Raw genomic sequence first — 49989 nt, 5'->3', positions numbered from 1 at the left:
ACGTCGTCGAACACCTTGCCGACGATGTCGCCGCAGTCGAACACCGGCTCGGCCAGGATCTCCACGACCGCCCGCGCCTCCGGCGCCAGCATGGTCCCGCTCGCGTCCGTCGCCTTGGCCCGGTTCACATGCTCGCCAGGGCCCGCCGAGCTCAAGGCCAGCATCCGCAGACGGATCTCGATCTCGCCGTTGCCCGCAAGAGACAGGTCCTCGAAGCGCACGGCACGGCCGGAAACTTCAGGCTCCACGGTCTCGCCGTTCAGCGTCGCCGAGCCCTCCACATAGCGGAAGCCCGACGGGATGGTGTCGGTGATCGTGATCCCGTCCGTCCGCGAGCCGGCATGGTTGGTCACCCGGATGGTGAACGGCGCCTGTTCGCCGCGCCGGATTTGGCGCAGATTGGCGATCTTGGCCACCGAGATGTCGTTGGCGGCGGCCGGCAGCGCCAGCACCGAGATGCTCTCGTCCGATTCCACCGCCAGGCCGGTGACGGCAGTGCCGTTGGCGTAGCCGATCGCCGTCGCCCGGTTCTCGACGCCGTCCTCCACGCCAGCGCCGTTGTCGATGTCGGACTGGCTCAGCGGGTAGGTAGCGGCAAAGGCCTGCTCCTCGCCGGGCGCAAGCGTCACATTCGACGGCGTGAAGCTTGACAGGCTGCCCATCCCGCTCTGGCTGTTGAATGTCGGGCCGTCATCGTGCGGCGTTACCTCCGACAGCGGTACGTTGCCCTCGTTCTTTACCGTAAAGGTGTAGCGGATCGTGTCGCCGTCGCTGGCCACACCGTCGCCGTTCGTGTCCCCGTAGACGCCCTCCTTAAGGAGCGTGAGCTTCGGCTGTTGCGACTCGAGCACCACGCATTGGTCCGATGGGCATTCGGGAACCGGCCCTCCAGGCACTCGAACGATATTCTTGAGCCAGACCACGTCGTCGGGCAGCGGGTCGATCACCTCGACCACGGTCGTGAGCACGAGCGTCCCTGGGTTCGTCCCGTCATGGTTGGGCACCTTGAGTCCCGACCACTCCACGACGCCGCCGTCCGGGCTGCCGCCCGAATGCACCCCGCCGTTGTCCGCTGAGACGAACACCATGTTCGGGTCGAGAACATCGTTGATCGCGTAGCTATCGGTCGCGCTGGCCTCGTTCGTCAGGGTGATCCCGTAGGTGAGCTGCTCGCCCGGTTCTGCTACCCCTTCCGTCGCGCCACCCTCCGCCACCAGCCGCTTGGCCGGCGTGATGCTCGGGTTGGCGGTGATTTCGACGCATTGCGCCGAGGGACATTCGGGTTCGGGGTCCGCGGGATCGCGCTTGACGATGTTGCGGAGCCGCGTGACGCCCGGTGGCAGAGGATCGTCGACCCGTGTCACCACTGTCAGCACCAGCGTGCCGGGCGTGCTACCGGTCTGCGGTGGCACTGTCAGGCCGCTCCAGCGGATCCAGCTGCCCTCGTCGGTGCCGCCATCGGCGTCGACGACGCTGACATTGGAGCCGTATTCGTCGATCAGGCTGTAGTCGGAATGCTCCACGCCACCCGTATTGGTGAGTGTGATCTCGTAGGTCAGTTCCTCGCCCGCTTCCGCGACGCCGTCGGTGTCGCCGCTCTCACCGACAAGCTGCTTCTCAAAGCCGACGTTCGGCCCGGTCTGGGTGACGACGCATTCGGGCGGCGTCGGCGTTGCGTCGCAGTCGATAACCTCGCCGGGCTCGCGGGCGATGTTAGCAAGTCGAGTCACGCCAGACGCCAGCGGATTATCCACCCTCACCGTCAGCTCGACCACCCGCGTGCCGGGATCGGTGCCATCATGGGCGGGCACAGCGAGTGTCCAGGACACATAGTCGCCCATGAGCTGGCCACCGTTGTTGGCGCCGGTGAAGGTCGTGTTGAGGTCGAGCAGGTCTTCAATCGTGTAAGCCGGGTCGGCACCGCCCTCGTTGGTCATCGTGATGCGGTAGGTAAGGGTCTCTCCTGGCTCGGCAATGTCGTCCATGGTGCCGCTTTCGCCACCCAGCTCCTTCACTTTGGTGATCTGTGAGACCGTCTGTATGGTCGGGCATTGCTGCGGCGTTTCCTGACAATCCACAGTCTCGCCCGGCTCTGCGGCGATGTTGGTGAGTTTCACCACGCCTGGCGGTAGCGGGTCGTTGACCTCCACCACAACGGTCAGTACCAGAACGCCCGGATTTGTTCCGTCGTGCGCGTCGATGGAAAGTCCGCTCCATTCCACCGTGCCGCCGCTTTCCGTGCCGCCGTTATCGGCCGAGACGAAGGTGGTATTGGGATCGAGCCGGTCCTCAATTCCGTAGCCGGTTACCGGACCGCCCGTGTTCGTAAGGGTGATCTCATAGGTGAGTTGCTCGCCGGGCTCGGCCATGCCGGTGCGCGAGCCGTCCTCGTCGACGAGCACCTTCTCCTTGTCGACGACCCCCGGCACTAGGGTGACAACGCATTCTGGCGCCGGGCAGTCGGGTTCCGGCTTCGTCGGATTGTAGGCGACATTGGTGAGGCGCGACACACCCGCGGGAATCGGATCCAGCACCTCCACCACCACCTGCAGTGTGAGGGTGCCGGGCGTTCCGCCCGGTACCGTCAGGTCCGTCCAGTCCACCTGGCCGCCGGGGCTGCCGCCTGTATGCGCACCGCCATTGTCGGCCGAGACAAAGATCGTGTTCGGGTCGAGCACATCACGATGGTCGTAGTCCGAGGTGGTGCTGCCAAGGTTACGCAGCGTGATCTGGTAGGTGAGCTGCTCACCCGGCTCGGCCACGTTGGTGGTCGAGCCGTCCTCGGCGAAGAGCTCCTTCTCGCTTTCCACAAAGGGCGGCGGCGGGATCACCACGCATTGCGCCGATGGGCAGGGCGGGGGTGGCTCGACGAGCGTCTTGGCGCTGTTCACCACCTCCTCGCCGGGCGGCAGGGGGTCGATGACCTGCGTCACCACCTCGAGCACCAGCGTGCCCGGCGTTACCCTGTCCTGGGCCGGCACTGTCAGCATCCATTGCACTTCGTTGCCGGCGAGCGAGCCGCCGTGGGAGGCGCTCATGAAGATGACGTTGTCGTCGAGGATATCGAGGAGTTCGTAGTCCGACGCCGTGCCGCCCGTGTTGGTGAGCGTGATCTCGTAGGTGAGCACCTCGCCGTTCTGCGGAAAAAAGTCGCCGGCGATGCTCTCATCGACCAGCGCCTTGGCAATCGACACGTCGGGCGGGATATCGTCGTTGGTGATGGTGCAGACCGCGCTCTGCCCACTGCCCAGATCAAGGGAGTTGCTGGCCACCGGTGCGCTGCCGTCGATGGCGCAGCGGTAGGTGCCGGCGGTGTAGCCGGCGGGACCGGTTTCATCGAGCGTATAGCTGCCCGCCGGCACGTTGGCGCCGGTGACCGACGGGTCGCCCGTCGCGCCGGACAGGTTGATGGGGCCTCTTGCCGTGAGGGCGAAGTCCTCCACCTCGGCGATGCCGCCGTCATTGTTGACGAGCGTCTTGCGCAGCGTCAGCGTGGCCGGCTCGTCGTCGTTGGTGACGGTGCATACGGCGGTCTGCTCGTTGGCGAGCGTGATTGAGTTGCCGGAAATCGGCGCGCCGCCGTTGATGGAGCAGACATAGTCGCTGGCCGTATAGCCAGGCTGATTTGTCTCGCTCAGCACGTAGGAGCCTGCCGGCACGGCCGTATTCGTCACGTCGGGGCTGCCGCTCGTGCCGGAAATGGTCACCGGCCCGTCGGCGCTCAGCGTGAAATCGGCGAGCGTGGCGGTGCCGCCGTCATCGGTCACCAGGTCCTTTTCGAGGGTCAGGAGGGGAGCCGCAAGGTCGGAGTCGGAATCCGTGTTGTTGCTCGGGGTCGGGTCCGGGAAGCCCACGGGATTCGTCACCGTGGCCGCGTTGGTGAGTTCGCCGGTGAAGCTCAGCGGCACTTGCATGGTCAGGGTGAAGGTGACCGAGGAGTTGGCGGGCAGGTTTACCGGCACATCAATGCCGCCGGTGCCGCTGGCCGCGCAGACCGCGCCATTCGTCGCGCTGCCGCAGGTCCATTCGGCGTCGGTAATGCCTTGGGGAAGCGCGTCGTTGACGCGTGCATTCTGCACGCCGAAGGGGCCGTTGTTGCTGACCACGATCGTGTAGACGACCTCGCCGCCGCGATTATAAGATTGGGAATCGTCGTCCTTGGTGATTTCGAGGTCGGCGTCGAGTTCTACCGCCGTCGTGGGGCACTTGGCGCCGTCACCGCCGCCCGTCGGCGACTCGGAGATGAGCGTCGCTTCACCCGTCACGGTATCGAATTGGTAGAATCCGCCACCATTGTCACGGCCAAAAATGCCGTTGGTGGCGCTGATCATCGACCCGAAGGCACCGCCGGTGTTCGAAGCCCCGATGATGCTCACATCACCGGTATTGGGATCAACCGTATAGAGACGATCGTTGACGTGATCATGAGCGTAAAGGAGATTGTTGTGCCAGGCCCAGTCCGCTGAAGCGATAGTCTGTGGAGGATTGAAGTCTATGCGGGTGGCGCTACGGGTGCTCAGGTTGATCCGCCACATCCCGTCGCTTGTAGTGCCGCCGTTGTGCTTGACGTAGAGAAAGCCGTCCGCGCCAACCACGCCCGTTGCGAAAATCGCCCGGGCGTCGCCTACATTGATTCCGCCCCCGAGGATTTCCCCCATGTCCCGCACGGAGCCGTCCGCGCCGATCCGCAGGAGGCGCTGTCTGCTCGTGTTGCTGTCCCACCGGGCGGCGTAGATATAGTTGGTGTTCGGGTCGAAGCCTATCCCGTTATAGCCCGGGGAATTCGTGCCGATGGTATTATCGAAGCCGAATGGGTTGGTGCTCGTGTCGACACTGATAAGCTGCGACGGGTTGAAGCCCAACGAAAGATACATGGTCGAATCGCAAGTGAAGGCGGGCTGCGCCTGCGCTTCAGCGTCGGAGTTCGACCCTGCCAGCAGGGCGCACGCGGCAACAATCCTCGCTGCTACGCTCGGAAGATGCCGGGAAAGACGCGCCGCTATGGAAACCAAAACCCGCATGCGTATGGACGCCCCTCGTATGCGAACAGTCCAGACGGGTGTCTTGCGCAGCAAAATTCTGTGCTGCCCAAGCATTGGGCCAGATTCCCCTCAGAATCCAACGCACTGCATCAATGCTTCAGCAGAAGCTGCCCACCCCGGACAATTATGATACCTTCAAGGGGCATAGCTTTTTGAAGACTGTATTTCACAGAATCCCGGTTTTTTCAGAAAACGCCGAAAATAGTTATGCATGCATATGCAATATTGCGGATCGGATACAAACTCCCGCACACCCGCTATCTCTTCTGGAAAATACGTTCGGCGGGTCGTGTGGCAAGACGTGCTTTTCGATGCGGCCGCGGCGCGAGGTTCGGCTGGGATCGACATCGAATGTCCCAAGGAGGAAGCCGCGGGGTGCTGGTGGAGCCTTGCCTTATTCGCCCCTTTTGGCATTTCAGCTCGGTTCCAAAGGCCCCCAGGCGGTGCAGATGGAGGCCCAAACGCGCTCCCCACATAGCACCGAGCCTGCCGCAGCGAGCGGCTTCCGCATATTCGTTGCGGCCTGTTTGCTTCTGCTGACCTAGATCGTGCGGCAGCCGGGCGAGGGGACAACACGTCCAGCCGCGTGCCGGCGCAGTGTCCGCTTAAACGGCAGATTTCGGTCTTCCGCTGACTGCGCTGGCGTCAATTGATCTGATTTCGGGTGTGTGCGTCAATTTCATCAAATTGTAGCGGTTGGCCTCGAGCCAGTTCTCGTGGGTTTCGACGGCGAGGGCCGGCTTCGGGCCGCGAAATCCCGTGGCTAAACAAAACGAGGTCGGTTGTCGGGAAACGCGCCACTTGTTCGTCCTCGGGATACGAAGCGATGAGTACAGCTGGAAGACCCATGAGAAAGATCAGGATCATCGAACACATCTCGCTGGACGGCGTGATCCAAGCCCCCGGCGGGCCGAACGAAGACAGGGACGGTGACTTCGAACATGGTGGCTGGATCGTGCCGCATTCCGATCCGGCCGTGGGAGAGGCCGTCGTTGCAGCTCACGGCAAGGCCTTCGATCTACTGCTTGGCCGCCGCACCTACGATATCTGGAGCGGCTATTGGCCAAAAGCCGAGAGCAGTCCGATGGCGGATAGTTTGAACGCCGCAACGAAATACGTCGCGACCCATAGACCGGACAGCCTCGGATGGGGTCCCGTCGAGGACCTTGGCGCGGACATGATAGCGGGCGTTCGCGGCGTCAAGTCAAAGGACGGCCCTGACCTGATCGTCTGGGGAAGCTCGACGCTGACGCCAGTGCTGCTCGAGCAAGGACTGGTCGACGAGGTTCTGCTGGTCGTCTACCCGGTCCTGCTCGGCCGGGGCAAACGCTTCTTTTCGGACAGTGCTGACCCGCGCGAACTCGCTCTCGTCAGCACGAAGGCCGCGTCTTCGGGCGCGCTTATGAACACTTATCGGCCCGTTGGATCGCTGCGGACGGGATCCTTTGCAGAGCCGCCGGCCTGAAAGCACCGCAAGGAATCGGGGCCTGCGCAGCAGGTATAAGGAGTAAACACGATGCTACGCATTATACTGACCGTGGCTGCGCTCTTCGCAGCCAGCGTCGTTTTCGCCCAGGAGGTGCCAGAAGGCAACCGGGTCGAGATCAATGGCATGCAGATGTACTACGAGGTCTCCGGCGAGGGCGAGCCGATGATCGTGCTGCATGGCGGCTTCATGAATATCCCCAGCATGGGCGAGATCGTCGGGCGGCTGGCCGAGACGCACCGCGTCTACGCGCTGGAGCTCCAGGGCCACGGCCGCACCACGGATATCGACAGGCCGATCACCTACCCTAACCTTGCGGGTGACGTCGCGGCGTTCATGGAGGCAGTCGAGATCGAGAAGGCAGACGTTTTCGGCTATTCGATGGGCGCGATCACTGGGCTCAGGTTGGCCATCGACTTCCCCGAGAAGGTGGATCAGCTGATCTTCGCCTCCGGAGTGTACGACTTCCAGGGTTGGCAGCCGGCATTCCGCGAACTCATCCCGCAATGGACGGTCGAGATGTTCACGGCAATGCCGCTGGCCGAGGAGTACAAGGCGCTCGCCCCCAATCCGGAAGGCTTCCCTGCACTGGCCGAGAAGCTGATCGCACTCGAAAACGCACCGCTGGCCTGGGGCGAGGAGGTGGCGGCGTTGGAGACGCCGGTGCTGATCATCGCGGGCGACGCCGACGGGTCGACGCTCGAGCACAATGTCGAGATGTTCCGGCTGCTCGGGGGCGGCATTATGGGCGACACGGGCGAACCGCTCCCCGCCTCGCGGCTCGCAATCCTGCCGGCCACGTCCCACACTGCGCTGATCGGCCAGGTCGATCTGATGATGGCTTTCATCGGACCGTTTCTGGCCGGCGAGGTGCCCAAAGGCTGGTTTGACTGAAATCTCGCAGGCGCGGCGCAAGCACATAACCCCCAAGAACCGAGGAGATTAGATATGACCAAACTCGTGAACTGCCTGTGGTTCGACCACGGCGAAGCACGCAAGGCGGCGGAGTTCTATGCCGCCACCTTTCCTGGCAGTCATGTGGATCGGGTGAATGCGGCCGCATCCGACTACCCTGGCGGCAAGGAAGGCAGTGAGCTGACCGTCGAGTTCACAGTGCTTGGCCAGTCGTTCCTTGGCCTGAACGGCGGCCCGAATTTCAAGGCGAACGAATCCGTCAGCTTCATGGTGTTGACCGAAGATCAGGAAGAGACCGACCGCTACTGGAACGCCATAGTCGGAAACGGCGGCGCCGAGAGCGCCTGCGGCTGGTGTAGGGACCGGTGGGGCTTCTCCTGGCAGATCACGCCGAAGCGGCTCATGGACCTGACGACCGATCCCGACCGCGCCAAGGCCAAGCGCGCGATGGAGGCGATGATGACGATGAAGAAGATTGATATCGCGGCGCTGGAAGCCGCAGCAGCAGGTTAACCCGGCCCAAGGCAACCACGCCTTGGTACGCTCAATGAACGGAGATGATCATGCCCAACACCGTTAAACTGCACCGGGTCTTCGCCGCCAGGCCCGAAAAGGTCTACCGCGCATTTCTGGAACCTGACGCGGTTGCGAGCTGGCTCCCACCCTTCGGTTTCACCTGTACGGTCCATGAGCTTGAGGCCAAGGAAGGCGGCAAGCACAGAATGTCCTTCCGAAACTTCACGACCGGGCAAAGCCATTCCTTCGGCGGTACCTATCTGAAACTTGTTCCCGGCGAGATGCTTGTCTACAGCGATGTGTTCGATGATCCGAACCTTCCGGGCGAGATGAAAGTGACCGTTACGCTGAGGGCCGTTTCCGTCGGAACGGAGATGACGGTGGTTCAGGAGAACGTGCCCGATCTGATCCCTGTCGAGGCAGGTTATCTCGGTTGGCAAGAGTCGCTGCGCAAGCTTGCCAAACTCGTCGAGCCCGAGATTACGCAATGAACCGTCGACGCAATCTCATCCAACTGCGATAACAGGGAAACCAAAAAGAGATAAATCAGCAGATCACCATCGCCACCACCATCGCCGCGCCGATCGAACGCGTCTGGGGGGCGGTGCCCGTTGATATCACGCGGTGGTCGTCAGCGTGGCTGGCGATGCACCGCGTGTATCCGCAGCAATGAGCGTCCTGCAGCCTGTGCCCCCGTGTCCCAACTAGTTCGTTGCGGCGCGCAAGCGTGTCATCGAGGATCGCGTGTTCGCTCGGGTCCAGTTCTGAACAACGAAAGCAAGGAACGCTGGATGCCCGGCGACAGGCGCATGAGGCGTGCGCCTATCATCTTGGTGGATTTCTACTCCTTTCAATGCAATCGAACCGCATTCTTGGAAGTGGTAAAATGTAAAGTTCATCACAAGGCTGTTTTTCCAGCAAGAATGCAGAAGGGAGGAAGAAATGGCCGATACGGAATGGGAGATCAAAGGCCGCGAATTCATTCACTGCAATTGCGCATATGGGTGTCCATGCCAGTTCAACGCCCGTCCGACCCACGGCAATTGTGAGGCCGTGGGATTTGTGGAGATCGATGAAGGCCATCACGGCGAGACCAACCTTGATGGGATGAGAATTGGCATCATCGTGCGGTGGCCGGGAGCCATACACGAGGGCGGCGGCGAGGCGATTCCGATCGTCGACGAGCGTGCGACGGAGCCGCAACGCGAAGCATTGCTGCGCATTATGAGCGGACTGGATACCGAGCCGGGAGCCACCTTCTTCCAGGTGTTCTCGACGACGTTCGAAAAGGTCCATGATCCGGTCTTTTCCGAGATCGATTTCACAGTCGATCCTGGTGCCCGTACGGCGCGTGTGAACGTTCCCGGCTGGGTTGAGGCGCGCGGCGAGCCGATCCGCAACCCGGTGACGGGTGAGGAACACCGCGCGCGCATCAATCTGCCGCATGGCTTCGAGTACGATGTCTGCGAAGCCGGCCGGGGCTGGGGTTCCACCAAGGGACCCGTTGCACTTACCCTAGAGGACTCGCATGCGCATTTCGCAAAGCTGCACATGACGGGCAGCGGTGTCGTGCACTGATCCGATGGGCGTCAGCGCACCCGCGACCGTCTTGCGCCGTGACCCGGCGGTCATCGGGGCAGTATTTGGCCTGCTGTCCGCAGTCGCCTGGGTCGCTGGCGAGATGGCGATGCTTGGCATGGGCGGCGCCTCGCCTGCGGCAGGCTCCATGCCAAGCGCTTCTTGCCTTCCCGGCCGATCTTAGGGGCCGACCCGTTCCCACCAAGTATCGCGAAAGGCCTCTTGACCAGGCCCGCGACATTGGTTTGCCAATGGCAATCGTGGCCCCTTTGCAAGGAGGATGGTTCACCGGGAAGGGAACCAGCAGTATAGACTTCGCGTTGGACGGTCAGAGAGTTCCCGTTGAGAGAATTCGAGAATGGATCGTCCGGGGCACGCACTCCTTCAGGAACTAGCTGCGAGCCGTATCGCGATAGAGGCGGTGGAGCCGGCAATCGAGAGAGGTCGCTTCGCTGCAAAGGCGATCGTCGGCGAGCGCTTCCGGGTCGAAGCCGACATCTTTTGCGATGGACACGAGGCAATCGCGGCGGTGGTGCTCTACCGCCGCCAGGGGGAGACGTCCTGGAACGAGATGCCAATGCGTCTGCTGGTCAACGACCGTTGGCGCGCGACCATCACCTTTGACGAAATCGGACACCACGAGTTCAGCATCTGCGCCTGGCGCGACCTCTTCGCCACATGGCGGGCGGATGTGATCAAGAAGCACGACGCGGGCCAGGACCTTTCGCTTGACCTGCGGGAGGGACAGCTTCTCGTCGAGAAGGCGCTCACCGACGCTGCTGGATCGCGGAACGATCGCGCAGCACTTGAGGTGCTGTGTACTGAAATCGAATCCTCACCGGCAAAGCGTGATGTGCTCGCAGTCTTGATCAGCGACGAGATGGCGATCTTGATGCGGCGGCTCGGCGTGCGGGCAAACCTGACACACGGCGACACCATCTTTCCGGTGTTCGTGGATCGTGAACGTGCGGGCTTTTCCGCTTGGTACGAGCTGATGCCGCGCTCGCAGTCGGGCAGGGCGGATGTGCACGGCACCTTCGACGATGTCATCGAGCGGCTTCCTTACGTCCGTGACATGGGCTTCGATGTCCTCTACTTCCCGCCAATCCACCCGATCGGGCACACTAATCGCAAGGGCCGCAACAACAGCTTGATTGCGGAGCGCAACGATCCTGGCAGCCCCTACGCCATCGGCTCTGAGGTGGGCGGACACGACGCCATACACCCCGCGCTCGGCGGTTTCGAGGAATTCGAAAGGCTCGTGAAAGCGGCCGCCGACCACGGGTTGGAGATTGCCCTCGATTTCGCCATCCAGTGCTCACCTGACCATCCGTGGATCAAGGAGCACCCCGAGTGGTTTGACTGGCGGCCGGACGGCACTATCAAATTCGCCGAGAACCCGCCCAAGAAGTACGAGGACATCGTCAACGTTCATTTCTACCGCGATGCGATCCCCGGCCTGTGGCACGCGCTGCGCGACATTGTTCTTTTCTGGCTGGATAAGGGCGTGCGCATTTTCCGGGTCGACAATCCGCACACCAAGCCTCTGCCCTTCTGGGAGTGGATGATCGCGGAGGTGCGGCGCGTGGATCCAGGTGTCATCTTCCTTGCCGAAGCGTTCACGCGACCGAAGATGATGAAGAGGCTCGCCAAGGTCGGCTTCAATCAGTCGTATTCCTACTTCACCTGGCGCAACTCCAAGCAGGAGCTAACCGAGTATCTCACCGAGCTCACGCGCGCCGACTGCCGCTACTATATGCGGCCGAACTTCTTCGTGAACACGCCGGACATCAATCCTCACTATCTTCAGACAAGTGGCCGGCCAGGCTTTCAGGTGCGGCTGTTTCTTGCCGCCACACTCGGTGCCAACTATGGCATCTACAATGGTTTCGAGCTTTGTGAGGCCGAGGCGCTGCCCGGACGGGAGGAATATCTAAACTCCGAGAAATACGAGATCCGCGCTTGGGACTGGGATCGGCCGGGCAACATCAAGGCAGACGTCGCCTTTATCAACCGGTTGCGCCGCGAGAATCCGGCGCTGCGCCAGTTTACCAACCTGAACTTCTACAACGCCTGGAACGACGCCATCCTTTACTATGGCAAGTTCACGGATGACCTGTCCAATTTCCTTCTACTCGCCGTCAATCTCGACCCATACCACCCGCAGGAGGCTCCATTCGAGGTGCCGCTGTGGGAATTCGGGCTTCCCGACGACGCAACGATCGAGGCCGACGATCTCGTTACCGGTCAGCCTTTCGCCTGGACCGGCAAAGTCCAGCATATGTTCCTCGATCCACATCAGCGACCATTCATGGCCTGGCGGCTGATCGCGCCGGGGGGGAGCCGATGAACACCTTAGACAGTGTCGTGGCGCCGCCCGGGCACGCAGGCAGGCTCTTGGCGGGCCCACATCAGTCCGACTGGTACAAGGACGCGATCATCTATCAGCTTCACATCAAGGCGTTTCATGACTCCAACGGCGACGGCATAGGCGATTTCAACGGCCTGCTGCAGCGGCTCGACTACATCGAGCGGCTGGGCGTGAACGCGATCTGGATCCTGCCCTTCTATCCCTCGCCGCTGCGCGACGACGGCTACGACATCGCCGACTACCGCGCCATCAATCCCTCATACGGCACCATGCGCGATTTTCGACGCTTCGTCGCCGAAGCGCATCGGCGCGGAATCAGCGTGATTACCGAGCTCGTCATCAACCATACCTCCGATCAGCACCCGTGGTTCCAACGTGCGCGGCAAGCGAAGAAGGGATCTGCAGCGCGCAATTTCTATGTGTGGAACGACGACGACGAGCGCTATCCCGAAACTCGCATCATCTTCCTCGATACCGAGACGTCCAACTGGACCTGGGATCCCGTTGCCGGTCAGTTCTTCTGGCATCGATTCTATTCCCACCAGCCCGACCTCAACTTCGACAACCCGCGCGTGCTGGAAGAGGTCATCAAGGTGATGCACTTCTGGCTCGACACTGGTGTCGACGGGCTGCGGCTCGACGCCATTCCCTATCTGGTCGAACGCGACGGCACCAACAACGAAAACCTGCCCGAGACCCACGAGGTCCTGAAAAAAATCCGCACGGCGCTGGACGAGCGCTATCCCGACCGGATGCTGCTTGCCGAAGCCAACCAGTGGCCGGAGGACACGCGGCCCTATTTCGGCGATGGCGACGAATGCCACATGGCCTTTCACTTCCCCCTGATGCCGCGCATCTACATGGCACTGGCGCAAGAGGATCGGCATCCGATCTCGGACATCATGCGCCAGACGCCGGAAATCCCGGAGTCCTGCCAATGGGCCATTTTCCTGCGCAACCATGACGAGCTGACCCTGGAGATGGTGACCGATCGCGAGCGTGACTATCTCTGGCACACCTACGCCGACGACATGCGCGCCCGCATCAATCTCGGCATCCGCCGCCGCCTTGCGCCGCTCATGCAGAATGACCGGCGCAAGATGGAACTGATGAACGCGCTGCTTCTGTCCATGCCTGGGACGCCGGTCATCTACTACGGCGATGAGCTCGGTATGGGCGACAACATCTATCTCGGCGACCGCGACGGCGTGCGTACGCCCATGCAGTGGTCGATGGACCGCAATGGCGGCTTTTCCCGTGCCAATCCGCAGATGCTTTACCTGCCTCCGATCATGGACCCGCTCTACGGATACCAGACAATCAATGTAGAGGCCCAGGAGGCGGATCCGTCGTCGCTCCTCAACTGGGTTCGCCGCATGGTTGCCGTGCGCAAGCAGCACCGAGCCTTCGGGCACGGCGACTTCACGATGCTTTACCCGAGAAATAGGCGCATCCTCGCCTATACGCGCAGCGACGGCGAGGAGACCATTCTGTGTGTGGTGAACCTCTCGCGCTCTGCCCAGGCGGTGGAGCTCGACCTGTCCAGATATCGCGCCTGCGTCCCCATCGAGCTTATCAGCCAGTCACCTTTTCCGCCCATCGGCGACCTTCCCTATATGCTCACGCTGTCGAGTTATGGTGCCTTCTGGTTCCTGTTGGCGAGCGAGGCTCAGGCGCCTGCGTGGCACGACGACATTCCCGAGCCTCTTCCCGAATTCATCACACTGACACTGATCGGCGGGCGCCTTGAACGTGCGCTTACCGGCCGCGAGGGGCATCAACTCGCGCAGGATGTGCTGCCCCAGTTCATGCAGCGCCAGCGCTGGTTTGGCGCCAAGGGCGAAGAGATGCGTTCGGTCGCGGTGAACGAGCTTGCACAGCTGGGGGACGAAGCGGGACTTCTCGCTCTGGTCGACTTCGATTTGCCGGACGGCAGCCAACGCTATTTGTTGCCGCTGACCGTGCTCTGGGGCGAGGAGAACGTGCAGTTTGGAGCGCCCAAGCTCTCGGCCACGCTCGCTCGCGTGCGGCGGGGTCCGCAGCTAGGTGCGCTTATCGACGGCTCTTATGACGATCGCTTCGCCACCGAGATCATGCAGGCCATGCAGGAAAACCGCGAACATCCGGCCGCCGGGGGCGTTTTGCGGTTTTACGGCAATGAACGCCTGCAGGTCATGACGTTCTCCGAACCGCCGACCACTTTGATGGGCGAGCAGAGCAATGTGTCGGTCGCCTTTGGCCGGCAGGCGCTCTTGAAGATCTTCCGCAGGCTTCGCCCCGGCGACCAGCCCGAGGTCGAGGTGGCACGGTTCCTGACGGAAGAGGCGGGCTTTGCCAATACGCCGGCTTTTCTGGGAATGGTCGAGTATGATGAGGAGGGCGGCGAGCGGACAATCCTTGCCAGCGTTTCTGCCTTTGTCGAGAACCAGGGAGACGCCTGGAGCGTGTTCGTCCATGCACTCGAACGGCGCATCGAGGACGAATTCCTTGCCCCGCCGGTCGTGCCGGCGGCGTCCGCGGCGCAAACCGATGTGCCGCCCGAAGTGGTCTCGGACTCCCTCACTTATCCGCTCGATCTTCTCCGGCGGCTCGGCGAGCGCACTGGCCAGATGCATGCGGCGTTTGCTGTCGATACAGATCGGCAGGCGTTCCGCTGTGAACCGGTCGACCGCGCAGATATCGAGGAGTGGCTGGAGGACGCGCGTGCGCAGGTGGCGGCCGCGCGTGCCGGGATCCAGCGCGCGATGGCAGCCCTTTCGCCCGCAGCGAGAGAGAGGGCTGAGCGGTTGACAGCGCTTGATCCAGAGATCGATCGCAGGCTGGCGGTGCTGGCAGGAATTGCGCCGTCGGGCAAGAAGTCTCGTATCCATGGAGACTACCATCTGGGTCAAGTCCTCGTCTCGGAGCAGGACCTCTTCATCATCGATTTCGAGGGCGAGCCGAGGCGCACCCTAGCCGAGCGACGCCGGAAAAGCTCGCCGCTGCGAGATGTGGCGGGGATGTTGCGCTCATTCGACTACGCCGCCTGGGCGGCTGTACGGCAGGTCGCCTCGCGGCTGCCTGACCAGGCGCGCGACAGCGCCGCCATTGCGCGGCACTGGCGCGACCGCATGGCCGAGGAGTTCCTCGCGGCCTACTTCCCGGCGGCTGCCGACGCGCAGAATTTGCCCGAGGATGCTGATACGCGGCTGGCGCTGCTCGAGCTGTTCTTGCTGCAGAAAGGCTTCTACGAGATCAATTACGAGCTTTCCAACCGTCCGGACTGGGTAGGTATCCCAATCCAGGGTATCCTCGACCTGATCGATGGAGGTGTGGCATGACATCCCCTGCGGACGCGGTGGAATCATGGCGCCTCGATGATCAGCATGCCATCGCCGCGCTCGTGGCGGGACGACACGGCGATCCGTTCTCCGTCCTCGGGCCGCACGCAAGTCCAGCCGGCACCGTGTTGCGCGTCCTGCACCCGCATGCCGAAACCGCCGAGGCGATCGATCCTGAAAGCGGCAGGACGCTGACAAAACTGCTGCGGCGCCACGCACGCGGATTCTTTGAAGGGCTTCTGTCGAAACATAAGTCTCCGCCGCGTTACCGGCTGCGCTTTTCCCGTGGCGATGACGTCTGGGAGGAGGAGGACGCCTACCGCTTCCCTAGCACCTTTGGAGACCTGGACCGGCACCTTCTGGGAGAGGGCCGTCACCTGCGCCTCTACGAGAAACTGGGCGCGCACCCAATGACCTGTGATGGGATGGCGGGTACTCGGTTTGCCGTGTGGGCGCCCAACGCCAGCCGCGTCAGTGTCATCGGCAATTTCAACGTCTGGGATGGCCGCCACCATCCCATGCGCTTCCATCCCGGCATCGGCGTGTGGGAAATCTTCGTCCCCGGGGTTGGCCGCGGCGAGGTCTACAAATTCGAGATCATCGGCGCTCACGGCGAAATCCTCCCGGCGAAGGCCGATCCGCTTGCCTTCAAATGCGAGGTGCCGCCGGCAACCGCTTCCGTGGTTGATGGGCTGCCCGCCCACGCATGGGAGGATGAGGGCTGGATGAAGGAGCGTTCCGCCCGAAACGACCGCGACGCACCTATTTCCATCTACGAGGTTCACCTCGGCTCATGGCGCCGTCGCGACGATGGCGCCTATCTCACCTATGACGATCTGGCCGATCAGCTCGTCCCCTACGTCAAGGATCTCGGCTTTACGCATATCGAATGCATGCCGGTCAGCGAGCATCCGTTCTCCGGCTCGTGGGGCTATCAGCCAATCGGCCTTTATGCACCGACCAGCCGCTTCGGCGACCCCGACGGCTTCGCACGGTTCGTCAACCGCTGCCACAAGGAGAAGCTGGGTGTCATTATCGACTGGGTTCCCGCTCACTTTCCTTCGGATGCGCATGGTCTGGTCAATTTCGACGGCACCGCGCTCTACGAGCATGCCGACCCGCGCAAAGGCTTTCATCGCGACTGGAACACTCTGATTTATAATTTCGGCCGCCGCGAGGTTGCAAACTTCCTGACGGCCAATGCGCTGTTTTGGCTTGATCAGTACCACGTCGATGCCTTGCGCGTGGATGCCGTCGCCTCGATGCTCTACCTCGACTACAGTCGCCAGCCAGGCGACTGGGAGCCCAACATCCATGGCGGCAACGAAAATCTCGAAGCGATCGCCTTCCTGCGTGACACCAATATCGCTCTGTTCTCCCACCACTCGGGGGCAACGTCAGCGGCCGAAGAGTCGACGGCCTTTCCCGGCGTGTCCCGGCCCGTCTATGCCGGTGGGTTGGGCTTCGGTTTTAAGTGGAACATGGGCTGGATGCACGACACGCTGGACTATATCGGCCGCGACCCGATCCACCGGCGCCATCATCATGACCAAATAACTTTCGGGCTACACTATGCGTTCTCGGAAAACTTCATCCTACCATTGAGCCATGATGAGGTGGTCTACGGAAAGGGGTCGCTAATCGGCCGCATGCCGGGCGACCGCTGGCAGAAGTTTGCCAATCTGCGCGCCTATCTCGCCTTCATGTGGACGCACCCTGGCAAGAAGCTCCTGTTCATGGGCGGCGAGTTCGCGCAGGAGCGCGAGTGGAACCACGACTGGCAACTCGATTGGCACCATCTCGATGACGCCCTGCATTGCGGCGTGTGCGACCTCTTGCGCGACCTCAACGCGATCTACGTGAACCACAAGGCGCTGCACGAACTGGACTGCGAATCCGACGGGTTCGAATGGATCGATGCTTCCAATCCGGATCTGAGCGTCTTTATTTATTTGCGAAAGGGTACCGGCAATGCTCCGCCTGTTCTCGTTGCGTGCAATTTCACACCTGTCGTGCGGGAGGATTACCGCATCGGCCTTCCGCGGACGGGCCGCTGGCGCGAAATCCTCAACAGCGATCAGTCCCAGTATGGCGGATCGGGCGTCACCAACGGCTCGGTGAACGCGGTGGAGGAGCCGTGGCATGGCCGCCCCGCCTCGGCATCCCTGAGGCTGCCGCCGCTTGGGGTGGTGGTGCTGAGCTGGGATCAATAGGCTGATAAAGGAAGACGGTGTGCGTGTCCGCAATGGCCTTCCCTATCCGCTCGGCGCCACCTGGGATGGCGCCGGCGTGAACATCTCCGTCTTTTCTGCCCATGCCGAGAAGATCGAGCTGTGCCTTTTCGATGCCAGGGGAAAGCGAGAGCTCGAGCGTGTTGCCCTGCCGGAATATACGCATGAGGTCTGGCACGGCTATTTCCCCGACATGCGGCCAGGCCAGGTCTACGGGCTGCGCGCCTACGGGCCCTACGACCCCAACAAGGGTCATCGCTTCAACCCGAACAAGCTGTTGATCGACCCCTACGCGAAGCTGCTCTTGGGAGACCTGCGCTGGCACGACGCCTGCTTTGGATACCGCGTCGGCTCGTCGCGCCAGGACCTTTCGATGGATCGGCGCGACTCCGCCTTTGTCGTGCCGAAATGCGTCGTCACCGACACCGCCACCACATGGGGCGATGACGTGCGCCCGCGCAGGCCGTGGGGCGATACGGTCATCTATGAGGCCCATGTGAAGGGTATGACGGCTTTGCACCCGCACATGCCTGAACAGCTTCGCGGCACTTTCGGCGGCCTCGCCGATTCACGCGTCATCGACTATCTGGTCAAGCTAGGCATTACCGCCATCGAGCTCATGCCCGTCCAGACCTTTTTTGATGACCGCTATCTAGTGAACAGGCATCTGTCGAACTACTGGGGCTACAACACGATCGGCTTTTTTTCCACCGCCTCCCGATACATTTCGCCGGGCGGTGGCGTGCACGAGTTCAAGCGTATGGTGCGCAAGCTGCACGAGGCGGGCATCGAGGTGATCCTCGATGTTGTCTACAATCATACGGCGGAAGGCAACGAACTGGGACCGACCCTGTCTTTCCGCGGTCTCGACAATGCCAGCTATTACATACTGGGCGACGACCGGCGGTACTATTACGACACGACGGGCTGCGGCAACACCGTGAACCTGAAGCATCCGCGCGTGCTGCAGATGGTGATGGATTCGCTGCGCTATTGGGTCGAGGAATGTCATGTCGACGGCTTCCGCTTCGACCTGGCCACAGCACTCGGCCGCGAAAGGGACAGCTTTGAGCCGTCATCGGTCTTTTTCGACACCGTACGCCAGGATCCGGTGCTTTCGCGCGTCAAGCTCATTGCCGAGCCATGGGATCTGGGCCCAGACGGATACCAGCTCGGTAATTTCCCGCCCGGTTGGGCGGAATGGAACGGTGCCTGCCGCGACTGGATTCGTTCCTTCTGGCGCGGCGACGAGCACGTGGCACCCGATCTGGCAAGCGGACTTCTTGGCTCGGCCGCCATGTTCGATCGGCGTGGGCGCCGCCCTTGGGCAAGCATCAATTTCGTCACCGCCCATGACGGTTTCACGCTCGCCGACCTTTATACCTACGACGAACGCCATAACGAGGCGAACCACGAGGACAACAACGACGGCCACAGCGACAACCGCAGCTGGAATTGTGGCAAGGAAGGCCCGACCGACGATCCTCATATCCGCGCGCTCAGGACGAAAATGCGGCGCAATGCGATTGCCACGCTTCTTTTGTCTCAGGGCACGCCGATGATCCTCATGGGGGATGAGGTGGGGCGCACACAGCACGGCAACAACAACGCCTATTGCCAGGACAACGATATGAACTGGCTGCCTTGGGAGGGGCATGCACTGGAAGACGAGGGATTCATGCAGTTTGTCCGGCGGATGATCGCCTATCGGCAGTCGAGCGTACACCTCGGCCACAGGGATTTCTTGCACGGTCGGCCGGTGGATGGCGGCTTTCTCGACGTGACATGGCTGCGCCCGTCCGGCCAACAGATGAGCGATGAGGATTGGCAGGACCCAGGCCTGAAATGCCTCGGCTTGATGCATTGCAACGAACGCAGGTCCTGCCTGCTCATTCTCTTGAATGCCTCTTCGGATCCGGTGGAATTCCATCTGCCGCGCGAACTGGGCATGCCGGGATGGCAGGTCATCATGCGGACCGAAACCGGCCAATGGCCCGTCTGGGACGCCATCCGCACGCCCGGCAAGATTCAACTGGCTGACCGCTCCATGGCCATACTGGAAGGGCGTGGGCGATGACGCAGAAGCCGGACTATCATTGGGGCGCTCATCTCAACGATGACGGCTCCGCGGTTTTCCGCCTCTGGGCACCCCCGCTCGATCAGCTTCTGTTGAAGGTCGCGCAGATGCCGGAGCGGTCGATGGATCGTCGCGCCGATGGCTGGTTCGAACTCACCGTCGACGGTCTTGGAGACGGAACCCAATACCAATTCGTCCTGCCCGGCGGCATGACGGTACCCGATCCCGCTTCCCGCGCGCAGGCGTCCGGTGTGCACGGGCCAAGCCTGCTTGTCAGTTCCGACTATGATTGGAAGATGCCGGACTGGAAGGGACGGCCCTGGAACGAGGCGGTGGTCTACGAACTCCACCCCGGCACCTTTGCGCCGCCGGGCGGGTTCGAGGGCATCCGCCGCAAACTCGACTATCTGGCAGGGATAGGCTTCACCGCCATCGAGATCATGCCCGTCGCCGAATTTTCCGGGACGCGTGGCTGGGGCTATGACGGCGTGCTGCCGTACTGCCCGCATGCGGCTTATGGCGGCGTAGCCGGGCTGAAGCGTCTGGTCGACGCCGCCCATGAACGGCGGCTGATGGTGATCCTCGACGTGGTCTACAACCATTTCGGGCCGGACGGGAACTATCTGGGCGTCTATGCGCCGGAGTTTTTCGACCCCGAACGCCAGACGCCCTGGGGACCGGGCATCCGCTTCGAAGCGCCGGCGGTACGCGACTTCTTCCTCGACAATCCGATCTACTGGCTGAAGGAGTTCCGCGTTGACGGCCTGCGCTTCGACGCCATCGACCAGATCAAGGACCAAAGCGAAACACCGATCCTTGTGGAAATGGCGCGCCGGATCCGCGAGCGGTTCGGCGATCGCGAGATCCACCTGATGACCGAAGACGAGCGCAATATCGTTGGACTTCATCCGTATAATGAGGAAAACCGGCCTACGCTCTTCACCGCCGAGTGGAATGACGATTTCCACCATGCCGCTCACTGCATCGCTACGGGCGAGGACGCCGGCTATTATGCGGGCTTTGCGGACGATGCTGTGGGGCATCTGGCGCGGGCATTGGCAGAGGGTTTTTCCTACCAGGGCGAGCCCTACGCGCCGCATGAGGGTTGGCCGCGCGGCCAGCCCAGCACGGGCCAGCCTCCGGTCGCCTTCGTCAACTTCCTGCAGAATCACGACCAGATCGGCAATCGTGTCTTCGGCGAAAGGCTGACCACCCTTGCCGATGAGGAAACCGTTGAACTGTTAACCGCTGTCCTTCTGCTCAACCCGCAGATCCCACTCGTTTTCATGGGTGAGGAATATGGCGAGACAACCCCCTTCCTCTTCTTTGCCGACTTCCAGGATGCACTTGCCAAGGCCGTGCGGGAGGGACGGCGCCGCGAGTTTGCCGCCTTCCACAATTTCGGCGAGGAGAACGCCGGGCACATTCCCGATCCCAATGCGCTGTCCACCTTAGAAGCGTCGGCTCTTCGTTGGGAGCATGCCGGGACCGAGGCAGGCAAGCGACGCCTCGCGCTCTTCCGCCGGCTCCTTGAGACGCGCAACACGTACATCGTGCCCCTTCTGCCAGCTATCAAATCCATGCGGGGCGGCGCGCAACGCCTGAGCAGGAGCGCTTTCGTAGTAGGTTGGCCGGCGGGCGGCAGCCTGCTTCTGATGGCGGCCAATTTCGGCACGCACGATGCGGCCTTCACAGAGACTCTCGATGGTTTGGAGCTGGTCTACGAAAGTCGCAATGGTCTCCTTGCCGCCCTGCGGGACGGGCAGCTTCCGCCGCGAAGTCTCATCGTCTTTGCATCTGGAGCCGGCCCATGACCGACGCCCTCGACCGGATGGCCGCCGCCCACGGCATCGTGCGTACCTACCGCGCGCTCGACGGCACGACGGCACGCGCATCCGATGAAGCGGTCAAGGTGCTTGTTAGCATCCTGGGCGGCGAGGAGGGCGGCGCCGCCTTCCACTGCTTCTCAAAGAAATCGATGAAGCGCCCGTTCCGCAAGCCGTGTTTCGTGTGATTTCGGAAGAAAGGCCGCGCACCCCATGAGCATTCCCCGCGCTACCTATCGTTTGCAGTTTCGCAATGGCATGACCTTTGCGCGGGCCGCCGAGATCGTTCCCTATCTGGCCGATCTGGGCATCAGCCATCTCTACGCCTCTCCCATCTTCACCGCCGCGGCGGGCTCCCCCCACGGCTATGATGTGGCCGACTACCAAGCCCTCGACCCAGTGCTCGGCGGTGAAGAAGGTTTTGCCCGACTGGCAGAGGCCCTGAAGGAGAATGGGCTCGGCCTTATACTCGACATCGTGCCCAACCATATGGCCGCGTCCACTGCCAATCCCTGGTGGCGCGATGTGCTGAAGCACGGTCGGGACAGCGCCTATGCACGGCATTTCGACATCGACTGGCAGGCACCTAAGCTGCTTCTGCCTGTACTCAGCGAGCCATACGGCGAGGCCCTTGCTGAGGGAAAGCTCAAGGTCGGGATCGACACGAAAAAGGGAGAGCCTATCTTCAGCTACGACCGGTTGTCGCTGCCGCTTGCGCCCGCCTCCCTTTCACCGGACCCCAACGATGGCGGTCGAGACCTGGACGAAACGCTCGCCCGGATCAATGCCGATAAGGAACGATTGCATCGCCTGCACGAGGCTCAGGTCTGGCGGCTTGCCTACTGGCGCCTCGCGCGCGAGGCGCTGACCTATCGCCGCTTCTTCGAGATTGCCGACCTCGTCGGCGTACGGGTGGAGGATGCGTCTGTCTTCGCCGATGTCCACCAGCTTCCCCTCCGGCTTGTCCGCGACGGCCTCGTCGACGGGTTGCGCATCGATCATGTCGATGGCCTGGCCGATCCTAAGGGCTATCTGGCCGACCTCAGGGGGGCCTCGGGGCTCGATTACGTGCTGGTCGAGAAGATTTTGGGGCCGGGGGAGGCGCTACGCGCCGACTGGGCGTGCGCCGGTACGACGGGCTACGAATTTACCCGCGTTGTCACCGCGCTTCAGGTTGATCCGCACGGTTGCGAGGAAATGACCAAGGGCTGGGTAGGCTTCACCGGCGATGATCCCGATTTCGCCCGACAGCTGCTCGCCGCCAAACGGCGCATGCTCACTGTCAACCTCGCTGGAGAACTTGCCGCACTTGTGCGTCTTGCCGAAACGGTAGCGGCGCGGGATCTCGCCACGCGCGACTTCGGCCACGATACGCTGAAGACGGCCATTGTAGAGCTTGCCGCAGCTTTGCCCGTTTATCGCACGTACGTCGACCGCGATGGCGCCTCCGATCAGGACCGCACCTTGATCGAGCGGGCCCTTGAGCAGGTAGAACGCGGCCGCGCTGTGGAGGATCGCCGTGTCGTCGCCTTCATCGCTGCGCTCCTGCTTCAACCAGCGGCGGGCTCAGCTGCCCGCGCCACCTTCATCAGGCGCTTTCAGCAAACGACCGGCCCACTCATGGCCAAGGCCATGGAGGATACGACCTTTTATCGCTACAACCGGCTCACTGCCTTGAATGAGGTAGGCGCGGATCCGGATGTGTTCGGTATTGAGCCGGAAACTTTCCACGCGGCCATGCAAAGTCGGGTCGACGCGCCGCGTGCCCTGTCTGCCACGGCGACGCACGACACCAAGCGCGGCGAGGATGCGCGCGCACGCCTTGCCGTCTTAAGCGAGATGCCGCGCGACTGGGCGGATTCCGTGGCGCGCTGGCACAATGCGGCGGCCGGGCTTCGTCGTGCGTTGCCGGATGGGCCCGCCCCGGATAAGGGCACAGAATGGCTGCTTTATCAGGCGCTGGCCGGTGCGTGGCCCGCCGACCTTCCGATCTCCGACGAAGCGGGGTTGCAGGCGCTGTGCAAGCGGCTCGTCGCGTTTATGATCAAGGCGCTGCGTGAAGCGAAGCAGCGCACAAGTTGGACCGACCCCAACGAACGCTTCGAGGCTGCTGTGGAAGCCTATATCAAGAACCTGTTCGCGCCCGAGCGCCGGGCCCTGCTGGAGGATGTCCGCGCCGTCATCGATGCATTCGAGCCGGCCGGGCTCGTCAACAGCCTGGCGCAGCTTGTGCTCAAGCTCACCCTGCCGGGGGTGCCGGATATTTATCAGGGATGCGAGCTCATGGACTTCAGCATGGTCGATCCCGACAATCGGCGACCGGTCGACTTCGCGCTCCGGCAAAGCCTTTTGCAGGAAGTACGCGGCTTGGACGCCGGCGCGGCGATGCAGCGCTGGCGCGAGGGCGTGCCGAAGCTGTGGCTCCTCGATAGGCTCCTGCGTCTTCGCAGCGGCCAAGCCGATCTTTTCAACCGTGGCCGGTACGAGCCTTTGGAGATCGCCGGCGAAGAAAAAGAGCACGCCATCGCCTTTGTGCGGGTGCTTGAGGGAAAACGAGTAGTCGTTGCCGTGCCGCGTTTCGGGCTCAAGCACTGCGTCTCCAGTCGGCGGTCCTGGATGAGCAGCGCCGCCTTAGCGCGGACGCTGCTCCTCCTTCCCAAGACCGCCGGAGGCTACAGGGCGCTGACGGGACAAACGATCGACGACAGCCAGGCACCACTGTCCACCCTTTGGGCCGGGTTGCCGGTCGCTGTTTTGCAATCACTTTAGAGGCGTGCGGCACGACAGCCGACAAATCCGCCGTCAATCCATCCTGATCAGGGCGATTTCTTTGGTCGCTTCGCCGTGCCGGTGCTGCGGCGCTTTTTGTCGTCTGCGCCCGTGTTGCCTTTGGTGGCGGCAGCGCGTGCGCCGCGCTTGCTGCCGCCGGGCTGTCTTCCTCCGGCCGCCTCCGATCTCCCGCGCGCTTGCGGAAAATCTTGCGGCATTTCCTCCGGTATTTCGGCGTCTTCGGCGCTTCCGTCTTTCTCCATCGCCATCTCGCGCGCCGCACGTTCCCAATGTTCGCGATGCCGACCTTCCGGGCGGCCCTCCATCTCCCAGAGTTCATAGGCGCGGCGCCGGACTTGCTCTTCCCGATCTGAAGACATGGCTATCGCTCCGTTCCCTCGCTAAACACGAGGCAAGGAACAAGGTTCCAGCGATGGTTAATGATAACGGCGTTTGTTGCGTGTATCGGAACGACATGATTGCGCGCTAGGAGCCGGATCGCTTCAAAGTGGATATCAGTTCAGCCTCCGAACGTGCAGGGCCGGTGATCTGGCCCAAGGCTACATCCACCGGCGCACGCGGGTCTTGTAGTCCCGGTAGGCGTCGCCGAACCGCCTTTCCAAGTACGCCTCTTCGCGCGCGACGACGCCGTAGCGGATCGTGATTGCCAGGGGCAGCGTGAGGATCAGGATCCATGGGCTTGGTGCGGCTATGCCAATACTGCCGTAGATGAGGAACATGCCAATGTAGATTGGATTGCGGCTCCACCCATGAATGCCAGTCGTCACCAGCGTGCGCACAGGACGAGTGGAGGGCACCGGCGTGGCTGCGCGAGAGAAGTTGCGAGCGCCTGCGGCAAAGATCGCGACGCCGAGGATGATCAAAACGCCGCCAGCCGTCCAACGCGGCACGGCGCTCTCCGGCAAGGAAAGCGGCAGAGGTAACATGCGGTCCAGGACGAACCCAAGGACCAGGCAGCCGAGAAAGAGGAATGGCGGTCGCGCTATGACGTCGACCGTTTCGGGATCACCACCCTGTTGGCCGGTGGAGTTCATGGTGGGCTCCTTGCCACACAATGCATCGAAGTTCAAAATCGACATGAAGTGACAACTTTGGTGTCATTCTAATTTTTGACAACAAAGGTGTCAATGTCGGTTGCGGAGACGGAGCGGAAAGCATGGTGACGATGCCACAGGGGAAAGGGGCGGGTCGGGTCGTCGGCAGCAAGGCCGAGGCGGTCGCGGAATTGATGCTCGAAGTCGCCCAGTGCTTCTTCAAGATACGGGCGCTTGGCCAGAAGACAGGGTTCATCACCGGCTGGGGCGGCGGTGTCTTCGGCTTCATGCGGAGTCTCGCACTGCTTGGCCCGCTCACCGTGCCGCAGATAGCCCAGATGCGACCCACCAGCCGCCAGCGCATGCAACGACTGGCGAATGAGCTTGCTGCCGAGGGGCTCGTGGAATTTATCGACAACCCGAAGCACCGGCGCTCGAAGCTCGTGCGGCTGACGCCCGTAGGTGAGGCGCGCTACAGCGAGCTCACCGCCTCGCTCCTTTCGATTGCATCGACCATGGGCGGCGATGTCAGCGAAGTGGATATCCGCAAGACGACCGATATCGTGCGGCATCTGAGCGATGATGTTAAAGCTTACGGCGGCTTCAACTCATAAACAGACAATTCAAGGCACGGTCCGGATATCGACGGTTGCGCTCCCGGGGGCGCCCGCAGCGAGCGCGCTCACGGTGACGTGACGAGCGGAATAGGTCGCCTCTATCCGGACGCTGGCGCGTTTTCTGACTTTATCCATTTCGCAGCCCCCGCGTCACTTTCACGGATCGCTCACGCTCGATCAACGGTGATTGCACGGTCGACGCGTAGATCAGGCCTCGCGGTCACTAGAAACGCAATTCAAGGAAGATTTTGACCGTGGTTCCTTACAGAAACACAGGAGGTTACTATGAATAAAATTGCTATTCTCGCATCTGTTCTCGCGACACTTGGTGTCGGCAACGCAGTTGCTTTCGAAGCCGCGTGGGGTGTCGGTACCAGCGAGGCGAACAGTATGCCTGCTCCGCGCTACCAGATGGCGCCCTCCGTCGACAGGACAGTCGTGACCGGCAGCGCCAACGACTCCTACGGCTTCTCCACTGGTTCCGGTCGGAGCGGCCGCTTCTCGGCCGCGGATGGCTTTGGCCCCAGCGATGAGAACGACGAGCCCACCCCGCGCTTCCAAATCGCACGCTAGTGGCGCGATCCTGACAGATGGTACCCATCTGTTTGGGCTAGACCATTAGCGGGTCGGTTCGACGCGCAACAGCAGCCCCACCGGGGCTGCTGTTTTTGTTGTGCTGGAAATTGAAGGGCTCAAGAAGACACCGCATCGAGAGCAATCTCGTCTTCTTGGGGTGCGGCGGGTCGCAGGTCAGAAGCCCGAGTTCCAGTTGAGCGTTTTTGTGTTATTATATTGGGTGGGTTGCCTTTAAGAACACTATTGTCGGCCCATTCGCCTTCTCTGGCGGAGTCATTGCGGCTTCGGGAGATTTTCTTTGGCGATCCAGATTCTCGTTCGTTACGCCGTACAGGCGGCCTCGCGCCATGAGCTATTATCTGCGTGTTCTTGGCGGCTTTGAACTGCTCCACGACGACGAGCTCGTTCCGATCGCGTCTGCCAAGCAGCGCTGTCTGCTTGCTTCACTTGCCCTGGCCATACCGTACAGTTGCCATCGAGAGGTATTGGCGGAGCGTCTTTGGGGCGAGCGGAGTGGCGGAGGCGCCAGCCAAAATCTGCGAACCGCGTTGAGCCAACTGAGAAAGCAATTCGTCGCGAAACCAGTGATTGGTGCGCAGCGGGAGGAAGTGTGGCTCCGCCCTGAATTGATCCAGGTCGATGCCCTGACCTTCAAGACACTTCTAGGAAGTGACGACCCGCAATCGCTTCGCGCTGCATCGGAACTCTACGGGGGAGATTTTCTCAGCGACGTCCGCATCCGGGACGGCGATGCGGAGCAGTGGATTTTCGATCAGCGCGGATGGTACCGGACGCGTGCCTTGGAGGTATTCGTGAGGCTGTCCGAAACTTCGCTTGAGAGCGGTGACTTGGAAACAGCCGTGCGGGAGGCGCGGCGCGCTGTGTTGTTGGACGACCTCGCCGAGGAGGCGCACCGCGCCTTGCTGAACGCCCTGCTCGCGGCCAATCGACGTGGGGAGGCAGTGCGGCATGCAAGGTCGATGCTGGAATTGTTCGAGACCGCGCTTGGTGTTGCTCCTTCATCGGAAACAATGGCTGTCATCGAAAGGGTAAGGAAAGAACCCGGAATCCGCATAGCTTTGAACGAAACAGCATCGGTAGCAGCCACGCCGGAACCCGCACAGCTTCCGCCGGTCAAGGGAAAGCGTAGACTCATCGAGCAGCGCATGGTCGTCGCTCTCAGTTATGAGATCATAGGCGTCTCTAATGCTGCCAACTATTCAGATGATGCCGGCGTTCTGGCAGATCTTATTGCTGATCTAAACCATCTCATCAGTGCGGTAGCAGAGGAATGGCTCGGCTTGGTTGGCGCTTCCGGCTCAGATCATGGCGTGATCTACTTCGGCGTCGAAGGCCAGACGGAGGATTACGCCAGCGATGCAGTTACGGCGGCCAACGAACTCAGCGAAGCAATCGCGAACTACCGTTGGCCAAGCCGCTCGGACCAACGTTTCTTATTCAGAGCAGCCCTCGACGAGAGTGTGTCGTTGGTCTTCTCGAACGAGAGCGATGAAGACCAACCCAGAGTTATCGGCCAAGCCGAACTCACGGCCCGTAGGATACGTCATGCGGCCCCGATACCGGGTATACTGTTAAGCGATAGACTGCGCGCTCGCGTCAGCAGCTATTTCAAGTTCCAACCCTACAAAGATCGCTCGCCCGCACGCGACCGGAACGAAGCCGGTGTTCTTTGGCAATTGATCGTGCCTCGCCGCATATCCGATCGCTTTGAGGCGAGGCAGAGACATGTGCTGCCGCTGGTTGGCCGTCGTAGCGAACTCGATCTGCTGACAAACCGCTGGTCCGACACCCGCGATGGCCACGGACAGGTTGTGATCGTGCGTGGGCAGCCGGGTATCGGCAAGTCACGATTGCTTCATGATTTCCGCGGTCGGCTCAAGGCGTCGGGGGTGCGTCCCTGGCTGTTCCAGTGCACGCCCGGTGGCGCTCGTACGGCATTTTCGCCGCTTGCGGGCATGTTTGCCGGTCGCCGACGCTGGCGGCAGCCGCCGAACTCGGTCTTCATGCGGGCCGTGCGTCGCTTGAGCGTGCTGGATTCTGATGCTGTCGAACAACTGGGGTTCGCAAGCGGTATCATTCTATCCGGCGGCAACGATCCACCGCTGTCAACGAAGGAAGCTCTCAGGCGAACGCGGAGCGCAATCCGGGCGGTGATCGAGAGTCGTGCCAGGGAAGGCCCGGTTTGCATTATAGTCGAGGACGTACATTGGGCCGATCCATCAACCCTTGCCGAGCTTGAAGCCCTGTCGACATGGATCACCGACAAGCCTGTTTTCATCGCGCTTACGGCGCGTGACGATACGCTTCGTTCAATTTCGGACGCGAGCAATGCACTCGACCTGACGCTTCGGCGGCTAGGCCCGGCCGAAACGCAGGCACTTGCAACGTCCCTTTGGGAGATGACAGCCGATGATCGCCCGGCTCCGGAGCAGGTGGCCTTCATATCGGAATTCAGCGATGGCATTCCGCTGTTTCTCGAAGAACTGGTGCTGTGGCGGCTCCGGATGGATCGTAGCGTCGGGACCAGCCCAGCGCTGAAAAAGGATGCGTGGGACGATCCGGCGATGCCGCTCAACGATCTGCTCCTCTCCCGCATGAACGCTTTGGGGGAGGGGCGGAAAGTGGCGCAGATAGCCTCCGTAATAGGAAGAGGCTTCGACCTGACGATGTTGCGTGAGGTGGTAGGCGACCTGCTGCCGGAAGAGAACCTGTCCGCCCTGCTGGCGCTTCTGGTCGATCAAAACATCCTGCGGCAGATTTGGCCGGCGCCGGATGCCGAATACGAGTTCCGACACGCGTTGCTGCGGGAAGCGGCCTACAGTTCGCTTCGGGATACCGACAGGCGGGTTTTTCATCAGCGGGTGTTCAAACAGCTAGAGCAGCAAAAGGAAGAAGGGTCCGTCACGCGAGACGCCGATCTGGCGTGGCATTCCGAGCGCGCGGGCAATTACCGGACCGCGGCCGCCATTCTGGCCAGGGTGGGGCGTGACAGCGCTGCCCGGTCGGCGATGGCGGAAGCTAGATCTTCGCTTTTTCACGCTCTCGAACTTACCGAGAACATCGATGATATCGACGCCCGCGAACGCCTCCAGCTTGAGATTGTCGCCGCCCTCGGCCCGCTGCTAACCAGTCAGTTTGGCCCTCGGGACGAGCGAGCGCAGCAACTCTATGAGCGTGGTATCAACATCGCCCGGCAACGCCCTTCCCGGGAACTGGCCGACTGGTTCCCGGTATTCTGGGGTTGGTGGTACACGGGATCGGATTTTCGCATCATGCACGATCGCGCCATACGCGTGCGGGAGATGCTTGCAGGTGTGGACGATCCCGAGGTCAAACTACAGATCGATCACTCCATTTGGGCGATTGCCTTCAATCTCGGTCGGCACAAGGAAACCCTGGAAGCAATCGAGACTGGCCTTGCACTTTATGACGCCGAACGCGCCGGGATCAATCGGACGCTGTTCGGTGGACATGACGCAAAGATATGCGGCTTAGGCCAGAAGGCTCTGTCGTTGTGGCTGGTCGGCCAGACCGCGATGTCGGACGCTGCTCTCGTGGAAATGATCGGCTTTGCCGACAGCATCGGACATATCCCGAGCAAGGTACACTCGCTCGATACCGAAGCGGTGTCCGCCTTTTATCGCGAGAACTTCGACCATCTTGCCGAAATTGCCGCGCGGATGGGGGAGTTTGCGGCAAAGCATGAAATGGAGTTTCTCAATGGCCTGTCACTTCTGTTTGGCGGATGGGCTAGAGCGCAACTGAAGAAGGATATCGACTCCGGTCATGAGGTGTTCTGCAATGGGCTTGAGGTCTTGGAGCAGCTCGGATCGGTGGCCGATCTTCCGATATATCTTTATATGCACTCTAAAATTCTTGGGCTTGAAGGAAAGGTGAATGAGGCGATTGCGGCCTTGGATCGCGCAATCAGCCAAGCCAACGATGCGGGGCATAACTATTGGCTGGCCGAACTCTATCGTCTCCGCGCGGAACTTCGCGCCCAAACCGATGCCGATTCGAATCTGATCGTTCCGGATTTGAAACTTGCACTGGCAATCGCGAGCGAACAGGGCGCTGCCGCTCTCTTTGAACGGTCCGCCCGGTCAGCCAAGGAACTCGGCATTGCGTCTGATCTATCCCAGGGGGGCAATGAAAATTGGATCGTTCCCTAGAGGAATTATACACGGCGCTATCAGTGGCGAGTTCGTTCCCATTGTCGGTGTCGCCGACGCACGAGGATTTGGACTGCCTCCTTTCGCGGCTTCTGCCCCTGTGCCGAAAAGCCCGGATTACGCGACTGGGGGACTTGACCGGACTGGATCGGATCGGGCTGCCCGTTGTTCAAGCCATTCGCCCGGGCGCTCTTTCGGAGGTAACAGCGCTAGGGCGGGGGCTTTCCGTCGTGGAGGCGGCAGTCGGCGCCATCATGGAGGCGCTCGAGCGCTTCTTTTCCGAAATTATCCCACCGGACCGGATCTTTCTTGCTTCTGCCGCAGAACTCGGAATCCCGCGGGGCCTGTTTGAAAATCTGGCCCGGCCCAGCTGCCAGGGCGAATGGCGGGAAGTTCGAATTCCGTGGATTTTGGCGCTCGACGTAGCTTCGGGCTCAACGCAGCCGGTGCCCCTCGAACTCGTCCATACTTGCTACACCGAGCCGCCGCCGGCTGGTGACGGCATTTTCCTGCGCACGACCACCGGTCTTGCCTGTCATGTGAGTGCGCCCGCGGCGTTTCTGCATTGCCTTTTCGAATGCATTGAACGGGACGCAATGGCGAGGGCCTTTGCCACGCACGGCTTTTTCGACCGTATGCGCATTCGATCCTCGACGTCCTTTGGCGGGAAAGTAGAGAGGCTTCTGGATCTTGCTCGTGACAACGGGCTTTCCCTTGCTTTCTGGTACGTGCCATCACCCACCGAGGTTCCGGTCGTATGGTGTCAGACGATAGAAACGGGTCCTGGTGAACCGACGCTTGCCCTCCCAACCGAAGGCCATGCCGCCGGCGCAACGCTGGAGGCGGCTGCCTTTGGTGCCTTGCTTGAGGCTCTGGTGACCCGAGCCGCTGCAATCTCCGGCACACGCGATGACCAGACCAGGAGGCACTACCGTTCCGGCAGTGACGCACTCGTCGCCCAGGCGCGCCAACTCATTTCTGCAGACGTTGCTCCGATAGATGCCGCGACGGTTGAAAGTTCCTCCTCCGCAAATCTCGGCTCATTTGTCCGGAGGGTTGCCGCGTCGGGATTGGGACCGGTGCTCGCGGTGCCGGTCGGATCAGACAGCGAAAGCGGCGTTCACTGCATAAGGACGATCCTTCCGGCAGCGCAGCCCTTCGCAGCGGTTCGGTGAGTAATCAGATGGAACATCCGGCCACAAGCGGTCACGTTTCTCGCGAAAGCACCGATGGCCCCATACTGGTGTTCCTCGGCCCAACGCTCCCGCTTGCCGAGGCCCAACAGGTCCTTGACGCCGTCTATCTCCGGCCCGCGGCACAGGGCGACATCGTGCTCGCCGCCCATGCCTTCAGACCGCGGGCGATGATCTTGATCGACGGGCAATTTGAGGATCGGCCCGCTGTCCGTCACAAGGAAATTCTATGGGCGATGGCTCAGGGGATCAGAATGATCGGCACCGCCAGCATGGGGGCGCTAAGGGCCGCCGAGTTGCACGAGTTCGGCATGATCGGGATCGGCTTGATCTATCGTTGGTACCGCCGGTGGACCTTGGCCCCCGACGACGCTGTGGCGGTGCAATCTGCACCTGCTGAGCTTGACTTTCTTCCGCTAACGGACGCGATGATCGATCTTCAGGCCACTTTCTCCAAGCTTATGCGCGATAAACTGATCTCACCCGAAGACCGGTGCAAACTCACGCAGACGGCGCGGAACATGAACTTTCGCGATCGAACCCTGAAGGCGGTACTGCGTAAGGCCAACTGGGCGGACGATGCGTCGGATCGACTGATTAGCGGAATATCCCGCCGAAAACGGCACGATGCGCTCAAGGCCCTGCAAATTGCGCCGCGTCTCGTCGCATCCGGCCCGCCTCCCAGGGATTGGGTATGGCGCGCAACGAATACTTTCGTTCGCGATATAGAAGCGAGCGGCATTGACCAAATGTTGTTGGAGTTGTATAGTTGAGTTCAGTTTATCTTGGCAATTGCTTGGGTATATTGCATGATAAATTTGATAAAGCCTCAATAATTATTTCGGTTGATGCTATGGCCGGCGAACTACGTCCTCAGGCTTATCAGCACGCCGAACAGGGTGTCGGCACACGCTTTTGGATATATCCTCAAGCTCCATTTATCCCAGGCTATGAGCAGCCGGACCGCATATGGCTGCCGATACTGCCTGATGAGATCGGCGAGGGTCCCAGCGACATGATGATGTATGTCGCTGATCCTCTCTTCGACAAACGACCTTACGGCGCAACATGGCTGCCTCCCTTTGACGGTGCTCGGCGTGGACCTGTCAAGGCGGGCCCCGACCGCCACTTCGATCACCTCGACCCGCAGGCACGATCCTTTCTTGCAGTCCACGCCTACGCCTGCGTGCATTTCGTGCTTGGAATCTGGCAGAGCTACCTCGGACACCCGATCCGCTGGTTCTTCGACCAGACCTTCGAGCGCCTCGAGATCGTTCCGCTGGTCGATTGGGAGAACGCACAGGCGGGCTATGGATTTCTCGAACTTGGCTATTCGCGCGTCGGCGGTATCGATCGGCCCTACGCGTTGAACCTGGACACGATCGCTCACGAAGTCGGGCATTTGATCAGTCTGGGCGAGTTGGGTCTTCCGACCGCTGCATCGCGCGACAGCGACTTCTTTCCATTCGCGGAGGCGTTCTCCGATATCGTCTCGCTGATCTCGTTTCTGCATTTTGATACCGCGATCGACCGGCTGCTCCGGCGCACAAGGGGAAACCTCCTGCTCCACAACGAGTTGAACCGCTTTGCCGAAACGAGTCCCGAAACGCAGATCAGGCTTGCAACGAATTTCCGGCGAATGTCGGAGGTGACGCAGGAGGCGCATGATCGCGCTCTTCCTTTCGTCGGCGCCGTGTTTGACAGCATCGTGGAGCTCTATCACCGGGAGTTGGTTCAAAACGGCTGCGCGGACCCGCGTCTCCTGGATTCCGACCTTCGCCGGTATTCCCAGGATGACTGGGATAGGTTTCGCGAATTGACGGAGGAAGCCTTCAGAACGCGGCCCCATCTTTTCAGGTCAGCGCTCGTGTTTGCACGCGATGCGGTTGGTCAGGCGCTGGCTAACGCACTGACTTCGCTGGATGTCAACTCGCTGCGTCTCGACAGAGCGGCCGAGGCGATCATGCTCGCAGCGGAAGGGGCTGCTGCCGAACGTCTGGAGGCCAACTTTTTTTGGCGCGAGATAACGCGCCCGTCCATAAGCATGAGCGCAGGAAGGAGAGGACCATGAGCGATCGAGATTATTGCGGTAGTCCGGGCGTTGGCCCAGAGTTCACGCAGGGACAAAGTGACTACAATTCCTTCAGGCCTGGAGAGGTGCGTCTATACGGCCGGCCGGCGATCAGGGATGATGAGAATCTGACGGTCCAAGTGTCTGAATTAAAAAAGATACTTGAAGAAGGAGGAAAAGACATAACGGATTTGATGAAACGTGACGGCGGAGAGAAACGGGAAATTATAAAACTTGTCGTGAGATCATCTTCTTCTGCAGAGTCTGTAAAATCTCGAGCCGGTGAAATTTCTGAAAATACTCTCACAATCTCAGATGTTGACGCACCAGAAATTGCAAGCATCGGTGTCATCTATGGCTACGCCTACGAAGGCCACTGCTACAAGCTGCCAAAGCCGCAGATCGTGCTCTTGCCTGTAGAGCCGCACGCCATCGTTGAAGGAGACTGTGGCTACAAGCGCGAACTCGGTTACGCGGTCTGGCAGATCGACAAGCAGCAACGCGCAGTCGTGCTGGATGTGCGCTCGGACGATATCAAGACGCTCGTATTGGATGCCAACACGCCCGGTAGCCGTTCACCCTTGGCGTATGCGCAGGTGATGGCGCTCGCCCCACACCGAAGCAGCCGTGACTGAGATCGTTTGAGGGTGGGCAATCAGTAAAAACATCTGGTCCGCACCAGAATTGTGAAAGGGTCAATTTCGAAGTCTTTCTCAAGGTCGCCGCCAAAAAGGCCGAGCCATCGATCCTGGGCTTCGTAGGCCACCCTCTCGCGCTCCTCCGCGCAGGCGAACTTCTGCCCGCCAAGGTTCTGGAGGTGGTGCACCATCTCGTGCACGAGCACCGACAGGTCGGCAGCGCTTCGGCCCATCCATCCATCGGGCAGATAGATCGTCCTCGCATCGTCGTCGTAGACGGCGACGATGTCGTGTTGTTCGTCATTCCAGCGGTCGGTCGGCACGTCTCGGAACCGCAGGCCCTTCATACGGCGTGCGGAAGCATATGTGACGGTGGGCAATTCCTCGGTCTCGGGCAGGCCAAACTCGCCGGAAAGCCATGTCGCTATCCCTCTCAATAGGGCTTGCCGAGAGGGGTCTGCCTTTGGACCGATGGTGAAGGTATCCACTCCGACTCTGAACCCCGATCCGGTCAGCACTACCTCCCGCTGGATGCCGGCGGGAACCGATTCTGCCAGCGTGGGTTCAGTGGCGGCCGCGGCAAATGCGGCGAGTATGCCAGCTGTGCTGCATACTGAAGCCAACGCAAGCTCTTTGATTGAAAGCATCATTTTCCCATCTCCGTATCGGCAGTGAGACCGGTGGCCAGCATTGCTGGTTTAACCGGTGCCATGCACTGAACACGGGTGGGGTGGATCGAGTGTGAGGCGAGCGTGATTCGAATGTTAAATCGCTGCGGAGGCACGCCTGCAATTCATCGCTCGTCCCTTTATGCACGCAGGGCCGAGGTCCGGAGACCGAGCAAGGCGGCGCACCAGCTCGCGGTCGAGAATGGGCGCGCTCTCCCATTCAAGCTGGTGCCGATTTCGACCCCCGATCCCCAGGAGAGGGGTATCCGCTTTGGGCGACCAGGCAGTAGGACGACACGGTGCCACAGCGGACAAACGCTAATGCCTCGGCTAAGGTGATCGGAGGCAAGCGGCACAAGATCAGGCAGACAGGACGGTCGCGGCGATGACGGAAAATTTCCCGGGAAACCAGGAAGGCCCGCCCCTTACAGGCAGCGTCATGGGCTTTCCGGCCCATGCGGGCAGGCCGGGCGCGATCGGCGAGGTGCATGCGCGTCCGCATCCGTTGATTTCCGTGCCGAGGCGATTGATCCAGCTTTCCTTCATGACGGAGGCCGGCTCGACAGCCGACCACGCGGTGTTGGTTGAGCTTTCGCAGCGTCTCGGCATCGCGCCGCCAGACCGCCAAGCGCGCCATTATGCGATGAGCTGGGGGCGCGGTTCGCTGCGCTGGGAACGGCATACGGAATTCTCCACCTATCTCTGGGAAGGCCCGCCGCCGGCGCGTGGAAAGAGCGGCAGGGAGGATTTGCCTTTCGGCGACGGATTCAGCCCGCCCGGCACGGTGATCTCGGGGGTCAGGCTCGACATCCGCAAATGGGCGCCGCAGGGGGAGAAGCTGATCGCCGATTTCGATCCCGGCAGCCTGTGCTATTCGACGGTCGAGGGCGGCAAGGCTGCGGCGATTACCGACTTCCGCCAAGACGGCGACGGCATGACGCGCATACTGCTGCTCGACGGCGGGCTGAGTCCGGCGCGGGCCGGGGCGCTGTCGCAGCGGCTGATCGAGATCGAGACCTACCGAACGCTCGCCATGCTCGGCCTGCCGCTGGCGCAGTCGCTGTCACCGCGCATCCGCCGCATTGAAGACCGGCTGGCGCAACTGACGGGCGAAATGCGCTCGAACAACCGACGCGACAGTCGCGGCCTTCTGGCCGAACTCACAGAGCTTGCCGCCCAATTGGAGGCCGACGCCGCCGCCAGCCTCTACCGTTTCGGCGCCAGCCGCGCCTATCACGGCATCGTGGAGGAGAGGCTTGCCGCGCTCGGCGAGCAGGTGGTGCCGGGGTTCGATAGCTGGGGCGGCTTCCTGCAGCGCCGCGTCTCGCCCGCCATGCGCACCTGTCGCTCGATCGAGGAGCGGCAGGCAAACTTGTCGCGCAAGCTGGCGCGAGCGGCCACGCTTCTGCGGACCTGGGTCGATGTGGAGGTGGAAAGGCAGAACCGCAATTTGCTCGCCTCGATGGACCGCCGCGCCAAGCTGCAGTTGCGGCTGCAGCAGACTGTGGAGGGGCTCTCCGTCGCCGCCGTCTCTTATTATGTTGTAGGATTGATCGGCTATGTTGCCAAGGGTTCACCGCCGGTCTCCGCCGCTGTCAAACCTGAGCTTGTCACGGCGTTTTCCGTACCACTCGTCCTCGCTGGCGTATGGTGGCTGGTGCGTCGCATTCGGCGCTCTCACTCCGACGAAGATATCACTGACTAATAGGGTCTGTTGAGTTTCAATGGCCCCTATGATGATCATCGAGGCTGCAACATAACGCTCGCAACGGAATGAGGGCTACCGTTCCGAACGCCCAATGTTCTCTGTTCCTGACATCACCCATGGTGCCCTCGACGCTCGTTTGCGGGGAAGGGTGCAGAAGATTGGCGAAGAGGATGCCGGTTGTTCAGCCAGGAACGGGGCGCACGACGCGTCGGGAGAGGTCGAAGGCGGTGCCTGCCGCATAGTAGAGCAGAAAAGAGCCGACGACATAAGGCGTCATCATGTCAACCTCCGCGAGCGAGCGCAGAAGCAGCATCACACTGAGGCCGAACATCAGCCGCGCGGCGGGATCGCGCCGGTTGCCGAGCAATATGCTCGTATGGCCGGCGGTTACGCCGATCAGTAGGATAACGAGCAGGACAAGGCCGATCGCTCCCAGTTCGACGAGTGCCTCGATATAGGTGTTGTGGAAGTGGAAGCCCGTCCGCGCCGTGATGTAGAATTCCTCCCAGAGCCGTTCGGCGTCCGGAAAGCCGTGCACCCAATAGGCCTGGTAGCCCATCCCCAGTACCGGGTGTTCGCGCGCAGCCGCCATGCCTTCCGACCAGAGATAGGTGCGGCCGGTCAGGGTTGCGTCCTTGCCGAATGCGCCAAGAACCGCGTCGAACGCGCCCAGTTGCAGAGCGGCAAACAAGCCGAGAAGTGCAAGGACGGCGCCGGCAGCAAAGAGCAGCTTGCGCGGTATGGGCGCGAATAGCTGCAGCGTGTTCATGGCGAGGCTGGCGGCAAGCGCAATCGCCACGGTGATGACGGAAGTGGCGGATTGCGAGAAGAGGAGGCAGTAGCCGGACAAGGCGCCAACGAAGAGCGTTGGGGCCACGAGTAGGCCGCGCTCGCGCAGCAGGACGAGAGCCGCGAAGGCCAGATAGATGCCGAGCGAGGCGAAGAAGCCGAGCTGGTTCTTCGATGAGAATGCACCGACGAAAGTATAGGAGCCATCGATCGGGTCGTAGTGATAGCCACCCACGGCGAGCGAATAGGCCAGCACCAGCGCCACGCCGGCCAGTCCGCCGAAGGTCAGCGTGCGCGGGCTCACGCTGCGCGCCGCGATCAGTGCGCAGGCGATGTGGGTTAGGTACTGCACTCCTGCCCGGGCAGTCGCGCTTGGCGCTGCCGACCAGAAGGTGGAAAGGAGAGCGAAGACGCCGAAGGCGACTATCCACGGAAGATGCGCGTTACCCCTGAGATAGCGCTGCGGGTCGATGAAGGGCAGGGGCAGCCACAGGGCGTAGTAGATAAGGATCGGCACCTGGCCGAAGCGCGTCGAATAAGCAAAGACGAAGAGCGAAACGGCAATTGCGACGACGCCATATCCGAAATTTCGGTTGGGGCTGACAAAGATGGCAACTGGAATCTTCATTTCGCGGTTTTCGTGGCGAGCCGCGGCTGCTGCTACTGAACCGACGGCGGGACGACGTCCACCTTGATCACATCGCCGGGGCGGATCGCCGTGTTCTCGTCGGCGGCGACTTCCTGCGTTTCCTCGTCAACCGTGCGCACGATCCGGTAGCTCACCTCGGCCGCGGCCTTGTCTGCGTTCAGGGCCACCTCAGGAGCCATCGAAGCGGCTTCGGCCATCAGCCCGCGATACATCGCAATCTTCAGGTCCAGCGCCTCGATCGCGGCCTCCGTGTCCTGAAGTTGCTGGGCAATCTCCGTCTCGCGATCGTTGCGGAGCGTGGCCGCATCGCGCTCCGCGCGGTTGATGTCCTGCCTTGCCCGCAACATGGCGGTTTCCATGTCAAGGACCTTGCCTTCAAGGTCTGCAATCGCGCGTTCGACGCCGAGAACACGTTGATTGACGACAAGGCCTCGCTCGGCAAGGCCGCCGATCCCCTCGAGCTCCTCTCGCGAGAGCTGGATTTGGCGGTTTTGCGATGCGATCTTCTTCTCCAGAGATTCGATTTCCCCGGCGAGCAGCTTCTTCAGATCGTCGAGCGCGGAGAGCGAACGCTCCATGTGCTCCTCGCGCGCCTTCATGAACGCCGTCTCCTCGGCGATCAGACCCTTGCCTTCGGCGCTTCCTGCGAGTTCTTCGGGAGCATCGATTGTTGCCTTGCCCTCGGCTTCGGCCATCAGTCGGGCATGGCGCGCGATCAACCTGTTGCGCTCGGCGGCCAAAATCTCGTGGTTCCCATGCGCGTTGAGGTAGTCGCGCTCGACCCGCATGCCCTCATTCGGCGCGCGGCGCAGGCCGCCTGCCAAGCTGACGGCTTTCAGCACGGTCAGGCCGGGGTCATAGGCGTATTTGCCGGGAGCCTGCACGTCGCCGGAAATGAAGACAGGGCGGAACTCCGCCACCTCGACCGAGGCGTCGGGCCGGCTGAGCAAACCGAGCGTCTGTTGCAGTTCGTCGCCGATCGTTGCGGCGAGATCAGCGGTCGTCTTGCCGGCTGCCGGGAGCTCTCCGATGAAGGGTATCGATACGGATCCGGACGGACCGACGGTATAGTCGCCGCTGACCGACGACCAATCGCGTGCCGAAGCATCGGCACTTTGCCATTCCGCGACCCGGATATGCAGCTTGTCCATGGGGCCGAGCAGATATTCCTCGGCTCCGGCGACCGCAGGAAGCAGAAGTGTCAAAACTAGGGCCAGAACGGAAACGAACCGGGAGCGAAGGGGTGGAATGGACCTCTTCGATGTAGCCCCTCCTGTATGTGGACCTGCACGATGTGGCATGGCGTCAATAACTCCCGCGTGAGGAAATAACCGCAGGCAGTGTCTTTATGATAATCACCAGATCGAAGGCGAACGACCAGTTTTCAACATAGTACTGGTCGAAATCCACACGCTGGCCATAAGAGACGTCGTTGCGCCCGCTGACCTGCCAGAGCCCCGTCAGCCCGGGGCGGGCCTGCAGATAGTAGACTGCTGCAGGACCGTACATGTCGAGCTCGTCCTGCACTACCGGGCGAGGGCCGACGAAGCTCATCTCGCCGCGCAGGATATTGATCAGTTGCGGAAGCTCATCGAGGCTCAATTTGCGCAACACTGCACCAACACGGGTGATGCGCGGGTCGTCCTGCAGCTTGCGTGTCGCATTCCATTCGGCACGGGCAGCCGGATTCCGGCTCAGATGGGCGGCGAGCACCTCGGAGCCGTTCTCGACCATCGTGCGGAACTTCATGCATCTGAAGGTATTGCCATTCCGGCCGATGCGCGGGTGGGCGTAGAGCACGCGCCCGCCATCGGAGAGCTTGACCAGCAAGGCGAGCATAATGAGTAGCGGACTTAGGAAGAGGATTGCCATCAAGGCGGCGACGACGTCGAAGCCGCGTTTGAATACGCCTCCCAGAACGGGCTTTGCTTCGGCGCCGTATCGGATTCCAACGGATAGATCGGCTGACCCTGTCGCATGCTTCATGTGCGTCCCCAGTCAGTGGCAGTCGGTTTTAGTGGCGGTCAGTACGAGGCGAATGCTGCAATGCAACACGATAGCCTGCTGTGTATGTAAAGCACACGATGAAAGTTTGGCAGGATGATAAAATCGGAATCATATTATCTAACGCATCGATACATATCTTGCGTTCTTAGACAGTCAGGGCCGATACTGATGTCCTTGATGTATTTTTTAAATGATTACCTTCAATTAACCCACTAATGTTATATTAAATTAATGTATTTTACTGTAGCGAATAAGAGAAGCGCGAATTTTCGCTGCCATCCATCGGCAGGTAGTTCAGATTAGGTCAAGTTGTTTAATTGAGCGGAGCGCCATCTTCGTCGACGAGCGCGGTGCAGCACGGACTCCATCTGAAAAAGGGGTTACGAATCCTGTGCGAAGTGGGGCCTCGTATTGCTTCACGCCTCTTGGTTCAATATATAAAGTGATGGACGCTTTGTATTCGAGCCTGCGTCGACGATGTGGAACTCATCGCGGTGTTGGCGGCGGGAAGAAGACACGAGCGTTGCTGCGGGAGGAAGGCGAGATGATCTGCCTCGGGCACAAACGCGCAAGGCTCAGCCGGGCTTAGACATGTCTTTCCCGCTTTTCCTTCGTGGCATGCTTATTGCCCTTACCGCTTTTGCAATCACGACATATATCGTGACGCAATCCGCATGGACGACGTTCGTCTCCACGCTGGCTTGCGCCGTGATTATCCAGGTCGGCTATTTTGCAACTATTCTGATAATGCTCTTGTGGCCGTCTCGTGGCGGGGAAAGCGGCGAAAAAGCTCCAGAAGGCGAGAAAACGGCGGCTTCGATCAAGAGCGGAAAGCCAGCTGGAAGCGCGGATCAGGTTTCCGGCGCGACAAGGTCGTCGCAACTATAGATAGTCAAAGACCTTTACCCGGCTAGTATCGCTCCAATCAATTCTGCAGCTGCGGCATACCTCTGCCGTATTGCAATCCCCCTTTTGTGCGTACACCCTAGCTCCACTTTCTGGGAGGAACCGATCCATTAGTCGTGGTGGCGCCTTATGCGGCGCAGCCGCTGTCCAACGTTCGTTATACGAGGTTGACGTGGGTTCATCGGCTCCGGAGATGATGGTGTGTGTGGTCATCGCGGCCAGGAACGCCAGCAATACAATTGCCCGTGCCATCACGTCAGCGTTGCGCGAGACGAAGGTGGGGGAGGTGATCGTTGTCGATGATGCGTCGACCGACGACACCGCCGCGGCGGCGTGGCAGTCCGATGACGGAAGCGGCCGCCTGCATGTGTTGCGGCTTTCTCAGAACCAGGGTCCGGCCTTCGCGCGCAATCACGCGATAGCCCACTCCACGGCGCCTTTGATTGCCATACTGGACGCGGATGATTTCTTCCTGAGGGGCCGCTTCGAAGCGCTTCTCGACGGTGACGACTGGGACTTCGTCGCGGACAATGTAATGTTCATCGACGCCGATGACTGTGAGCCGGACGTCCCACACTTCGCGCCGGAGCCGTACTTCCTCGATTTGCGCGCCTTCATAGAAGGCAACATTGCCAGGCACGGTGTTCGCCGTGGCGAGATCGGCTTCCTGAAACCGGTCATGCGCCGTGCTTTCCTCGATCGCCATGGGCTGCGCTATAACGAGCAGTTGCGGCTCGGCGAAGATTACGACCTCTATGCACGCGCGCTGGTGAGAGGCGCTCGCTACAAAGTCGTACGCGCCTGCGGCTACGGCGCCGTCGTCCGGCCGGATTCACTGAGCGGGCAGCACTCCACGGACGATCTGAAGCGACTGTGGGAGGCAGACCAGGCGCTTATCCAATCGCGTTCCCTGCCGCAGGGAGCGAGCAAGCATTTCAAACGCCATGCGCATCACGTTCGTGCGCGTTACGAGCTGCGGCGGTTTCTCGACGTCAAAGCTGCATCGGGGCTGACCGCCGCGACGCTGGATGCATGCGCACAGCCGATGACTCTTCCGAGAATTGCCAGCGGAATCCTTGCTGACAAAGCGGAAGCATTTATGCGCCGGCGCGGGGACCGGCGACGGCAATCGGCGGTTTCGGCCAACATGCCGCGCTACCTGCTTCGAGGACGTTTGGCGATGCCGGATTGAGCGAGATCGACATGGAGCCATGGGGCCGCGTGGCGTTCTGCGCGGTGGGAGGGCAATATGAAACGGAGTACATCGCATGACGATTCAATTGCCGCAAAACATCTCTAGCGGTCGTCCCGACCGGGTTGCGGATTTCCTTCGTCTGGCAGGTCAGCGAGCCCGCCTCGCATTCGATGCCGACTACCAGCCTGATCCTGTCTTCGTGCTTGGTACCGGGCGTTCGGGCACTCACTGGGTCGCCTGGATTCTCGAACCGCATACTGCACTGCATACCCTCATCGAAAAGCCGCCCATCTTCGAGTGGGTCACCGAAATGGCCATCGACCCGACAGCGGAGGACAGGCTTCTGCCTTCCCTGCTGCGGCGTTATAGGCTCGAAGCGGCGAGTGCGAGGCCGAAGCGGCTGCTCGACAAAAGTCATCCGAACATCTGGCTGGCCGAGAAGCTGGCCGAAGCCTTTCCTGCCGGCCTCTTCATCGGTGTACTGCGCGACGTGTTCGGAACGGTGGCAAGCAGCCTGCGTCACGAGGGCGTCCGCTACTGGGCGGAAAAGTGGGACGCATATCCGGTGCCGAACCGCTTTCTCGGCGTCACTGAGGAAAATCGCGAGGACTATGCGCGGATGTCGCTTGCCGGCCGTTGCGCCGTGAGATGGCGTGCACACCTGCACCGGCTCGATGAGTTGGAGGGCGTGCTTGGCGATCGGATGATCCGGATGCGCTACCACGAACTCCAGACCGAAACGACGCGGGAACTCGTGCGGCTGCAGGAGTTTCTCAAGCTGGACGAGCCGATCCCGCAGCCCGAGGTCAAGTCCGAATCGCTCGACCGCTGGAAGAAGGATCTCTCCGAGGAGCAGATTGCCGAGATCCGCGCCGTAGTCGGGGAAGATGCTGACAGAAGCTGACGGCCCACTGCCCCACCTTGAAGGAAACTCCATGGCGTTACTCAGCTTCCGGACCCGAAATCCGCAGCGCGACCGCGACACCGACCTTGGCCGTATGGACAGGTTGGTTCAATTCCTTCGCCAGTTGCGTACGGAAATCGATGCCGAGCGCAGCGGGCTCGAGGCCCGCTACGAAAAGGCGCAAACCTCGGCCGCCTTCGCGCTCGAAGCTTTCGAGAACGGCGGCGGCGAGGAGCTCTCTTCGAAAGCTGACGATCTGGCGGTGGTGATGCAGCGCTACCACGCGCGTGTTGCTGCGCTCGAAAAGCAGATTGCATTCATGGAAAGCGCCGAGATGGACGCGAAGGCATTTCATGATGCGCTTGCGGGCGCCGATCCGGAAAAACGACAGGGAGGCACTGGTTTCACCTCATCAGGAAATGTTGCTCAGCCTGCACATGATTGATCGGCACGTGGCCTCATAGGGGAGTTCTCGCCTCATTGTGATCGAAATATCAGCCACCCTGCGGCCGGACCGAAGACAAGCGCACCGCAATTGAGCGCGTGCGCTGCATCGACGGGAGAATGTGAAAGAATGAACAAGTCACCTATTCACCAAGCTCGCCTGCCGCTTGCGTTTCTCTGCGCTTTCGGGATCGTCGGACCATTGCAGGCGCAGGAAGGTGGGGCCTCTTTCGTCGAGGATTTCGACGGCATGGATCGCACCCGCTGGTATGTGTCGGACGGCTGGGCCAACGGTGAACACCAGAACTGCACTTGGTCGAAGGACCAGGTCAGGGTCTCCGACGGCGCGCTGAGGCTCGACTTTACCAAGCACGAGACCGACGACCGAGCCTACGCCTGCGGCGAGATACAGACCAAAAAGCGCTTCGGCTACGGCACCTATGAAGCCCGTATCAAGGCGGCGGCCGGCTCTGGCACGAACACCGCCTTCTTCACCTATATCGGCCCGGCCCACGAGCAACCGTGGGATGAGATCGACTTCGAGTTCTTGGGCAAGGATCCCTCGAAGGTGCAGCTCAACCAATACATTTCGGGCAAGGGCGGAAATGAGAAGCTCGTGCCCGTTCCTGGCGGCGCAAACGAGGGTTTCAACGATTACGCATTCGTCTGGGAGGAGGGCCGCATCCGCTGGTTCATCAACGGTGAACTCGTGCACGATGTGAGCGATCCCGCCCTCGTCCCCACCCACGCGTCCAAGATCTATCTGAGCCTTTGGGCCAGCGACAATATGGCGTCCTGGCTGGGTACGTTCGAGCCGCCGGAAGGTACGTTGTCTGCATATGTCGAGCGTGTCGCCTTCACGGCAGTGGGCGATGACTGTCAGTTCCCGGAGTCGGTCGCATGTGCGCTGGATTGATGTCTCGGGCGGGTGCCGCCATCGCAATGGCGGGACGGTTTGCTGCAGTGCGATATACGATGTTGCGCTGCACTATTATCTTCGATAACAATTGAGCGGGGGGCGGATCGCGGTGATTTTGCCCATGTTGCACGTCCTTTATCTCGTGCACGACTTGTCGGACCCTGCGACCGCGCGGCGTGTGGCCATGTTGCAGGCGGGTGGTGCCGATGTGGTGCCCGCCGGCTTCCGTCGCAGCCGCGAGCCCGTCGCCGAAGTCGGAGGCGGTAGGCCGATCGATCTCGGTATGACGCATGACGGCAGGTTCGCCCAACGGCTGGCCGCGATTGCCCGCGCAAATCTGGCGCTCGGCACCAAGTTCAAGCACACCCGCAAGCCCGATGTGATTGTCGCACGCAATCTGGAGATGCTGGTTCTCGCCAGACGGCTGTGTGCGCAATTCGGCGGCGACATCCCGATCGTCTATGAGTGTCTCGACATTCACCGGCTGCTGCTCAGGCAGGATGCGGCCGGCCGTGCCATGCGCATGGCCGAGCGCCGGCTCGGTCGTGCCGCCGCGCTCCTCATCACCAGTTCGCCGGCCTTTTTGCGCGAGTATTTCGGGCCGTACGGGCAGGTCGATGCTCCGGTTCTCCTGCTCGAAAACAAGGTTCTGGAGCTCAGCGACGCACGGCTTTCTTCGGTATCGAATGCGCCGCCGGGCAAGCCGTGGAAGATCGGCTGGTTCGGCGCGCTGCGATGCCGGCGCTCTCTCGAACTTCTGTCAGCCTTCACGCGGTGCATGCAGGGGCGGTTCGAGGTCGTCTTGCGCGGCCGCCCAGCCTATTCGGAGTTCGACGACTTCGAAGCGACGGTCGCCGCCGAGCCGTATCTGCGTTTCGAAGGGCCGTACCGCAACCCGGACGATCTCGCTGCGATCTACGGTGCTGTGCACTTCGCCTGGGCCATCGATTTCTTCGAGGACGGGCTGAACTCGAAATGGTTGTTGCCGAACCGGCTCTATGAGGGGTGCCGCCATGGCGCGGTGCCGATCGCCATAGAGGGCACGGAAACCGGCCGGTTTCTTAAACGACACGGAGTTGGCCTCTTGCTTTCAGAACCTTCCGCCGATGCGCTCGCGGCCTTGCTTGGCTCGATGGACGCTACGTCCTTCGCCGAACATTGCGCGCGCGTAACGGCAAAACCTAGTGAAACCTGGGTCTGCGGCCTTGAGGATTGCCGTGCTCTGGTAGCGCGGCTTGAGGGACTTAAGCGGGCGGGGGCCGCGGATGCATTATTGGAGGCGGCAGCATGAATTGTGAAGCACCCGTAATTGCAAGCAAAGCCGAGCCCGTTACGCGGCTGCGTGCCATGGTGGTGATACCGTGTCTCAACGAGGCAGCGCATATCGAGCGCCTGCTTCAGGGGCTGGAGGCAGCGGCGGCCCGGCAGGGAATGCGGATCGTCGTCGCCGATGGCGGCAGCACTGACGGCACCCTCGAAATCCTTGCCCGCATCGCCGAGGCAAATCCACGCGTCATTGTTCTTCATAACGAACGGAAGCGGCAGGGTGCGGCGATCAATCTTGCCGTTCAGCAGCTCGGCGACGACGTCGATTGCCTGATCCGCATCGATGCCCATGCGGACTACCCGGACGATTTCTGTGACCGCCTGGTCGCCGAGGCCGAGACGACGGGCGCGGATTCTGTCGTGGTCGCGATGCTTACCGAGGGGCGCAGCCTGTTCCAGCGGGCGGCGGCCATCGCGCAGAACTCCAGGCTCGGAAATGGTGGATCGAAACACCGCCAGGGCGCGAAGGGGCAGTGGGTGGACCATGGCCACCACGCTCTCATGCGTATCGAACCCTTTCGCGCCGTGGGCGGCTATGACGAGACTTTCGGCTATAACGAGGACGCGGAGTTGGATCACCGTCTGCGCGCGTCCGGGTACCGGATCTGGCTGACCGACAAGACCAGGATGACCTACTATCCGCGCGACACGGTTGCCGGCCTTTTCCGCCAATATCTGAATTATGGGCAGGGCCGCGCCCTCAACATCCTCAAGCACAGCGCAATGCCGAAGCTGCGGCAGCTCCTGCCGGCGATGGTCCTGCCGCTTGCCGCTGGCGCATTACTCGCCCTGTTTCGCTGGTGGGCGGCCGTGCCGCTCTCGCTATGGGTTATCATCTGTCTCGCATACGGCGTGGCGCTGGGCATCGGACAGCGCGATCCTCGCGCGCTGCTTGCCAGCATCGCCGTGATGATCATGCATTTCGCATGGTCTGTCGGCTTCTGGCTGCAGATGCTCAATTCCCGCAAGCGAGGAAAGCGGACGACATGAGCACCGCATCCGCCAAGGCGCCGTCGCCGCTGCTGATAGACATCTGCATCTGCACGTTCCGCAGGCGTGCGCTCGCCGACACGCTGGCCTCCGTCGCGAGGCTCGACGTGCCGGATGGCGCCAGGTTGCGGGTGATCGTGGCGGACAATGACGTGACGCCGAGCGCGCGGGACCGCATCGATGCCATGGCCGAAGGTTTTCCGCACGAACTGCTCTATATCCATGCGCCCGCCCGGAACATCTCTATCGCCCGCAATGCCTGCCTCGATGCGGGCGGGGGGAATTTCCTGGCTTTCATCGATGACGATGAAACCGCCACGCGTCCCTGGCTGAGACATCTTCTGGATAGGGCTCTGGCGACCGGCGCCGACGCGGTGCTCGGCCCGGTCAGGGCGGTCTACGGTCCCGGCGCGCCGGGATGGATGCGGCGGGCGGATAGCCATTCGACATTTCCCGTCTGGGTAAGGGGGGAAATCCGTACGGGCTACACATGCAACGTCCTCTTGAAGGCTGCTTCGCCGTTCGTGGAAGGGCGGCGCTTCGTCCTGGCGTTCGGGCGCTCGGGCGGTGAGGATACCGATTTCTTCACGCGGCTTCACGAGGCTGGCGGCAAGATCGCCTATGCGCCCGAGGCCTGGGTGGAGGAGATCGTGCCGGAAAGCCGTGCGCGCTTTTCATGGTTGGCCAGGCGCCGCTTTCGTACGGGCCAAACGCACGGGCGGCTTCTGGCCGGCAGATCGGCGGTAGGGCAGCGGCTCGCTCATGTCGGGCTTGCGAGCCTGAAGGCCGGATATTGTTTCGCTATCGCTTCCGTCCTTTGCCCGATCGCGGCTCGGCGGAACCCATCCATCCTGCGCGGCACCATGCATGTCGGGGTAGTGGCCGGCCTGCTCGGCCTGCGCGAGATTCGCCAATATGGCAGCGTTTCTCCGACAGCGGAGCATGGCAATGCAGCCTGACGTCAGCATCATCATCGCCGCCTTCAATGCCGAGGCGACGCTTGCCGGTGCTATCCGCAGCGCGCTGGGTCAGCGCGAGATTGCCGTCGAGATCCTCGTTGTCAACGATGCCTCCGATGACCGGACGGCGGAAGTCGCCCGTGCGTTTTCCGACGCATCGGTAAAGCTTATCGACCTTGCCAAGAATCGCGGCCCGGGCGGCGCGCGCAATGTCGGCCTGGAGCGGGCGCAGGGGCGTTGGATTGCGGTGCTGGACTCCGATGACACAATGCAGCCGGACAGGCTTGTCCGTATGGTCGAGCGGGCAAAGCGGGACGGCGCGCAAGTGGCTGTCGACAATCTTTTCGTAGCGGAGCGGGACCAAGCGCGACACGAGATGATGTTTTCCCCGCCGGATCTCGCGAAGCTCGGGCAACTCACACTCGTCGACTTCATCCGCTCGAACCGCATTTTCCAAGCGAAGTACAATTTCGGCTACATGAAACCGGTCTTCCAGCGCGCATTCCTTGAAGCGCACGGTCTTCGCTATGACGAGAACCTGCGCATCGGTGAAGATTATCTCTTCCTGGCAGCGGCCCTTGCCAAGGGTGCGCGCTGCGCGGTCGAGCCGCAGGCCGGCTACGTCTATAACGTGCGCGGTGGATCGATCTCCCGCGTTCTCGAAATGCGGCATGTGGAGGCGATGCTGGCCGCCGATGCCGGCTTCGAGCAGGCGTACGATCTGGATTCGGCAGCACGGCAGGCGCTGCGTGAACGCAGTCGGAGCCTTCGTCAGGCGGCGTCCTTTCTGTCAGTCGTTCATTGCCTGAAGGAAAAGGCGCTGCTGAAGGCGGCCCGGATCGCGGTTCGCGATCCCGCGGCGCTGCGCTATTTGCACATGCCCATCGGCGTCAGGCTGCGCCGCATGGCAGCGCAACTGAGCTGGGGAAATTCGCAAGGGCACGGGGAAGTCCAATCTTGAACGGAGAAAAAGGCCAATGCGGAAGGTAAGGAAAGCAGTGATCCCCGTGGCGGGACTTGGCACGAGGTTCCTGCCGGCGACCAAATCCGTACCAAAGGAGATGCTCACGGTCGTCGACCGGCCCGTCGTGCAATATGCGGTCGATGAGGCACTGGAGGCCGGCATCGAGCACATTGTCTTCGTGACCGGACGCAACAAGACCGCGATCGAAGACTATTTCGACGTCCAGCCCGAACTCAGCGAGACGCTGAAAAGGGCCGGCAAATCGAAGCAACTTGCCGAACTGGATAAGCTGCAGCTTCCCGCCGGCGCGGTAAGCTTCACGCGGCAGCAGTCGCCGGATGGATTGGGGCACGCCATCTGGTGTGCACGCGACCTGATCGGTGAGGAGCCCTTCGCCATCCTTTTACCCGACATGGTCTCCTATGGCGTGCGGGGATGCCTTGCCGGTGCGATGGAGCTCTACGCCGAGACCGGCGGCAATGTGATCTCCGTCGAGGAGTGCGATCCTGCCCTGACCCACAAATACGGCATCGTCGGCAAGGGAAAGCCCGTCGGAACAGGATTCGAGGTCACCGAAATGGTGGAAAAGCCGGACCCGTCGGTGGCGCCTTCGAACAGCTACATCAACGGTCGTTACATTCTTCAGCCGGACATCTTCTCGCTCCTGGGCAACCAGCAGCGGGGTGCGGGCAACGAAATCCAGCTGACGGATGCGATGCATCGCCTGATGGAGGCGCAGAAATTCTATGCAGCACCGTTCAAGGGCCGGATGTTCGATTGCGGATCGAAGGATGGCTTCATTCAAGCGAATGTGGCTTTCGCATTCGCCCGCTCGGACATTCGCGATCTCGTGCTCGAGCCGATCATGGAAATGGTGTCGGCGCAGGAACTCCGCAGCGACGCGGCGTGAACATCGCGAACTGACGGGCGGCGAATTGCCGAAGTAGTGCGGGTGATTGATGCATCAAAGAAATCAGCAACTGAACAGCAGTCTCTTCCAGCACGATGAGCAGAAAGAGAATTTCATCGATCTGGAGATGCTGTTTGCCGCCCTGCGGCGGCGCGCCTGGCTGATCGCGCTCATCAC

Annotated in this window: 38 protein-coding genes (1 of these 38 running past the window's edge); 31 read left to right on the top strand and 7 right to left on the bottom strand. The window is 61.4% G+C overall.

Annotation, left to right across the window (positions count from 1 at the left end; all coding sequences use genetic code 11):
- On the bottom strand, positions 1-4874 hold a 4874-nt coding region (locus tag GPJ75_RS10385; RefSeq protein ID WP_163267734.1), incomplete at its 3' end, for a DUF6923 family protein.
- A gap of 1015 nt (positions 4875-5889) precedes the next feature.
- Between GPJ75_RS10385 and GPJ75_RS10380 the strand changes: the two genes are divergently transcribed.
- From GPJ75_RS10380 to treY, 12 genes are all read left to right on the top strand, one after another.
- Positions 5890-6507 (top strand): dihydrofolate reductase family protein, encoded by a 618-nt coding sequence (locus GPJ75_RS10380; protein WP_163267732.1) that lies wholly within the window; start codon positions 5890-5892, stop codon positions 6505-6507.
- Positions 6508-6558: 51 nt separating this feature from the next.
- The gene (locus GPJ75_RS10375; RefSeq protein WP_163267730.1) at positions 6559-7422 is read left to right on the top strand and encodes an alpha/beta fold hydrolase; all 864 of its coding nucleotides are present in this window, start codon (positions 6559-6561) and stop codon (positions 7420-7422) included.
- 54 nt (positions 7423-7476) lie between these two features.
- On the top strand, positions 7477-7956 hold the full coding sequence (locus tag GPJ75_RS10370) for a VOC family protein (RefSeq protein WP_163267728.1): 480 nt from the start codon (positions 7477-7479) through the stop codon (positions 7954-7956).
- Between the two features lie 50 nt (positions 7957-8006).
- On the top strand, positions 8007-8450 hold the full coding sequence (locus GPJ75_RS10365) for an SRPBCC family protein (protein ID WP_163267726.1): 444 nt from the start codon (positions 8007-8009) through the stop codon (positions 8448-8450).
- Between the two features lie 451 nt (positions 8451-8901).
- A complete protein-coding gene (locus tag GPJ75_RS10360; protein WP_163267724.1) occupies positions 8902-9537 on the top strand; it encodes a DUF1326 domain-containing protein in 636 nt (211 codons plus the stop codon).
- Positions 9538-9895: 358 nt separating this feature from the next.
- Positions 9896-11887, top strand: a complete 1992-nt coding sequence (locus GPJ75_RS10355; protein WP_163267722.1) for an alpha-1,4-glucan--maltose-1-phosphate maltosyltransferase — start codon at positions 9896-9898, stop codon at positions 11885-11887.
- The gene (gene treS, locus GPJ75_RS10350; protein ID WP_163267720.1) at positions 11884-15228 is read left to right on the top strand and encodes a maltose alpha-D-glucosyltransferase; all 3345 of its coding nucleotides are present in this window, start codon (positions 11884-11886) and stop codon (positions 15226-15228) included. Before GPJ75_RS10355 ends, treS begins: the two co-directional genes overlap by 4 nt.
- Positions 15225-17441 carry a 1,4-alpha-glucan branching protein GlgB gene (glgB, locus tag GPJ75_RS10345; RefSeq protein ID WP_163267718.1) on the top strand — a complete coding sequence of 739 codons (2217 nt, stop codon included), beginning with the start codon at positions 15225-15227 and terminating at the stop codon, positions 17439-17441. The genes treS and glgB overlap by 4 nt, the downstream gene beginning before the upstream one ends.
- A 19-nt stretch (positions 17442-17460) precedes the next feature.
- The gene (gene glgX / locus GPJ75_RS10340) at positions 17461-19536 is read left to right on the top strand and encodes a glycogen debranching protein GlgX (protein ID WP_163267716.1); all 2076 of its coding nucleotides are present in this window, start codon (positions 17461-17463) and stop codon (positions 19534-19536) included.
- On the top strand, positions 19533-21350 hold the full coding sequence (gene treZ / locus GPJ75_RS10335) for a malto-oligosyltrehalose trehalohydrolase (protein ID WP_163267714.1): 1818 nt from the start codon (positions 19533-19535) through the stop codon (positions 21348-21350). The genes glgX and treZ overlap by 4 nt, the downstream gene beginning before the upstream one ends.
- Positions 21347-21550 (top strand): hypothetical protein, encoded by a 204-nt coding sequence (locus GPJ75_RS10330; protein ID WP_163267712.1) that lies wholly within the window; start codon positions 21347-21349, stop codon positions 21548-21550. Before treZ ends, GPJ75_RS10330 begins: the two co-directional genes overlap by 4 nt.
- Before the next feature lie 25 nt (positions 21551-21575).
- Positions 21576-24131, top strand: a complete 2556-nt coding sequence (gene treY, locus GPJ75_RS10325; protein ID WP_163267710.1) for a malto-oligosyltrehalose synthase — start codon at positions 21576-21578, stop codon at positions 24129-24131.
- Positions 24132-24178: 47 nt separating this feature from the next.
- On the opposite strand, the gene GPJ75_RS10320 is transcribed toward treY, so the two are convergent.
- A complete protein-coding gene (locus GPJ75_RS10320; protein ID WP_163267708.1) occupies positions 24179-24511 on the bottom strand; it encodes a DUF2934 domain-containing protein in 333 nt (110 codons plus the stop codon).
- Between the two features lie 180 nt (positions 24512-24691).
- The gene (locus GPJ75_RS10315; RefSeq protein ID WP_205602500.1) at positions 24692-25231 is read right to left on the bottom strand and encodes a methyltransferase family protein; all 540 of its coding nucleotides are present in this window, start codon (positions 25229-25231) and stop codon (positions 24692-24694) included.
- 77 nt (positions 25232-25308) lie between these two features.
- On the opposite strand from GPJ75_RS10315, the gene GPJ75_RS10310 reads away from it, so the two are divergent.
- From GPJ75_RS10310 to GPJ75_RS10280, 7 genes are all read left to right on the top strand, one after another.
- Positions 25309-25800: a MarR family winged helix-turn-helix transcriptional regulator gene (locus GPJ75_RS10310; protein ID WP_163267704.1), complete on the top strand. Its 492-nt coding sequence runs from the start codon at positions 25309-25311 to the stop codon at positions 25798-25800.
- A gap of 288 nt (positions 25801-26088) precedes the next feature.
- A complete protein-coding gene (locus GPJ75_RS10305; protein ID WP_163267702.1) occupies positions 26089-26376 on the top strand; it encodes a hypothetical protein in 288 nt (95 codons plus the stop codon).
- A gap of 350 nt (positions 26377-26726) precedes the next feature.
- Positions 26727-30572, top strand: coding sequence for an ATP-binding protein (locus tag GPJ75_RS10300; protein WP_163267700.1), 3846 nt, complete (start codon positions 26727-26729; stop codon positions 30570-30572).
- Positions 30557-31747 carry a YcaO-like family protein gene (locus GPJ75_RS10295; RefSeq protein WP_425483135.1) on the top strand — a complete coding sequence of 397 codons (1191 nt, stop codon included), beginning with the start codon at positions 30557-30559 and terminating at the stop codon, positions 31745-31747. Before GPJ75_RS10300 ends, GPJ75_RS10295 begins: the two co-directional genes overlap by 16 nt.
- Before the next feature lie 8 nt (positions 31748-31755).
- Complete coding sequence (locus GPJ75_RS10290) at positions 31756-32538, top strand: TfuA-like protein (protein WP_163267698.1); 783 nt, start codon at positions 31756-31758, stop codon at positions 32536-32538.
- A gap of 80 nt (positions 32539-32618) precedes the next feature.
- Complete coding sequence (locus GPJ75_RS10285; protein WP_163267809.1) at positions 32619-33836, top strand: gluzincin family metallopeptidase; 1218 nt, start codon at positions 32619-32621, stop codon at positions 33834-33836.
- Positions 33833-34471, top strand: a complete 639-nt coding sequence (locus GPJ75_RS10280; protein ID WP_163267696.1) for a hypothetical protein — start codon at positions 33833-33835, stop codon at positions 34469-34471. The genes GPJ75_RS10285 and GPJ75_RS10280 overlap by 4 nt, the downstream gene beginning before the upstream one ends.
- Before the next feature lie 20 nt (positions 34472-34491).
- Here the strand turns inward: GPJ75_RS10280 and GPJ75_RS10275 are convergent, their stop codons facing one another.
- Positions 34492-35124 carry a DUF6647 family protein gene (locus GPJ75_RS10275; RefSeq protein WP_246249010.1) on the bottom strand — a complete coding sequence of 211 codons (633 nt, stop codon included), beginning with the start codon at positions 35122-35124 and terminating at the stop codon, positions 34492-34494.
- Between the two features lie 403 nt (positions 35125-35527).
- Here GPJ75_RS10275 and GPJ75_RS10270 point away from each other — a divergent pair, with 403 nt between their 5' ends.
- Positions 35528-36847, top strand: coding sequence for a DUF3422 family protein (locus GPJ75_RS10270; RefSeq protein WP_163267694.1), 1320 nt, complete (start codon positions 35528-35530; stop codon positions 36845-36847).
- A 184-nt stretch (positions 36848-37031) separates the two neighbouring features.
- Here the strand turns inward: GPJ75_RS10270 and GPJ75_RS10265 are convergent, their stop codons facing one another.
- The 3 genes from GPJ75_RS10265 to GPJ75_RS10255 are packed head-to-tail and all read right to left on the bottom strand — an operon-like array spanning position 37032 to position 40274.
- Positions 37032-38267 carry an O-antigen ligase family protein gene (locus tag GPJ75_RS10265; RefSeq protein ID WP_163267692.1) on the bottom strand — a complete coding sequence of 412 codons (1236 nt, stop codon included), beginning with the start codon at positions 38265-38267 and terminating at the stop codon, positions 37032-37034.
- Between the two features lie 32 nt (positions 38268-38299).
- Positions 38300-39589: a polysaccharide biosynthesis/export family protein gene (locus GPJ75_RS10260; RefSeq protein ID WP_163267690.1), complete on the bottom strand. Its 1290-nt coding sequence runs from the start codon at positions 39587-39589 to the stop codon at positions 38300-38302.
- A gap of 4 nt (positions 39590-39593) precedes the next feature.
- Positions 39594-40274, bottom strand: coding sequence for a sugar transferase (locus GPJ75_RS10255; protein ID WP_163267688.1), 681 nt, complete (start codon positions 40272-40274; stop codon positions 39594-39596).
- A 612-nt stretch (positions 40275-40886) separates the two neighbouring features.
- Here GPJ75_RS10255 and GPJ75_RS10250 point away from each other — a divergent pair.
- The 11 genes from GPJ75_RS10250 to GPJ75_RS10200 form a co-directional block, all read left to right on the top strand.
- The gene (locus GPJ75_RS10250) at positions 40887-41183 is read left to right on the top strand and encodes an exopolysaccharide production repressor protein (RefSeq protein ID WP_163267686.1); all 297 of its coding nucleotides are present in this window, start codon (positions 40887-40889) and stop codon (positions 41181-41183) included.
- Positions 41184-41394: 211 nt separating this feature from the next.
- Positions 41395-42393: a glycosyltransferase family 2 protein gene (locus tag GPJ75_RS10245; protein ID WP_163267805.1), complete on the top strand. Its 999-nt coding sequence runs from the start codon at positions 41395-41397 to the stop codon at positions 42391-42393.
- A gap of 76 nt (positions 42394-42469) precedes the next feature.
- Complete coding sequence (locus GPJ75_RS10240) at positions 42470-43300, top strand: sulfotransferase family protein (protein ID WP_163267684.1); 831 nt, start codon at positions 42470-42472, stop codon at positions 43298-43300.
- A gap of 31 nt (positions 43301-43331) precedes the next feature.
- Positions 43332-43745, top strand: coding sequence for a hypothetical protein (locus GPJ75_RS10235; protein WP_163267682.1), 414 nt, complete (start codon positions 43332-43334; stop codon positions 43743-43745).
- 129 nt (positions 43746-43874) lie between these two features.
- Positions 43875-44660, top strand: coding sequence for an endo-1,3-1,4-beta-glycanase ExoK (gene exoK, locus GPJ75_RS10230; RefSeq protein ID WP_163267680.1), 786 nt, complete (start codon positions 43875-43877; stop codon positions 44658-44660).
- Positions 44661-44784: 124 nt separating this feature from the next.
- A complete protein-coding gene (locus GPJ75_RS10225; protein WP_163267678.1) occupies positions 44785-45954 on the top strand; it encodes a glycosyltransferase in 1170 nt (389 codons plus the stop codon).
- Positions 45951-46979 carry a glycosyltransferase family 2 protein gene (locus GPJ75_RS10220; RefSeq protein ID WP_163267676.1) on the top strand — a complete coding sequence of 343 codons (1029 nt, stop codon included), beginning with the start codon at positions 45951-45953 and terminating at the stop codon, positions 46977-46979. Before GPJ75_RS10225 ends, GPJ75_RS10220 begins: the two co-directional genes overlap by 4 nt.
- Positions 46976-47938, top strand: a complete 963-nt coding sequence (locus GPJ75_RS10215; protein ID WP_163267674.1) for a glycosyltransferase family 2 protein — start codon at positions 46976-46978, stop codon at positions 47936-47938. The genes GPJ75_RS10220 and GPJ75_RS10215 overlap by 4 nt, the downstream gene beginning before the upstream one ends.
- A complete protein-coding gene (locus GPJ75_RS10210; RefSeq protein WP_163267672.1) occupies positions 47928-48899 on the top strand; it encodes a glycosyltransferase family 2 protein in 972 nt (323 codons plus the stop codon). Before GPJ75_RS10215 ends, GPJ75_RS10210 begins: the two co-directional genes overlap by 11 nt.
- A 16-nt stretch (positions 48900-48915) precedes the next feature.
- Entirely contained in the window at positions 48916-49812 is an 897-nt protein-coding gene (locus GPJ75_RS10205; protein WP_163267670.1) for a UTP--glucose-1-phosphate uridylyltransferase, read from the top strand.
- 49 nt (positions 49813-49861) lie between these two features.
- Positions 49862-49989 carry the 5' portion of a Wzz/FepE/Etk N-terminal domain-containing protein gene (locus GPJ75_RS10200; RefSeq protein ID WP_163267668.1) on the top strand. The gene runs 2173 nt beyond the window's last position, so 128 of the gene's 2301 nt are visible here — the first part of the coding sequence; it begins with the start codon at positions 49862-49864; its stop codon lies off the right edge, out of view.

It is taken from the genome of Chelativorans alearensis (assembly GCF_010993735.1).
Taxonomy (GTDB): Bacteria; Pseudomonadota; Alphaproteobacteria; order Rhizobiales; family Rhizobiaceae; genus Chelativorans; species Chelativorans alearense.
This window is presented reverse-complemented; position numbering and strand designations above follow the sequence as displayed.

Excerpts from the sequence above, each read along its gene's own strand:
- GPJ75_RS10380 (WP_163267732.1), top strand. The coding sequence starts at position 5,890 with ATGAGAAAGATCAGGATCATCGAACACATCTCGCTGGACGGCGTGATC.
- GPJ75_RS10375 (WP_163267730.1), top strand. The coding sequence starts at position 6,559 with ATGCTACGCATTATACTGACCGTGGCTGCGCTCTTCGCAGCCAGCGTC.
- GPJ75_RS10370 (WP_163267728.1), top strand. The coding sequence starts at position 7,477 with ATGACCAAACTCGTGAACTGCCTGTGGTTCGACCACGGCGAAGCACGC.
- GPJ75_RS10365 (WP_163267726.1), top strand. The coding sequence starts at position 8,007 with ATGCCCAACACCGTTAAACTGCACCGGGTCTTCGCCGCCAGGCCCGAA.
- GPJ75_RS10360 (WP_163267724.1), top strand. The coding sequence starts at position 8,902 with ATGGCCGATACGGAATGGGAGATCAAAGGCCGCGAATTCATTCACTGC.
- GPJ75_RS10355 (WP_163267722.1), top strand. The coding sequence starts at position 9,896 with ATGGATCGTCCGGGGCACGCACTCCTTCAGGAACTAGCTGCGAGCCGT.
- treS (WP_163267720.1), top strand. The coding sequence starts at position 11,884 with ATGAACACCTTAGACAGTGTCGTGGCGCCGCCCGGGCACGCAGGCAGG.
- glgB (WP_163267718.1), top strand. The coding sequence starts at position 15,225 with ATGACATCCCCTGCGGACGCGGTGGAATCATGGCGCCTCGATGATCAG.
- treZ (WP_163267714.1), top strand. The coding sequence starts at position 19,533 with ATGACGCAGAAGCCGGACTATCATTGGGGCGCTCATCTCAACGATGAC.
- GPJ75_RS10330 (WP_163267712.1), top strand. The coding sequence starts at position 21,347 with ATGACCGACGCCCTCGACCGGATGGCCGCCGCCCACGGCATCGTGCGT.
- treY (WP_163267710.1), top strand. The coding sequence starts at position 21,576 with ATGAGCATTCCCCGCGCTACCTATCGTTTGCAGTTTCGCAATGGCATG.
- GPJ75_RS10320 (WP_163267708.1), bottom strand. The coding sequence starts at position 24,511 with ATGTCTTCAGATCGGGAAGAGCAAGTCCGGCGCCGCGCCTATGAACTC.
- GPJ75_RS10315 (WP_205602500.1), bottom strand. The coding sequence starts at position 25,231 with ATGTCGATTTTGAACTTCGATGCATTGTGTGGCAAGGAGCCCACCATG.
- GPJ75_RS10310 (WP_163267704.1), top strand. The coding sequence starts at position 25,309 with ATGGTGACGATGCCACAGGGGAAAGGGGCGGGTCGGGTCGTCGGCAGC.
- GPJ75_RS10305 (WP_163267702.1), top strand. The coding sequence starts at position 26,089 with ATGAATAAAATTGCTATTCTCGCATCTGTTCTCGCGACACTTGGTGTC.
- GPJ75_RS10300 (WP_163267700.1), top strand. The coding sequence starts at position 26,727 with ATGAGCTATTATCTGCGTGTTCTTGGCGGCTTTGAACTGCTCCACGAC.
- GPJ75_RS10290 (WP_163267698.1), top strand. The coding sequence starts at position 31,756 with ATGGAACATCCGGCCACAAGCGGTCACGTTTCTCGCGAAAGCACCGAT.
- GPJ75_RS10285 (WP_163267809.1), top strand. The coding sequence starts at position 32,619 with ATGGCCGGCGAACTACGTCCTCAGGCTTATCAGCACGCCGAACAGGGT.
- GPJ75_RS10280 (WP_163267696.1), top strand. The coding sequence starts at position 33,833 with ATGAGCGATCGAGATTATTGCGGTAGTCCGGGCGTTGGCCCAGAGTTC.
- GPJ75_RS10275 (WP_246249010.1), bottom strand. The coding sequence starts at position 35,124 with ATGATGCTTTCAATCAAAGAGCTTGCGTTGGCTTCAGTATGCAGCACA.
- GPJ75_RS10270 (WP_163267694.1), top strand. The coding sequence starts at position 35,528 with ATGACGGAAAATTTCCCGGGAAACCAGGAAGGCCCGCCCCTTACAGGC.
- GPJ75_RS10265 (WP_163267692.1), bottom strand. The coding sequence starts at position 38,267 with ATGAAGATTCCAGTTGCCATCTTTGTCAGCCCCAACCGAAATTTCGGA.
- GPJ75_RS10260 (WP_163267690.1), bottom strand. The coding sequence starts at position 39,589 with ATGCCACATCGTGCAGGTCCACATACAGGAGGGGCTACATCGAAGAGG.
- GPJ75_RS10255 (WP_163267688.1), bottom strand. The coding sequence starts at position 40,274 with ATGAAGCATGCGACAGGGTCAGCCGATCTATCCGTTGGAATCCGATAC.
- GPJ75_RS10250 (WP_163267686.1), top strand. The coding sequence starts at position 40,887 with ATGTCTTTCCCGCTTTTCCTTCGTGGCATGCTTATTGCCCTTACCGCT.
- GPJ75_RS10245 (WP_163267805.1), top strand. The coding sequence starts at position 41,395 with ATGATGGTGTGTGTGGTCATCGCGGCCAGGAACGCCAGCAATACAATT.
- GPJ75_RS10240 (WP_163267684.1), top strand. The coding sequence starts at position 42,470 with ATGACGATTCAATTGCCGCAAAACATCTCTAGCGGTCGTCCCGACCGG.
- GPJ75_RS10235 (WP_163267682.1), top strand. The coding sequence starts at position 43,332 with ATGGCGTTACTCAGCTTCCGGACCCGAAATCCGCAGCGCGACCGCGAC.
- exoK (WP_163267680.1), top strand. The coding sequence starts at position 43,875 with ATGAACAAGTCACCTATTCACCAAGCTCGCCTGCCGCTTGCGTTTCTC.
- GPJ75_RS10225 (WP_163267678.1), top strand. The coding sequence starts at position 44,785 with ATGTTGCACGTCCTTTATCTCGTGCACGACTTGTCGGACCCTGCGACC.
- GPJ75_RS10220 (WP_163267676.1), top strand. The coding sequence starts at position 45,951 with ATGAATTGTGAAGCACCCGTAATTGCAAGCAAAGCCGAGCCCGTTACG.
- GPJ75_RS10215 (WP_163267674.1), top strand. The coding sequence starts at position 46,976 with ATGAGCACCGCATCCGCCAAGGCGCCGTCGCCGCTGCTGATAGACATC.
- GPJ75_RS10210 (WP_163267672.1), top strand. The coding sequence starts at position 47,928 with ATGCAGCCTGACGTCAGCATCATCATCGCCGCCTTCAATGCCGAGGCG.
- GPJ75_RS10205 (WP_163267670.1), top strand. The coding sequence starts at position 48,916 with ATGCGGAAGGTAAGGAAAGCAGTGATCCCCGTGGCGGGACTTGGCACG.